Genomic DNA, 55986 nt, shown 5'->3' on the forward strand with positions numbered 1-55986 from the left:
GGCCGCGGGATGGGTAACCGTGACGCTGTAAGTGCCTGGCAGCTGGACCTTGGCGTAGGCACGGGTAATGGCCGGCACTTCACCGTGATACTGGTAGGTCAGGCGCAATTCCGGGTAACGGAACAGTGCGCGTTCTTCGGCATTCGGCTCGGTGCGGTCCTTGAGGTAACGCTTGAGCGCCTGGCTCAGGGCCGCGGTGGATTCTTCATGCAGGGCCGCCAAACGATCGACGGCCTGCTCGGCGGTTGCTACGACAACGAAGGCTTCATCAGTACGGCTCACAATGTACTTCCTGTCTGACATGCATGTAGCCATCTTGCCTACTTATTCAGGCAAAGGCACGCATGTTAGAGGGGCCAGTTTGGCGTCGACCGCGCCACTATTTCGCCAACATCAATGCCCCGTGGCAGCACCCCGTAGACCCGGCCACTGCCGCCCAGGCGGCTGCCGATAAAGGCATCGCTGACCGTGGCATTGCCCGCCTCCAGCAACAGCCTGGCCTGCAGGCCCAGGGCGATGTCTTCGGTGAGCTGGCGGGCGCGGTACTGAATGTCGCCGGTGTCGGCAAAGGCTGCCTTGAGGTTGCCGATATGCGCCGCCAGACGCGGATCGCCGTGACCGTCACCGAGCTCAGCGAACAGCACATCGAGCACGCCCGGCTCCTTGGACAGGGCACGCAGCACATCCAGGCACTGGACATTACCGGAACCTTCCCAGGTCGAGTTGACCGGCGCTTCGCGGTACAGGCGCGGCAGGATGCTGTCTTCGACATAGCCTGCGCCGCCCATGCACTCGGCCGCTTCGTTGATCATGGCCGGGGCACGCTTGCAGATCCAGTACTTGCCGACAGCGGTGATCAGCCGGGCAAAACGCGCCTGTTGCGGGTCATCCGGCTGGTCGAGAGCATGGCCCATGCGCAGGCTCAGGGCCAACGCCGCTTCGCTTTCCAGAGCCAAGTCGGCAAGCACGTTCTGCATCAGCGGTTGCGCGGCCAGCAGGCGTCCGCCGACCTGGCGGTGGGCGCAGTGGTGGGCAGCCTGGGTCAGGGCCTGGCGCATCAGGGCGCTGGAACCGACCATGCAATCGAAACGGGTCATGGCGACCATTTCGATGATGGTCGGCACACCGCGGCCTTCCTCGCCGATCATCCACGCCAGGGCGCCGCGGAACTCCACTTCACTGGAGGCATTGGAGCAGTTGCCGAGCTTGTTCTTCAGGCGCTGGATATAGAACTGGTTGCGGCTGTCATCCGGGCGATGGCGCGGCAGCAGGAAACAGCTCAAGCCCTTGTCTGTCTGGGCCAGGGTCAGGAAGGCGTCGCACATCGGCGCCGAACAGAACCATTTGTGCCCGACCAGTTCGTAAGCCTGCCCCGGCCCCGGCGCGCCCACGGGGTAGGCACGGGTGGTGTTGGCGCGGACATCGGTGCCGCCCTGCTTCTCGGTCATGGCCATGCCGAGGGTGACCCCGACCTTGTGCCGGTCACCGACGTTACGCGGGTCGTACTCGGTGGCGAGGACCTTGGGCAACCAGTACTCCGCCAGTTCCGGCTGCAACTTGAGCGCCGGCACTGCGGCAAAGGTCATGGTCAGCGGGCATCCGCTGCCGGCTTCCGCTTGAGTATGCAGATAGGTCATCGAGGCCCGGGCGACGTGGGCGCCCTGGCGCGGGTCGGTCCACGGCAGCGACGGCAAGCCGTGCTCGATGGCCGTGCGCATCAGCTCGTGGTAGGCCGGATGAAACTCCACCAGATCGATGCGATGACCATAGCGGTCATGGCTGCTAAATTGCGGCTTGTTCTGGTTGGCCAGGAACCCGGCGGCCATCAGCGGCCCGCCTGCCAGAGCCCCGTACGCGTCGATCCGGGCCTCAGCCCAGCCTGCCCCATAGTGTCGCGACCACTGCTGCAGAGGCAGGTCGATGCGATACAGATTGGCCCCGTCCAGCGCTGGCGGCTGGTTGGTGACTTCATGGGTTTCAGCGTACTGGTGCAGGTTCATCAGGGGGCCTCCTGGATCCGGGCGTGACTGAAATTTCAGTGAATCACGCCCCGCCCCCCGCTCAAAGTGACAAATACGCCTAACTAGCCGCGATTTAGCCCGGTCCTGGCCAGCGCCTGCGGCTGGCTCAAGGCGAGGCTCAGCACCAGCTCGAAACGGCTGCCCAAGCCCGGGCTGGACTCATGCTGCAAGCGTGCCCCGATCAACCCGGCCAGCTGCCGGCAGATCGCCAGACCAATGCCCAGGCCTCCGTACTGGCGACTCATCGAGCCATCGACCTGGAAGAAGCGCTGATACAGACCGGGCTCGGCGAGGCGATCAAAGCCGATGCCGCTGTCGCTGACACTGATGGTCAGGCCAAGCAGACCCGGCCCTTGCAAGCGCCCGCGCACCTGCAGCACGACCCCGCCCTCATGGGTGAACTTGATCCCGTTGTCGAGCAGGTAGCTGATGCACAGCGCCAGTTTATGCCGGTCGCCGACCAGCAGCTCAGGCAAATCGGCCGGCGTATCCAGATTCAGGTACAGCCCTTTGCCCAGCGCCGCCGCGGCGTACTTGCTGCGCAGTTCCTGCAACAGGTGGCGCAAGCCGAAGGGTGCGTTTTGCGCACTGAGGCGACCGGCCTGCAGCTCGGTGAGAATCAGGATATCGTCGACCATGCCCATCATGTCCTGGGCTGCGTAACTGGCCGTGCGCTGGTACTGCGCCAACTCATGCGCCATGGGCACTGTCTGCATCAACTCCAGCGAACCGATCACGCCGTTCATCGGCGTGCGCAGTTCATGGGTCACCGTGGCCAGGAACTCATCCTTCAAGCGGTTGCTGTTGGACAGTTGCTGGTTGAGCACTTCCAGGGCCCGGCCGGTGTCGCGCAGGGCCTGGGCCTGCTGGTCACGCATGCTGTTGATGCGGTCGGCCAGGGCCAGCGACAGCAGGCACACCTCCAGCGCCGAACCGATCTGGCTGGCGTACATAGTCAGGAACACATTGGGCAGATAGCCCAGCACCATCAGTGTATTGACCAGGCCGCCGAGCAGGAACGCCGTCCAGGCGATGATGAAATAACGCGCCACCCGCATTCCGCGTCGCCAGGCAAACACCCCGGCGGCGAAGATCGTCACGGTGAACAGCAACGCCAGGGCCGTGGCCAGGCGCAGGGCGATGCCATAGCTGCTGATCAGCGACAGCAGCATGACCACCCCGCCACCGGCCATCAGCACCTTGAGCAGGCCATCGAAAGCGCGGCTGTGCCGGGCCATCTGCAGGAAGCTGCGGGCGAACTGGCAACCGAATAGTCCCGAGGCGCCAATGAACAGTGGCGTGGCGGCGTTCGCCCACCAGGGGCTGTCAGGCCAGAAATAAGCCACCGCCGCGCCGTTGACCGATACCTGATAGAGACCGAACGAGGCGATATAGAGGATGTAGTAGAGGTAACTGGTGTCGCGCACGCTGAGGTAGATGAACAGGTTGTAAACCAGCATCCCCAGCAGCACGCCATAGATCAGGCCAAGCACATAAAGGCGAGTCGGCTGCGCCTCCAGATAGGCCTCGGTGGACCATAACGTCAGCGGCGCCTGGACCGAACCCTGGCTGTGCAGGCGCAAGTAGGCGGTGGTGGTCTGACCGGGGCTGAAGGGTAATTCGAACAGGTAGTTGTTCTGCTCGATCTGGCGACTGGCATACGGCAGGGCATCGCCGGTGCGTTGCGCCAGGCGGAAAGTACCGCCGCTGTCGGGCAGGTAAAGTTCCAGATGGTCCAGTGGCGGGTAGGCCAGCTCCAGCAGCCAGCTGCGCGGCGCGGCTGAAGGCAAGGCGGTGTAGCGCAGATCGAGGCGAATCCAGAACACCGAGGTCGAATAACCGGCATTCAACACATCGGTTTGATGGCTGCGGAAATGCTCACTGAACGAAGGGGCACTGACCTGCGCAATGCTGGCATTGCCACCGCGGTCTTCGAATACCTGCATCACCCGCCCCAAGGGCAAGCTGCGCGTCGAGTCGTCGAAATCGACCGCCGTGGCCAGCAGTGGCAACCAGCCCAGCACAACAATCAGCAAATAGCGCATACAGCCCCAGCATGGTCTGTCCCGGTCGTGTCGCGGTAGCCTCCTGTCCGTTTGAGGCGACGCGATCCGGCAGTAACCGTTATCGGTTGTTTGAGCACTCTAGCATAGCTTTTCAGCACTATCAGGTGCCACATAAAAATACGAACAAAAGGCTCTATCTCGGCACTTTCAGCGATATGCGAATTCATTTCCTGACCACTTGATCAAAAAAGCCTGGCCTGGGGGCAGACCTGACAAAAGCGTTTGGTGGTAAGCTCGCGCACCATGAATACCTACAGCTCCCGCCCCGTTGTCCTCTGTCTCTCCGGCCACGACCCCAGTGGCGGCGCCGGCTTGCAGGCAGATATCGAAGCCCTGATCGCTCAAGGTTGCCACGCCGCTCCCGCCGTGACTGCCCTGACCGTGCAGGATACCGTCAATGTCACTGACTTCCGTGTGCTCGACCGCGAGTGGGTACTGGCCCAGGCCAACGCCGTTCTCGCCGACTCCACGGTCGCAGCCGTCAAGCTGGGCATGCTCGGCTCGCTGGACATGGTCGACACCGTCGTCGAACTGCTCAGCGCCCACCCGCATCTGCCGTTGGTCTGCGACCCGGTGCTGCGTGCTGGCGGCGGTGGCCGTCTGGGCAAGGACGAGGTCGGCTACGCCATGCGCGAACGCCTGCTGCCACTGGCGACCATCGCCACCCCGAACCTCCCCGAAGCCCGCATCCTCGCCGAACTGCCTGAAGGCAGCGCAGATGAATGCGCAGAAAAACTGTTGCCCTTCGTCAGACACCTGCTGATCACCGGCGGTCACGGCGACGAACACGAAATCCACAACCGCCTGTACAGCCGCGATGGCCAGCGTCACACCTGGACCTGCCAACGCCTGCCTGGCAGCTACCACGGCTCGGGTTGCACCCTGGCCAGCGCCCTGGCCGGCCGCCTGGCCCTCGGCGAGCAATTGCAAAGCGCCGTACGTTCGGCCCTGGACTACACCTGGCGAACCCTGCGCGATGCCGAACAACTGGGCAAAGGCCAATATGTGCCGCGTCGCCTTCCCCTGGATTTCTGTTCCTGAACCGAGGCCCCGAGATGAAGCTACGCGGTCTGTATGCCATTACCGACAGCCAGTTATTGGCCGGCAAGTTTCTGCCCTACGTTGAGGCAGCCCTTGAAGGCGGCGTGACCTTGTTGCAGTACCGCGACAAAAGCGCTGACCAGGCACGTCGCCTGCGTGAGGCCGAAGCCCTGGCCGAGCTTTGTGCGCGCTACAAGACCCGCCTGATCATCAACGACGATGCCGAACTGGCCGCGCGCCTGGGTGTCGGTGTGCACCTGGGCCAGACCGATGGCCCGCTGACCCCGGCGCGTACCCTGCTCGGCCGCGAGGCCATCATCGGCTCGACCTGCCACGCCCAGTTGGAGCTGGCCGAGCAAGCCGCGCGCGAAGGCGCCAGCTATGTAGCCTTTGGCCGCTTCTTCAATTCCGTGACCAAACCGGGCGCGCCCGCCGCCGATACCGCCTTGCTGGACCAGGCCCGGGCCCGGCTCAAATTGCCGATCTGCGTGATCGGCGGCATCACCCTCGACAACGCCGCCCCGCTGGTCGCCCATGGCGCCGACCTGCTGGCGGTGATTCATGGCCTGTTCGGCGCCGACAGCACGCAGGAAGTCACCCGCCGTGCCCGCGCCTTCAACGCCCTGTTCGCATCTGCTGATTGAGAGAGCCCATCATGTCTCGTTCCGAAACCCTGTTCGCCAACGCCCAGAAACACATTCCCGGAGGCGTCAACTCGCCAGTGCGGGCGTTCAAGAGCGTTGGCGGTACGCCGCTGTTCTTCAAGCATGCCGAAGGCGCCTACGTCACCGACGAAGATGACAAGCGCTACGTCGACTACGTCGGTTCCTGGGGCCCGATGATCCTCGGCCACAGCCACCCGGACGTGCTCGACTCGGTGCGCAAGCAACTGGAACACGGCTTGTCTTACGGCGCGCCGACCGCCATGGAAACCGAGATGGCCGACCTGGTCTGCTCGATCGTGCCGTCGATGGAAATGGTGCGCATGGTCAGTTCCGGCACCGAAGCGACCATGAGCGCCATTCGTCTGGCCCGCGGCTACACCGGCCGTGACAGCATCATCAAGTTCGAGGGCTGCTACCACGGTCACTCCGACAGCCTGCTGGTAAAAGCCGGCTCCGGCCTGCTGACCCAGGGCGTGCCAAGCTCCGCTGGCGTGCCGGCGGCCTTTGCCAAACACACCCTGACCCTGCCGTTCAACGACATCGACGCGGTCGAGAAGATGCTCGCTGAAGTCGGCCAGGAAGTGGCGTGCATCATCGTCGAGCCGGTGGCCGGCAATATGAACTGCGTGCCGCCGGCGCCAGGTTTCCTCGAAGGCCTGCGCACGCTGTGCGACAAGCACGGTGTGGTGCTGATTTTCGACGAAGTGATGACCGGTTTCCGCGTTGCCCTGGGTGGCGCACAGGCGCATTACGGCGTGACCCCGGACCTGTCGACCTTCGGCAAGATCGTCGGCGGCGGCATGCCGGTCGGCTGCTTCGGCGGCAAGCGCACGATCATGGAACAGATTGCACCGCTGGGCCCGGTCTACCAGGCCGGCACCCTGTCGGGCAACCCGCTGGCCATGGCTGCGGGCCTGACCACCCTGAAACTGATCAGCCGCCCGGGCTTCCACGCCGAGCTCAGCGACTACACCAGCCGCCTGCTCGACGGTCTGCAGCAGCGTGCCGATGCCGCGGGCATTCCGTTCGTCACCACGCAGGCCGGGGGCATGTTCGGCCTGTACTTCAGCGGCGCTGACGACATCGTCACCTTCGATGACGTGATGGCCAGCGATGCCGAACGCTTCAAGCGTTTCTTCCACCTGATGCTGGAAGGTGGCGTGTACCTGGCGCCTAGCGCCTTCGAGGCCGGTTTCACCTCGATCGCCCACGGCGAAACCGAGCTGAAAATCACCCTGGATGCCGCCGAGCGGGCGTTCGCCAAGCTCAAGGACTGATCCTGACTGGCTGTTTTGGCAGCCATCGCTGGCAAGGCCGGCTCCCACATGTGGGAGCTGGCCTTGCCAGCGATAGGGCACTGTTGTGGCCTGTAAGCAGAAAATCGAGTAAAGACTTTGTAAGGTAGGCGTTGCTTATCCCATAATGTGCCACCAGACACTTTGGCCGCAGCTTTGCAGAGGTAAGTCGATCCCCATGAACCGCACCGGCCGCGCCCTCGCCCTGGGCTGCCTGTTGCTTCTTCAGCCCCTGCTGGCCTCAGCAGGCGGTAACTCGTTGCTGATTCCGGCAACGGGCCGCTGCACCCTCAATTCCCAACCCGAAGACCTGCCCCAAGCCTTGGCCACATGCCAGCAGGCGGCGCAGCAAGGCGATGCCCAGGCCCAATACGAGCTCGGCGAGTTCTATTACGAGGGCACCAATACACCACGCGACCTCAAGCAAGCCCTGAGCTACTTCGAGCAAGCCTCGCTGCAAGGCCACGCCCAAGCTCAGTACCGTCTTGGTACCATGTTTTTCAAAGGTGAAGGTGTCGCAGCCAACAATGTACAGGCGTACATAGTGCTGAAAATGGCGGCGGTCAATGGCGCCGAAGACGCTCTGGACCTGGCCGATGAGGTCTCCGAGCAAATGCCCCGTGAAGATCTTGAAGTGGCGACCCAGGTATTGGGACAGATCTTCCGCAAATACCTGCTGGAGCTGCAGACTGCCGAAGGGCGTACCCCCTTCTCGCCACTGCCCTGAAGCCCGGGCTTATTTTTCCGGCATCGGCATCGGAAACGGCATCACGTTGCTGACGCCACGCGCCTCACTGATTTTTGGCGTTCCCAGGCGCTCGACCTCATCGATACGCACGATCGAGTGCATCGGCACAAAGCTGCGCACCACGCCCTCGAATTGCGCCTTGAGCTTTTCTTCGCTCGGATCGACCACCACCTGGGTGCGTTCGCCGAAGACAAATTCCTCTATTTCAAGAAAGCCCCACAGATCGCTCTGGTAGATCTGCTTGGCATACATCTCGAATACCTGGCCCTGGTTGAGAAAGATCACTTTGTAGATAGGTGCTTCGCGTTTGGTCATTTCGGCGGGGACAGCCACAGGTTGTAAAGAAAGGCCAAACTATAACATAGCCCCCAGACCGACAACGCTAGGATCCACCGCCGTAGCCCCTTATAATGCGCGGTTCTTCGAATTACCTGATGATCTCCCATGGCCAAGAAGCTTTATATCGAAACCCACGGTTGCCAGATGAACGAGTACGACAGCTCGCGCATGGTCGACTTGCTGGGTGAACATCAAGCCCTGGAGGTCACGGCACGGGCCGAAGACGCCGACGTGATCCTGCTCAATACCTGCTCGATCCGCGAGCGCGCCCAGGACCGGGTCTACTCCCAGCTGGGCCGCTGGCGCGAATTGAAGGACCTGAAGCCGGACATGGTCATCGCTGTCGGCGGTTGCGTGGCCAGCCAGGAAGGCGAATCGATCCGCAAGCGCGCGCCGTATGTCGACGTGGTATTCGGCCCGCAGACTCTGCACCGCCTGCCGGAAATGATCGATGCCGCGCGCACCACACGCCTGCCCCAGGTCGATGTGTCGTTCCCGGAAATCGAAAAATTCGATCACCTGCCCGAGCCGCGCATCGACGGGCCGACCGCCTATGTCTCGGTCATGGAAGGCTGCAGCAAGTACTGCACCTTCTGCGTGGTGCCCTACACCCGCGGCGAAGAAGTCAGCCGGCCGTTCGATGATGTCTTGTCCGAAGTCATTCACCTGGCCGAGAACGGCGTGCGCGAAATCACCCTTCTGGGGCAGAACGTCAACGGCTACCGCGGCCAGACCCACGATGGCCGCCTGGCCGACCTGGCCGAGCTGATCAGGGTCGTGGCGGCGGTGGATGGCATCGACCGCATCCGCTACACCACTTCGCATCCGCTGGAATTCTCCGACAGCCTGATCCAGGCCCACGCCGAGGTGCCGGAACTGGTCAAGCACCTGCACCTGCCGGTGCAATCGGGCTCGGACCGGGTGCTGGCGGCCATGAAGCGCAACCACACCATCCTCGAATACAAGTCCAAGCTGCGCAAACTCAAGGCCGCCGTGCCGGGGATCTGCATCAGCTCGGACTTCATCGTCGGCTTCCCGGGGGAAACCGAGAAAGACTTCGAGCAGACCATGAAGCTGGTCGCCGAGGTCGGTTTCGACTTTTCCTACTCCTTCGTCTACAGCCAGCGTCCGGGCACTCCGGCCTCCGACCTGCCCGACGACACCCCGGAAGAGCTGAAAAAGGAGCGCCTCAAAGCCCTGCAGCATCGCCTCGACACCCAGGGCTTCGAGATCAGCCGACAGATGGTCGGCACGGTGCAGCGCATCCTGGTCACCGACTACTCGCGCCGCGACCCCGGCCAGTTGCAGGGGCGCACCGAGAATAACCGTATCGTCAACTTCCGCTGCGACAATCCGAAGCTGATCGGCCAGTTCGTCGACATCCATATCGACGACGCCCGTCCGCATTCGCTGTTCGGCTCGCTAGCACACTAACCTGTCCAGCCGGGCCGCAATACTGGCCCGGCGACCCTTGATCGTTTCAGCGCTTTCGCCCTGCAGCGGCTAGGGTTATCCTTGAGTCCATCTCCATTGCCGTTGGGCGGCTAAAAAACAACCTTGAACGCACCCATAGAACCTCATCGTTTCATCCTCGAACCCTTCGAGGCCCATCGCTTCGCCAATCTGTGCGGGCAATTCGACGAGCATTTGCGCTTGATCGAACAGCGCCTGGCTATCGAAATCCGCAACCGCGGCAATCAGTTCGAATTGATCGGCGAACCCAAACACACCTCCTCTGCCGAGCAACTGCTGCGCCGTCTCTATCGCGAGACCAAGGCCACCGAGCTGTCGCCGGAAATGGTTCACCTGTTCCTGCAGGAATCTGCGGTGCAGGAGCTGGAAAACCCGGCCGTCAACGAAGTCAGTGTTTCCCTGCGCACGCGCAAGGGCATGATTCGTCCACGCGGGCTGAACCAGCAGCGCTATGTGAAAGAGATCCTCGGCAACGACATCAACTTCGGCATCGGCCCGGCCGGTACCGGCAAGACCTATCTGGCCGTGGCCTGCGCCGTCGATGCACTGGAACGTGAACAGGTGCGTCGCATCCTGCTGGTACGCCCGGCGGTCGAAGCGGGCGAGAAGCTCGGGTTCCTGCCCGGCGACCTGGCGCAGAAGATCGACCCGTACCTGCGCCCGCTGTACGACGCCCTGTATGAAATGCTCGGCTTCGAACACGTCGCCAAGCTGATCGAGCGCCAGGTGATCGAGATCGCCCCGCTGGCCTACATGCGTGGCCGCACCCTGAACAACAGCTTCATCATCCTCGATGAGAGCCAGAACACCACGGTCGAGCAGATGAAGATGTTCCTCACCCGGATCGGTTTCGGCTCCACCGCAGTGATCACCGGTGACATTACCCAGGTCGACCTGCCACGCGGCACCAAGTCGGGCCTGGCGCATGTCATCGAAGTGCTCAGGGGCGTGCCGGGCATCAGTTTCACGCACTTCCAGCCCAAGGACGTGGTCCGCCACCCGTTGGTGCAACGTATTGTCGAGGCCTACGAGCGCTTCGACAGCCAGCAGCAGAACCCGACCGAAGGCAAACAACGCGATGCTTGAGCTCGATCTGCAACTGGCAAGTGATGCACCGCACCCGACTGAAGCGCAGTTCCGCCAATGGTGTGAGCTGGCCCTGCGCCAGCGCACGGCCGACTCGGAAATGACCATCCGTCTGGTGGACGAAGTCGAAGGCCGTGAGCTCAATCACACCTGGCGGCACAAAGACTACGCCACCAATGTGCTGTCCTTTCCCGCCGACGTACCCGACGAGCTGCTCGATATTCCGCTGCTCGGCGACCTGGTGATCTGCATCGCCGTGGTCGAGCGCGAAGCCGCCGAACAAGGCAAGGCGCTGGAGGCCCACTGGGCGCACCTGGTGATCCACGGCTGCCTGCACCTGCTGGGCTACGACCACATCGACGACGATGAGGCCGAAGAAATGGAAGCCCTGGAACGGGAATTGCTGGCTGAACTGGGTCATCCGGACCCTTACGCCGACGACGAACACGACGCACCCCACACTGATATCTGCAAGGAACACGAGTAACCGCCATGAGCGAAGATCGATCGAGCAACGGGCAAAAGTCCTGGCTGGGCAAACTGACCCAGGCTTTTGCCCATGAGCCGAAAAACCGCCAGGAGCTGCTTGAGCTGCTGCGCGAAGCCCATCAGAACAAGCTGCTCGACAGCGAAGCGCTAACCATCGTCGAAGGCGCCATCCAGGTCGCCGACCTGCAAGTACGCGACATCATGGTGCCGCGCTCGCAGATGATCAGCATCAAGGCCACGCAGTCGCCACGCGAGTTCCTGCCAGCGGTGATCGACGCTGCGCACTCGCGCTACCCGGTGGTCGGCGAAAGCCATGACGATGTGCTCGGTGTGCTGCTGGCCAAGGACCTGCTGCCGCTGATCCTCAAGGAGAACGGCGACAGCTTCAACATCAAGGACCTGCTGCGCCCGGCCACTTTCGTGCCCGAGTCCAAGCGCCTGAACGTGCTGCTGCGCGAGTTCCGCGCCAACCATAACCACATGGCCATCGTCATCGACGAATACGGCGGCGTGGCGGGCCTGGTGACCATCGAAGACGTGCTCGAGCAGATCGTCGGCGACATCGAAGACGAGCATGACGTCGAGGAAGACAGCTACATCAAGCCGTTGCCCAGCGGCGACTTCCTGATCAAGGCCCTGACCCCGATCGAGAACTTCAACGCGTTCTTCGACAGTCAGTTCTCCGATGACGAGTTCGACACGGTTGGCGGTCTGGTCATGAGCGCCTTCGGCCACCTGCCCAAGCGTAACGAGACCACCGAAATCGGCCCGTACCGCTTCCGCATCCTCAATGCCGATAGCCGCCGGATTCACTTGCTGCGACTGACCCCTATCACCCGTTAAGGACAACCATGCGCTGGATCACCCGCCCCGGCTGGCCCGGTAACCTGCTGGCCGTGGCGGCCGGTGCAATCACCACCCTGGCCCTGGCGCCGTTCGACATCTGGCCGCTGGCACTGCTGGCGGCCGGCCTGTTCTACCTCGGCCTGCGTGAGCTGAGCCCGCGCCAGGCCCTGGGCCGCGGCTGGTGTTTCGGCTTCGGCCTGTATGCTGCCGGCACCAGCTGGATCTACGTCAGCATCAACACCTACGGTGGCGCCACGCCACTGCTGGCCACCGGTCTGCTGATAGCATTCTTTGCGGCTATAGCCTGGTTCTTTGCCCTGCCCGCCTGGATCTGGGCACGCTGGCTGCGCCGCAACGAAGCGCCCCTGGCCGACGCCCTGTGCTTCGCCGCCTTGTGGGTCGGCCAGGAAGCCTTTCGCGGCTGGTTCCTCACCGGTTTCCCCTGGCTCTATTCCGGCTACAGCCAGCTCGACGGCCCGCTGTCCGGCCTGGCGCCGGTCGGTGGCATGTGGCTGATTTCCTTCTGCTTGGCCTTGTCTGCCGCGCTGCTGTGCAACCTGCCACGCCTGCGGGCGCGCAAATCGTTCCTGGCCGTGGCAATCGTGCTACTGCTAGCGCCCTGGGCCGCCGGCCTGGCCCTGAAAAACCACGCCTGGACCGAGCCTGCCGGCAAGCCGCTGACGGTGGCTGCCTTGCAAGGTAATGTCGAGCAGGAACTGAAGTGGAACCCCGAACACATCAACGCCCAGCTGGCCCTCTACCGCGACATGAGTTTCAGCTCCAAACCGGTTGACCTGCTGGTCTGGCCGGAGACCGCGGTACCGATCCTCAAAGAACAGGCCCAGGGCTACCTGGACATGATGGGCAGCTTCGCCGCCGACCGTCACTCGGCGCTGATCACCGGCGTGCCGGTACGTGAAGTGGTGCACCAGCAACGCCGCTACTACAACGGCATTACCGTGACCGGTGAAGGCGACGGCACCTACCTCAAGCAGAAGCTGGTGCCGTTCGGTGAATACGTACCGCTGCAGGATATGCTTCGTGGCCTGATTGCCTTCTTCGACCTGCCGATGTCGGACTTTGCCCGCGGGCCGGCTGACCAGCCGCTACTGCAGGCCAAGGGCTATCAGATCGCCCCGTACATCTGCTACGAAGTGGTCTACCCGGAGTTCGCCGCAAGCCTGGCCGCGCGCAGCGACATCCTCCTGACCATCAGCAACGACACCTGGTTCGGCACCTCGATCGGCCCCCTGCAGCATTTACAGATGGCCCAGATGCGTGCGCTGGAGGCCGGTCGCTGGATGATTCGCGCCACCAACAATGGTGTCACCGGGCTGATCGATCCCTTCGGACGCATCACCGCGCAGATTCCGCAGTTCGAACGCGGCATCCTCTACGGTGAAGTGGTACCGATGCAGCAGCTGACACCGTACCTGCAGTGGCGCTCCTGGCCACTGGTGATTGTCTGTGCATTGTTGTTTGGCTGGGCCCTGCTGGCCAGCCGGATTGCCAAGACCGTCTAGTAGAACAGGCGGTAACCGAGCAGGCCGACTGCCTCATTGAGCAGTTGGCCGCTCTGCCACATCGCCTTGCTTTCCGGCAGCCAGCCACCGAACGGCCGGGCATGATCACGACCGAGAAAACCGACTGGCGCCGGCACCACGGTAAAACCCGCCTGCTCGAAGCTCCAGCGCGAACGCTGCATATGCCAGGCCTGGGTCACCACGACCACACGCTTGATGCCCTCAGGCAAGAGGATCCGGGCGCTCATCTGGGCATTCTCCCAGGTCGTGCGGCTGCGCTCTTCCTTCCAGCGCACACTCACCCCAAGATCATGCTGCAGCGCATCAGCCATCAGCTGTGCCTCGCTGGGAGGGGTGCCATAGTGCAAGCCGCCCGAGATCAACAACGGCAAGCCCGACACCTTGGCCAACCGGGCGGCGTAACGCATGCGCTCCATGGCCGTACCTGCCGGCTGATCAACAAAGTCCCAGGCCGGATCGCCGCGTTCGCGCCCGGCGCCCAGCACCACAATGGCATCCGCCTGCTCAGCCAGGTGTGCCCATTGCTCATGGCTCAAGGCCGGTTCGGTCTCCAGCAAACGCGCCGAATGCTCGACGACAATCGGCAGACTCATCGTCCACAAGCCCCCCAAGCCCAGGACAAAACACAAGGCAGACAGGCGCGGCCAGGAACGACGCAGCCACCAGGCCGCGAGCAACAGCAGGAACAATACGCCGGGCGGCAGGATTATCTGTTTGATCAAATAGCGAATAGGCACAGGTCACCTCCATGGAGGTGCGCAGCCTAAGAGGATCGGCACCTGGCAACAATAGTCAGGAGTCAGATGCCGATCATCTTGTCTTTGCAAAGGGGGGCGCACTCCGCATTGCGCCTGGGAATCCGCCCGGCTACTTGAATTGCAGCTTTCTGGATTTTGCCGTGGTGGTGGAGCGTGTCTTGTCCTTGAGCCAGACGACTCTGGCCGCAGGTGGCGGCTCCGCTGATAGCTGTGCGCCAGCGCATCCATGCCTGCCCTCTGGAAGAGCGTCCAGATAGGCTTTGATCACATCGAATTCGGCGCGGCTCAGGCCACGCAACTCCAATTCAGCAGGCATTTCATCGCGTAACCGAACGGACGTTCTGGCGACCTCCAGAGCAAGCCCCAGACGATCGATCAGCCGTTCGTAAAGCTCCGGTTTTGTTGCTTGTTGCTGCGACTCTCCCATCCGTTCACCTCATTGAAGATAAAATATCTCCCCCCAACAGTGAGCTTAGCGTTACTCGAAAAAGCAGCCGGACACTGCGACCAACGGCCCGCAACGCCTCTGGCGGTGCAATCAGGGTTTCCCTCGGTGGACAGGGGTCATGTATGCTAGGCCGTTCACCCTTTTGACACCGGATTGCCGATGTAGCGGTTTTCCCGCTGCCTGGATAAGGTCTCCCATCTCTAAGCGCAAAGTAGCCATGCACGAACTCTATCAGCCCCGCGAAATCGAAGCCGCCGCCCAGTCCTACTGGGACGAGCAAAAGTCTTTTGAAGTCAGTGAACAGCCAGGCAAGGAGTCGTACTACTGCCTATCGATGTTCCCGTACCCGAGCGGCAAGCTACATATGGGCCACGTGCGCAACTACACCATCGGTGACGTGATCGCCCGTTACCAGCGCATGCAGGGCAAGAACGTCCTGCAACCGATGGGTTGGGATGCCTTCGGCATGCCGGCGGAAAACGCGGCGATGAAGAACAACGTCGCACCGGCCAAGTGGACCTACGAAAACATCGAATACATGAAGACCCAGCTCAAGAGCCTGGGCCTGGCCTTCGACTGGTCGCGTGAAGTCACCACCTGCAAACCGGATTACTACCGCTGGGAACAGTGGCTGTTCACCCGCCTGTTCGAAAAAGGCGTGATCTACCGCAAAAACGGGACCGTGAACTGGGACCCGGCCGACCAGACCGTACTGGCCAACGAGCAGGTCATCGACGGCCGTGGCTGGCGTTCGGGCGCGCTGATCGAGAAGCGCGAAATCCCGATGTACTACTTCAAGATCACCGACTATGCCGACGAGCTGCTGGAAAGCCTCGACGAGCTGCCGGGCTGGCCAGAACAGGTCAAGACCATGCAGCGCAACTGGATCGGCAAGTCCCGTGGCATGGAAGTGCAGTTCCCCTTCGATCAGGCCAGCATCGGCCACGCCGGGGCCCTGAAAGTCTTCACCACCCGTCCGGACACCCTGATGGGCGCCACCTACGTTGCCGTTGCCGCCGAGCACCCGCTGGCCACCCAGGCCGCCCAGGGCAACCCGGAACTGCAAGCGTTCATCGATGAATGCAAGAGCGGCAGCGTCGCCGAAGCCGACGTCGCCACCCAGGAGAAAAAAGGCCTGGCCACCTCGCTGTTCGTCGAACACCCGCTGACCGGTGAAAAACTGCCGGTATGGGTCGCCAACTATGTGCTGATGCACTACGGCGATGGCGCGGTGATGGCCGTGCCGGCCCACGACGAACGCGATTTCGAGTTCGCCAAAAAGTACAACCTGCCGTTCAAGGCCGTGGTGCGCACCAGCCTGGGCGACGAAGTCGCTGCCGAGTGGGATGCTGCCTGCGGTGAGTACGGCCAGCTGATCAACTCCGGCGAATTCGACGGCCTGGACTTCCAGGGCGCATTCGATGCCATCGAAGTGGCGTTGATCAAGAAAGAGCTGGGCAAATCGCGTACCCAGTTCCGTCTGCGTGACTGGGGCATCAGCCGCCAGCGCTACTGGGGCTGCCCGATCCCGATCATCCATTGCCCATCCTGTGGCGATGTGCCGGTACCGGAAGACCAGTTGCCGGTCAAACTGCCTGAGGACGTGGTACCGGATGGTGCCGGTTCGCCTCTGGCTCGCATGCCTGAATTCTACGAGTGCAGCTGCCCGAAATGCGGTACCGCGGCCAAGCGCGAAACCGACACCATGGACACCTTCGTCGAGTCGTCCTGGTATTTCGCCCGCTACGCCTCGCCGAACTACGAGGGTGGCCTGGTCGACCCGAAAGCGGCCAACCACTGGCTGCCGGTAGACCAATACATCGGTGGCATCGAGCACGCCATCCTGCACCTGCTCTATGCACGCTTCTTCCACAAGCTGATGCGTGACGAAGGCCTGGTCAGCTCCAACGAGCCGTTCAAGAACCTGCTGACCCAGGGCATGGTCGTTGCCGAAACCTACTACCGCGTTGCCAGCAACGGCGGCAAGGACTGGTTCAACCCGGCTGACGTCGAAGTCGAACGTGACGCCAAGGCCAAGATCATCGGCGCGCGCCTGAAAACCGACGGCTTGCCGGTCGAAATCGGCGGCACCGAGAAGATGTCCAAGTCCAAGAACAACGGCGTTGACCCGCAGGCAATGATCGAAGCCTACGGTGCCGACACCTGCCGTCTGTTCATGATGTTCGCCTCGCCGCCGGACATGAGCCTGGAGTGGTCCGACTCCGGCGTCGAAGGTGCCAACCGCTTCCTGCGTCGTGTCTGGCGTCTGGCCCAGGCCCACGTCGCCCTCGGCTTGCCGGGCAAGCTGGACGTTGCCGCCCTGGACGATGGCCAGAAAGTGGTCCGCCGTGCCATTCACGCCGCAATCAAACAGGCCAGCACCGACGTCGGCCAGTTCCACAAGTTCAACACCGCCATCGCCCAGGTGATGACCCTGATGAACGTGCTGGAAAAAGCTCCGCAAGCCAGCGAACAGGACCGCGCCCTGCTGCATGAAGGCCTGGAAACCGTCGCCTTGCTGCTAGCCCCGATCACCCCGCACATCAGCCATGAGCTGTGGCACCGCCTGGGTCACCAGGGTGCGGTGATCGATGCCGGCTGGCCGGCACTGGACGAAAGCGCCCTGGTGCAGGACAGCATCGTTCTGGTCATCCAGGTCAACGGCAAGCTGCGCGGCCAGATCGAAATGCCGGCCGGCGCCAGCCGCGAAGATGTCGAAGCGGCTGCCCGCAGCAACGAAAACGTCCTGCGCTTCACCGAAGGCCTGAGCATCCGCAAGGTCATCGTGGTACCGGGCAAACTGGTCAATATCGTCGCCAACTGACAGGACTACCGGCCCGCAAGCATGGCGGGCCGGTACACAGAATCGGCCCACAAGGGAGCAACAAGATGATCAAACGCAATCTGCTGGTAATGGGCCTGGCCGTACTGCTCAGTGCCTGCGGTTTCCAGCTGCGGGGTACCGGCACCAGTGAGCTGAGCATCACGGAACTGGACCTGAGTGCACGCAATGCCTATGGCGACACCGTGACCCAACTGCGTCAGGCCCTGAAAAGCAGCGGCGTCAACGTTCACGCTGGCGCGCCATACAAGCTGGTTCTGACCAACGAAGCGGAAACCCAGCGCGCCGCCACCTATGCCGGTGGCTCGGGTCGTTCGGCCGAGTATGAGTTGAGCACGGTGCTGAGCTACAGCATCGAAGGCCACAACAATACCAATCTGCTCAACGACAAGCTGGAAGTGCGCAAGATCTACCTGCACGACGGCAACAACATCACCGGTTCCCAGCAAGAAGCGACCCAGACCCGCCAGGAAATGCGCCGCGAGCTGGTGCAGAACATGCTGGTACGCCTGCAACTGCTGACGCCGAGCCAGCTCGACCAGCTGCAGCAGGACGCCGATGTACGCGCCAAGGCCCAGGCCGACGCCATCGAAGCGGCCCGTCGTGCCCAGGACGAGACGCCTCAGCAGTCGCCCCTGCAACTGCCGATCAACTGAGCCTGAACGGGGCACTTCGGTGCCCCGCCTGCGACCATGAAACTCGCCCCCGCCCAGCTCAACAAACACCTGCAAGGCAGCCTCGCGCCGGTCTACGTGATCAGTGGCGATGACCCGCTGCTGTGCCAGGAAGCCGCCGATGCGGTGCGTGCTGCCGCGCGCCAGCAAGGGTTCGATGAACGCCAGGTATTCAGCGCTGACGCCAACTTCGACTGGGGCACCCTGCTCCAGGCTGGTGCCAGCCTGTCACTGTTCGCCCAGCGGCGCCTTTTGGAACTGCGCCTGCCTTCCGGCAAGCCTGGTGACAAGGGCGCTGCAGCACTGATCGAATACTGCTCACGGCCTGCCGAAGACACCCTGCTGCTGATCAGCCTGCCCAAGCTTGACGGCAGTGCGCAGAAGACCAAATGGGGCAAGGCGCTGATCGAAGGCCAGCAGGTCCAGTTCATCCAGATCTGGCCGGTCGACACCCAGCAACTGCCACAATGGATCAACCAGCGTCTGTCCCAGGCCGGGCTATCGGCCCAGCGCGATGCGGTGGACCTGATTGCCGCCCGGGTCGAAGGCAACCTGCTGGCCGCTGCCCAGGAAATCGAAAAGCTCAAGCTGCTGGCTGAAGGCAATCAGATTACCGTCGAGACGGTGCAAGCGGCGGTGGCTGACAGTGCCCGTTTTGACGTCTTCGGTCTGGTCGATGCGATTCTCAACGGCGAGGCTGCTCATGCCCTGCGCATGCTCGAAGGCTTGCGCGGTGAAGGGGTCGAGCCACCGGTGATTCTCTGGGCCCTGGCCCGGGAATTACGGGTGCTGGCCGGGCTTGCGCAGCAGTACAGCCAAGGCGTGCCGCTGGACAAGGCCTTCAGCCAGGCGCGGCCACCGGTCTGGGACAAGCGCAAGCCACTGATGAGCAAAGCCCTGCAACGCCACTCGGCGCAGCGCTGGAGCCAGCTGTTGCAGGATGCCCAGCGCATTGATGCGCAGATCAAGGGGCAGGCCCAGGGTTCGCCCTGGACGAGTCTGGCGCGCTTGTCGTTGTTGATGGCCGGACAACGTTTGGCATTGCCGGCAGAGTGACATCAATCGCGGGGCAAGCCCGCTCCCACAGAGGGTATTTGATCCCTGTGGGAGCGGGCTTGCCCCGCGACGCTTTCCCCCCTATATTGCGCCCAACCTCCAAAGGACCCCTGCCATGAGCAAAAAAACCAGGCCCAACAAGGCCAAATCGATCATCGCCCAACCCCTGTTCCGCAGCCGCCAGGAACGTGCAGGCAAAGGCAAAGGCAGCTACCGCCGCGAAGCCTTCCAATCGAGAGATTGGGAGGCTTCTTACTTTTTGGCTGCATAAAAGCAAGATTCCCGCAGGCATGGTATGGTCATCACCTGACCTGAAATACCTGGACCTGTGCATGCCCTTTTGTCTTTCCCATCGCTGGCAACCTCGCCAGCTGATTGCTGCCTCCAGCCTCATCCTGCTCGTCGCCTGCGCGGAAAAACCCACCGCCGCCGATGCCCTGCCGCTGGCCCCTGCCCAGCCCGCGCCGGTCGTGACCGTGCCGAGCCCGGCAGTCGACACCAGCACCGAAATCCAGCCGCTGCAAAGCTTTGCCCAGTGGCAAGCGGGCTTCCGTCAACAAGCCTTGCAAGCGGGTATCAACCCCGGCACCTTCGACCGCGCCTTCCTCGGCGTCACGCCAGACATGGACGTGATCAAGGCCGACCGCAGCCAGCCAGAGTTCGCCCGTCCCGTCTGGGAGTACCTCGACGGCGCCCTGTCGCCCCTGCGCGTACGCAATGGCAAAGGCCTGCTGAAAAAACACGCAGAGCTCTTGAGCCAGATCGAACAGCGCTACGGCGTCGACCGCAATGTGCTGGTCTCGGTATGGGGCATGGAAAGCAACTTCGGCCAGTTCCAGGGCAGCAAATCCGTCATCCGCTCCCTGGCAACCCTGGCCTATGAAGGCCGTCGCCCGGCCTTTGCCCAGGCACAACTGATCGCCGCCCTGCAGATCCTGCAGAACGGCGATATCCAGCCCGACGCCATGAAAGGCTCGTGGGCCGGCGCCATGGGCCAGACCCAGTTCATTCCTACGACCTACAACACCCATGCGGTGGACTTCGACGGCGACGGCCGCCGGGATATCTGGAACAGCTCCGCCGATGCCCTGGCCTCCACGGCCCATTACCTGCAAAGCTCCGGCTGGAAGCGCGGCGAGCCTTGGGGTTTCGAAGTGCAGCTGGCACCCGGCTTTGATTACTGGCTGGCCGACGGCAGCCAGCGCAAGAGCGTGGCCGAATGGATGCAGCTGGGCCTGAAACTGCCAGCCGGTGTACGCCTGCCAGCTGGTAGCGAGCAACTCTCCGCCGCGCTGTTGCTGCCTGCGGGATACCGCGGCCCGGCGTTCCTGGTGCTGGATAACTTCCGCGCAATCCTCAAGTACAACAACTCGTCTTCTTATGCCCTGGCGGTCAGCCTGCTCGGTCAGCGTTTCGATGGCTCAGGCTACATCGCCGGCCCTTGGCCAAAAGACGATCTGCCGTTGAGCCGTAGCGAACGGGTCGAACTGCAAACCCTGCTCAGCGCCAGGAACTACGATGCCGGTGCCGCCGACGGGATTATCGGCGCCAATACTCGCAAAGCCATCCGCAACGCCCAGCAAGCGCTGGGCTGGCCGGCTGATGGCTATCCGACGCATAAACTGCTGGAAAGCCTGCGTCAGCGCTAAATAAAAAACGCCCCGGTTCCGGGGCGTTTTTTATGCTGCGAACAAATCTTGCTGTAATTGCAGGGAATGTCGATCAGCATCCAGATGCACCAGCGCCCCTAACGGCAAGGTGATATTGGGATCGCAGTGACCACTGCGCCAGCCGGCCAGCACCGGTATCTGCAACGGTTCGAACATTTCCCGCAACAACGGCGTCAGCGCCTGCAACGTCAGTCCGGCAAAGTCCCCGACCAATACACCACGCAGCCCTTCGAACTTGCCGGCCAGGCGCAGCTGGGTCAACAGGCGGTCGATGCGATACAGCGGCTCGTTGACATCCTCGATAAACAGAATGCCATCCCGGCTGTGCAATTCTGCGGGCGTATTCAGAGTGGCACAGAGCATTGCCAGATTACCGCCCACCAGCCGCCCGGACGCCGCTCCAGGGGCGATTGTGCTCAACGGATGGCTAGCTGGGTGCTCCAGGGTGTCACCGCACTTCAAGCGCCCACTGAGCAGCTCGAACAAGGATGAGACCGTCGGTGCCTGCTTGTTTGCCAGCAATTCGGACTTGAGCATTGCTCCATGAAAAGTAACAAAACCGACATGCCGGGCAATCGCGCTGTGCAACGCCGTGATATCGCTGTAGCCCACCAACGGTTTCGGATGCTTGCGCAACAGCGCATAGTCGAGCCCTTCAAGCAGGCGCATGCTGCCGTAGCCACCGCGCAGGCAGATGATTGCATCGACATCGGGTGCGGCGAACGCCGCATGCAGGTCGGCCAACCGGCAAGCATCATCGCCAGCCAGATAGCCCTTGGCTTCGGTAACCCCGGGATAGATCCGGCATTGATAACCGCGCGCCTCGAACCACTGAAGTGCCGCGAGCGTATCGAGCGGGGCCGGGCCGGCTGGCGCGATGATGGCTATTCGGCCGTTGCCCGGCTGCGCCTTGGGCAGCATAGCGTTGCCTGCGTGCACCGCCGGCTGATGATCGATCGGAAGGTTCATCCAGACGACTCCTTGCTTGGACTTGAGCATCAACCCTAGTGCGGTTGACGGTCAAACGGCGGGTGGAAAAAATCCCGCAAACAAAAATGCCGATGCCGCTGGCAAGCGGGCATCGGCATTCAGCACAGCCGGGATCAGAGCTTGATCTTGGCCTCATGTGCCTGCTGGTCGGCATGGTACGAAGAACGCACCAACGGACCGGAAGCGACGTTCTTGAAGCCCATCTTGTAACCTTCTTCGGCGAACCAGGCGAAGGTGTCCGGGTGCACGAAACGCTGCACCGGCAAGTGGCTGCGCGATGGCTGCAGGTACTGGCCGAGGGTCAGCATGTCGATGTTGTGCTCGCGCATGCGCTGCATCACTTCGATCACTTCTTCGTCAGTCTCGCCCAGCCCGAGCATCAAGCCGGATTTGGTCGGTACGTGCGGCACCAGCTCCTTGAACTTCTGCAGCAGGGTCAGCGACCACTGGTAGTCGGAGCCCGGACGCGCAGCCTTGTACAGGCGTGGCACGGTTTCCAGGTTGTGGTTGAACACGTCCGGCGGGGTCTCGGCGGTGATCGCCAGGGCCACGTCCATCCGTCCACGGTAGTCCGGCACCAGAGTTTCCAGCTGGACACCCGGCGACAGCGCGCGAATTTCGCGGATGCAGTCGGCAAAGTGCTGGGCACCGCCGTCACGCAGGTCGTCACGGTCCACCGAGGTGATCACCACGTACTTCAGGCGCAGGTCGGCAATGGCAACGGCGAGGTTCTTCGGCTCGTCGACGTCCAGAGGCTTCGGACGCCCGTGACCCACGTCGCAGAACGGGCAGCGACGGGTGCAGATGTCACCCATGATCATGAAGGTCGCAGTACCACCGGAGAAGCACTCACCCAGGTTCGGGCAGGACGCCTCTTCGCAGACGCTGTGCAGCTTGTGTTTGCGCAGCAATTGCTTGATGCGGTCGACTTCCGGCGAAACCGGGATACGCACGCGGATCCAGTCAGGCTTCTTCGGCAACTCGTCGGTGGGGATGATCTTCACCGGGATACGCGCGACTTTTTCCGCGCCACGCAGTTTGACACCCGCCTCGACCTTGGGCCGTGGCGCGGGTGTCACGCTTTGCACTGGTTCTTGCACAACAGTAGTCATATTCAGAAGATTCCGCCCGTAAGGGTCGTCTGCTCAGCATAGTCGAGGTGCTTGACCAGCTGCCCGCGCAGCCTTGCCCTTACCTCAGAGAGTTCGATCGAGCCTGCCTGGTCGCGCAGCTGGGTCATGGCCAGCCCCGCATACCCGCAGGGGTTAATCCGGCGGAATGGCGCAAGGTCCATGTCCACGTTCAAGGCAAGGCCATGGAAAGAACAGCCATTGCGGATCCGCAGGCCGAGGGAGGCGATTTTCGCTCCATCGACATAAACGCCCGGGGCATCGGCCTTGGCCGCCGCCTCGACGCCATAACTGGCCAGCAACTCGATCAGGCAGCGTTCGATCCGGGAGACCAGATCACGCACGCCAAACCCGAGCCGGCGCACATCAAGCAACAGGTAAGCCACCAGCTGGCCAGGACCGTGATAGGTCACCTGGCCGCCCCGGTCGGTCTGCACCACTGGAATATCGCCGGGCACCAGCAGGTGCTCGGCCTTGCCCGCCTGGCCCTGGGTGAACACCGCAGGGTGTTCCACCAGCCAGACTTCGTCGCAGGTTTGCGGACCACGCTGGTCAGTAAACCGGCGCATGGCCTCGAGCACCGGCTCGTAAGGCAATAGTCCCAGGTCGCGAAAGCCGAGGCTGGCCGGCATCAGAGCACCATTTTCACGATACCGGTAGCGCGCAGAGCGCTGTTGATATTGTGCAGTTGGTCTTCACCGGTCGCGACGATGTGCAATTGCACGGTGGTGTACTTGCCTTCTTTACTCTGGCGTTCGGCCAGGGTCTTGAGATCGACCTCAGCGTACTTCTTGAGGATCTCGATCACCGTATCTTTGAAATTGACCACGGTGTCACCGATTACCTTGATCGGGTAATCCGCGCAGGGGAATTCGATTTTGTGCGATTTGTCAGCTTCGGTCATGGCAGTAACGGCCTCGTAAGCCGTGGCAACAACAACGCCCCCGCGTGAGTGGGCGGGGGCGTGGCTGGTCACGATATCAGTTGAACAGCCCGTAGAAGAATAGACGAATGCTATCCCACACCCGGCCGAAGAAACCAGCTTCCTCAACAGCGTCCAGCGCGATCAGATCGGCGCTGTGTACAACGTTGTCATCCAGTTTGACTTCCACTTTACCGATCACGTCACCTTTGGCGATTGGCGCGGTCAGTTGCGGGTTCATGGTCATGCTTGCAGCCAGTTTCTTCAATTGGCCTTTAGGCAAAGTCATGCTCAGGTCTTGGGCCAGGCCGGCTTTGACCTTGTTGGCGGCACCCTTCCAGACTTGCGCCTCGGCGAGTTCGGTACCCTTCTGGTAGAAGGTCTGGGTTTCGAAGAAGCGGAAACCGTAGGTCAGCAGCTTCTGGGTTTCGGCAGCACGGGCTTGCTCGCTGTTGGTACCGAAAACCACGGCGATCAGGCGCATGCCATCACGCACGGCCGACGACACCATGCAGTAGCCCGCTTCGTCGGTGTGGCCGGTTTTCAGGCCATCGACGGTCTTGTCGCGCCACAGCAGCAGGTTGCGGTTAGGCTGCTTGATGTTGTTCCAGAAGAACTCTTTCTGCGAGTAGATCGCGTAGTGAGCAGGGTCTTCGTGGATGATTGCACGCGCCAGCACGGCCATGTCGTGAGCCGACGAGTAGTGCTCGGGGTTCGGCAGGCCGGTCGGGTTCATGAAGTGGCTGTTGCTCATGCCCAGATCGGCGGCCGTCTTGTTCATCATGTCGGCGAACGCGTCTTCGCTGCCGGCGATGTGCTCGGCCAGGGCGACACTGGCGTCGTTACCCGACTGGATGATGATGCCGTGCAGCAGGTCGCTGACGCTGACCTGGGTGCCGACCTTGATGAACATCCGCGAACCACCGGTGCGCCAGGCGTTTTCGCTGACGGTTACCGGGTCGTTCTCGCCGATTTGCCCGCGACGGATATCCAGGGTCGCGATGTAGGCGGTCATCAGCTTGGTCAGGCTGGCCGGCGGCAAACGCTCGTCACCATTGTTCTCGACCAGGATATTACCGCTGGAGGCTTCCATGAGCACGTAGGACTTGGCTGCCAGTTGCGGCGGCGACGGCATCATCTGCTCTGCCGCGAAGGCGGCAGGGGTGATCATCAGCGGTACAAGCAGGCAAAGGCGTTTGGCAAAGCTGGTTATGTTCATCCGTCTCTCGAAATGGCTATTGGGCTCATGCCCTACATGGGCAAAACGTCTTCAGGCGCTGGGCCTTGCGAGCAAAACGGCCATTGTACATGGCTGTTCCGCCCGCTTGCATGACAAACCGACCAGTCCCCCCGATCAGTCCGCCGTCACAACTTTTGGCTGGCCAAGGTTGGCCAGACGTACACTGTCCTGCATCTGCTGGGCTTCGCCCTGGCTGTTGATCGGCCCCATGCGTACGCGGTGCAGGGTCTGCTGGTTGCGCACGATCGAACTGATGAACACCGGCGCGCTGACCATGCCGCTCAGCTTGGAGCGCAGCAGTTCGGCGGCATCCGGGTTGGCGAAGGCGCCGACCTGCAAGTAAAGACCATTAGCGGCCTGGCTAGTGTTGCTGGCGATCTGCACCGGCACTACCGCGGCGGCATGCTGTTGCGGCGGCGGTGTCCATTGCTCGACGGTGCCGGTGCTGGCAGTCAGCACCTGCGGCTGGGAGATCTGCGGCTGATCCAGCACCATCGGTGCCGGCTGGCCACGCTGGGCCCACCACTGTTTCGGGTCGATGCCCTCGACGCGCACGCGCGCAGTACCGGTTTCGGCGTAACCGAGTTTTTTCGCCGCCGCATAGGACAGGTCGATGATGCGGTCCGAATAGAACGGGCCGCGATCGTTGACGCGCAGGATCACGCTGCGATGGTTGTCCAGGTTGGTGACCTTGACGTAGGCCGGCAGCGGCAGGGTCTTGTGCGCCGCGCTCATGCCGTAGAGGTCATAGACCTCGCCGTTGGCGGTGTTCTGACCGTGGAACTTGGTGCCGTACCACGACGCCGTACCCTCGGCGCGGTAGTTGCGCGAGTCCTGGATCGGGAAGTAGGTCTTGCCCAATACGGTGTAGGGGTTGGCCTTGTAGTTGCCGGTATGCACGGTTGGCGTGGCATCAGGGATCTTCGACACATCGACGTCCCACCACGGCGCGCCATCTTTGTGCGCACGGTTGATGTCCAGACCGGGCTTGGCCCGTACCACGTTGGTGCTTTGCTGCGTCGACGGCTTGCTTGAAGAGCAACTGGCCAGCATCAGGCCCAGGGCCGCGCAGCCGATCAGTTTCAGGGATGTATCAGAAAACATTACTTGGCGCCCCGTGCTTGAACCAGCAGGTCCGATAGCTGATGTACCGCCATCGCGTACATCACGCTGCGGTTGTAGCGAGTGATCGCGTAGAAGTTCTGCAGGCCCAGCCAGTATTCGGGGCCGTTGTCGCCTTCAAGCCGGAAAGCGGTGACCGGCAGATCATCGCGCAGCGCATCATGACTTGACCAGCCCAGTGCCCGCAACTCCCCGACCGTCTTGACCGCGTCAATACCGGGGGTCAGGCCCTCATCGATGCGATTACCGGTGGCCGTGGCACGACTGACCACCGGCTCGCCGGCGACCCAGCCATGGCGTTTGAAGTAGCTGGCAACACTGCCAATGGCGTCGTCCGGGTTGTTCCAGATATTGATGTGACCGTCACCGTCGAAGTCCACCGCGTAGGCGCGAAAGCTGCTGGGCATGAACTGCGGCAGGCCCATGGCGCCGGCGTAGGAGCCTTTGAGGGTCAGCGGATCGACCTGCTCATCACGCGCCAGCAAGAGGTACTCGCGCAGCTCTTTGCGGAAGAACTCGGCCCGTGGCGGGTAATCGAAGCCCAGGGTCGACAGCGCATCGATCACCCGGTAGTTGCCGGTGTTGCGGCCAAAAAAGGTTTCAACGCCGATGATCGACACGATCACCTGGGCCGGGACGCCATACTCCTGCTCGGCACGGGCCAGGGTCGCTTCGTGCTGACGCCAGAAATCCACGCCACGGGCGACCCGCGCGTCAGTGAGAAACATCGGCCGGTAATCCTTCCAGGGCTTTACCCGTTCGGCCGGCCGGGAAATCGCATCGAGGATCGACTGCTTGCGCTTGACGTCGGCAAACACATCCATCAATTGCTCGTTGGCAAAGCCATAATCGCGGGTCATCTCAGCGACAAACTCGGCTACCTGAGGTGAGCCGTCATAGTCGCCTGCGACCGCTTGCTGACCACCACCGAGCAAGCCGAGCAGGCCCACCAAGGGCGCACAACGAGCTGCCCAGCCACGCATTACTTGCATGTAATTCTTCACCTTATTCAAACCTGCGCAATCCATTTGCGATGCGTATGGATCGACATTAATACGCCAAACGCTGACAGCAGCGTCACCAACGAAGTTCCGCCGTAACTAATGAAGGGCAGCGGAACCCCCACGACAGGCAACAAGCCGCTGACCATACCGATATTGACGAACACATAAACAAAAAAGGTCATGGTCAAGCTGCCGGCCAGCAACTTGCCGTAGAGCGTCTGCGCCTGGGCGGTAATCACCAGGCCGCGGCCGATCAGCAACAAGTAGATCAGCAGCAGCGCACAGATGCCGACCAGGCCGAACTCCTCACCCATCACGGCGATGATGAAGTCGGTGTGGCTTTCCGGCAGGAAGTCCAGGTGCGACTGGGTGCCGAGCAGCCAGCCCTTGCCAAACACACCGCCGGAACCGATGGCCGCCTTGGACTGGATGATGTTCCAGCCGGTACCCAGCGGATCGCTTTCCGGATCGAGGAAGGTCAGTACCCGTTGCTTCTGGTAGTCGTGCATGACGAAGAACCACATGGCCACGGCCACCGGCACCGCAGCGGCGAGCACACTGAGGATCCAGCGCCAGCGCAGACCGCCCATGAACAGCACGAACGCGCCCGACGCGAGAATCAGCAACGCCGTCCCCAGGTCCGGCTGACGCACGATGAGGATGAACGGCACACCGATCATGACCAGGCTGATCATCACGTGCTTGAGGTGCGGCGGCAGGGAGCGCTTGGCCAGATACCAGGCAATGGTGGCCGGCATGATGATCTTCATGAATTCCGAGGGCTGGAAGCGGATCACCCCGGGAATGTTGATCCAGCGTGTGGCGCCCATGGCGTTGTGGCCCATGACGTCCACCACCACCAGCAGGATCACCCCGCAGACGTAGGCCAGCGGCACCCAGCGCGCCATGAAGCGCGGTTCCAGCTGGGCGATGACGAACATCGACACCAGACCGATGCCGAAAGAGCTGGCCTGCTTGAGCAGCAGATCCCAGTTCTTGCCGCTGGCCGAATAGAGGACGAACAGGCTGCCGGCAGCCAGGGTCAGCAGCAGGATCAGCAACGGGCCGTCGACATGGATGCGCTGCAGGAAGCTGGCGCGACGACGCATTACGTCTTCGCTGGAAAGCATGCGATCGAAATTGTTCTTCACTGAGCCGATTCCTGAGCGACGGTGGCGGGAGCGAACTCGGATTTGAGCCGGCCATTCTCGTCGAGCAACCAGGCGTCCATCACCTGACGCATTACCGGCGCTGCGACACGGCCACCCGCCTCGCCGTTCTCGATCATGACCGAGACCACGATCCTGGGGTTCTCTGCCGGCGCGAAGCCGACGAACAGGGCGTGGTCACGGTGGCGCTCCTGCACCTTGTTGCGGTCGTACTTCTCGCCCTGCTTGATTGCCACCACCTGGGCGGTACCACTCTTGCCGGCAATGCGGTACTGGGCACCGGCGGCGGCAGCACGGGCGGTACCACGGGCGTTGTGCATCACCTGCTCCATGCCATGGGTAACCTTGGCCCAGTCGGACTTGTCGCGCAGGACGATGTCGTCCATCGGATGCTCGTCCACCGGCGGCTGGCCTTCGATGGTCTTGGCCAGGTGCGGACGGTTCCACTTGCCCTTGCTGGCGATCAGCGCGATGGCCTGGGCCATCTGCAGCGGCGTGGTCTGCATGTAGCCCTGGCCGATACCGAGAATCAGCGTTTCACCCGGGAACCAGGCCTGGCGGCGGGTTGTGCGCTTCCATTCGCGGGTCGGCATCAGGCCGGCGGACTCCTCGAACATGTCGAGGGCGACTTTCTGCCCGAGGCCGAACTTGTTCATGTAGCTGGACAGGCGGTCGATGCCCATCTTGTGCGCCAGATCGTAGAAGTAGGTGTCGTTGGAACGCATGATCGCCAGGTCCAGGTCGACCCAGCCGTCACCGCTGCGGTTCCAGTTGCGGTACTTGTGGTCATAGTTGGGCAACTGGTAGTAGCCCGGGTCGAACACCCGGCTACTGGCCGTGACCACACCACTGTCGAGGCCGGCGATGGCCACAGCCGGCTTGATGGTCGAACCCGGTGGGTACAAGCCCCGCAGCACACGGTTGAACAGCGGTCGGTCGATCGAGTCGCGCAGCTCGGCATAGGCCTTGAAGCTGATGCCGGTGACGAACGGGTTGGGGTCGAAGCTTGGCTGGCTGACCATCGCCAGCACTTCACCGGTGTTCGGGTCGAGCGCGACGACGGCCCCACGACGCCCGCCCAACGCAGCCTCGGCGGCTTCCTGCAATTTGATGTCGAGGCTCAGGACAATGTCCTTGCCGGGGATCGGGTCGGTGCGCTTGAGCACCCGCAATACCCGGCCGCGGGCGTTGGTCTCGACCTCTTCGTAGCCAACCTGCCCATGCAGCTCGGGCTCGTAGAAGCGCTCGATACCGGTCTTGCCGATATGGTGGGTACCGCTGTAGTTGACCGGATCGAGGGTCTTGAGCTCTTTCTCGTTGATCCGTCCGACGTAGCCGACCGAGTGAGCGAAATGCGCTCCCTGCGGGTAATGCCGGACCAGCTGGGCAACCACCTCGACACCCGGCAGGCGGAACTGATTCACCGCAATACGGGCAATCTGCTCCTCGGTCAGCTCGAACAGGATCGGCACCGGCTCGAACGGCCGACGCCCCTGGCGCATGCGCTTTTCAAACAGCGTACGGTCGTCCGGGGTCAGCTCCAGCACCTCGACGATCACATCGAGCACCTGCTGCCAGTCGCCGGAGCGCTCGCGGGTCATGCTCAGGCTGAAGCTTGGCCGGTTATCGGCGATGATCACGCCGTTCCGGTCAAAAATCAGCCCGCGAGTCGGCGGAATCGGCTGCACGTGCACCCGGTTGTTTTCCGACAGGGTCGAGTGATAGTCGTACTGGATCACCTGCAGGTAATACAGGCGCGCGATCAGCACGCAGATCAGCAGAACGACCGCCACGGCACCGACCACGACGCGACTGCGCACCATACGGGCGTCTTTCTCGTGATCCTTGAGGCGAATCGGCTGCGTCATTGAAAGGCTTACAGGTTCATTTATGGTAAGGATGCCCGGACAGCACGGTCCAGGCGCGGTACAGCTGCTCGCCGATCAGTATCCTTACCAATGGGTGCGGCAGGGTCAGCGGCGACAGCGACCAGCGCTGCTCCGCCCGCGCACAGACTTCCGGCGCCAGCCCTTCCGGGCCGCCGACCATGAAGTTCACGGTACGCGAGTCCAGGCGCCAGCGGTCCAGCTCGACCGCCAGTTGCTCGGTACTCCAGGGCTTGCCATGGACCTCCAGGGTGACAATCCGTTCCCCTGGCTGGACCTTGGATAGCATGGCCTCGCCCTCCTGACGAATCAGGCGGGCGACATCGGCATTCTTGCCCCGGGTGTTGAGCGGTATTTCCACCAGCTCCAGCGACAGCTCCGAGGGCAGGCGCTTGGCATATTCATGCCAGCCGTCCTCGACCCACTTGGGCATGCGCGAGCCGACCGCGATCAGACGCAGACGCACGAGCCTTCCTTATTCCCGGTCTTTGAGATTGTCGGAATAGGCGTGAGTGTTTTCCGGGCTGTGGTGCTTGCCATCGGCGGCACGGCTCTGCTCGGCACCCATCCACAGACGCTCGAGGTCGTAGAACTGACGGGCAGCGGCGGTCATCATGTGGACGATGACGTCGTTGAGGTCGAGCAGCACCCAGTCGCTGTCGCCCTTGCCTTCTTCGCCCAGCGGCTGCACGCCCTTGGCCTTGACCTGCTCACGGACCTTTTCCAGCATCGCGCTGATCTGGCGGTTGGAGGTACCGGTGGCGATGATCATGTAGTCGGTCAGGCTGTGCTTTTCTTTTACGTCGATGACCTGGATGTCCTGGGCCTTGACTTCTTCCAGGGCGGACTTGGTCAGTTCGACCAGTTCTTCGGCACTGATGGCACTGATTTTTTGCTTGGTCATATAAAACTCATTCAACTCAATAGTGTGAGGCGCTTCACAGCACCTTCAGTTCGGCGCACGGTACAGGTTGTGCGCATCGATGTAGGCCAGTACTGCGTCCGGCACCAGAAACCGCACCGACTTGCCGCTGGCCAGCAGCTGTCGGATCTGCGTGGCTGACACCGCAAGCGGTGTCTGCCAGACGAATGCAATTTGTCCCGCCGGCCCAACCAGAGCCTGCGGGTCACTGACTGAGCGTGCGGCCAGCAGGTTGCGCAGGGCATCCGGTGGCTCGACGTCGGCATCCGGGCGTTGCAGCACCAGGATGTGACAGTGTTGCAGCAATTCTTCCCAACGGTGCCAACTGGGCAGGCCGCAGAACGCGTCCCAGCCCAGCAGCAGAAACAGCTGGTCCGAAGCGGCCAGTTCGGCGCGCATCAGTTCAAGTGTTTCGATGGTATACGACGGCGTGTCGCGCGCCAGTTCCCGCGCATCCACCGACAAGGTCGGCACGCCTTCAACCGCACAACGGACCATTTCCAGACGGTCCTGGGCCGATACTTGCGGCGTGTCCCGGTGCGGCGGGCGGGCATTGGGCATCAGCCGCAGCTCGTCCAGCGCCAGTACCTCGGCGACCTCAAGCGCGCTGCGCAAGTGGCCGATGTGGACCGGGTCGAAGGTCCCGCCGAGCACACCAATGCGCCGGGCGGGCGGCATCGTCATGACGGCGGCGAGCGGTTTGCGCTCGGCCAAGTCAGAGCGACTCCTGTCCACGCAGTTGACCGTCGCCGATCACCACGTATTTCTCGCAGGTCAGGCCTTCCAGCCCGACCGGACCGCGGGCGTGCAGCTTGTCGGTGGAAATACCGATTTCTGCGCCCAGGCCATATTCGAAACCGTCGGCAAAGCAGGTCGGGGTGTTGATCATCACCGAGGACGAATCGACCTCGGCGGTGAACTGCCGGGCCTGACCCTGGTGCTCGGTGACGATGGAATCGGTGTGATGCGAGCCGTAATGATTGATGTGCTCGATCGCCTGGTCCAGACCGTCGACCACGCGGATCGACAGAATCGCCGCCAGGTACTCGGTGTTCCAGTCCGCTTCAGTGGCCGGTACGGCATCGATAATCTGCCGGGTCCGCTCACAACCGCGCAGTTCGACGCCTTTTTCCCGAAATTGACGGGCCATTTCTGGCAGAAACTCTGCTGCAACCGACTGATCGACCAGCAGCGTTTCCATCGCCCCGCAAATGCCATACCGGTAGGTTTTGGCGTTGAAGGCAATGCGCCGGGCCTTGTCCAGCTCGGCGTGCTCGGCCACATAAACGTGACAGATGCCGTCCAGATGCTTGATCACCGGTACCCGCGCATCACGGCTGATCCGCTCGATCAGGCCCTTGCCGCCACGCGGCACGATCACATCGACATACTCGGGCATGCTGATCAGCGCGCCGACCGCTTCACGGTCGGTGGTTTCCACCACCTGCACCACCGCAGCCGGCAGGCCGGCTTCGGCCAGGCCGCGCTGGATACAGGCGGCGATGGCGCGGTTGGAGTGAATGGCCTCGGAACCGCCGCGCAGGATGGTGGCGTTGCCCGACTTCAGGCAAAGGCTGGCCGCATCGATGGTCACGTTCGGGCGCGACTCGTAGATGATCCCGATCACCCCCAGCGGTACGCGCATCTTGCCGACCTGAATACCCGATGGCCGGTAGCTCATGTCACGAATCGCCCCGACCGGATCCGGTAGGCTGGCGACCTGGCGCAGGCCGACGATCATGCCGTCGATCCGCGCCGGGGTCAGCGCCAGGCGCTCAAGCATGGCCGGTTCCAGGCCATTGGCGCGACCAGCGGCCAGGTCCAGCTCGTTGGCAGCCGACAGCTCGACGCGGGCAGCGTCCAGGGCATTGGCGGCAGCTTGCAAGGCGCGGTTCTTCTGCGCGGTGCTGGCACGGCCAATCACGCGGGAAGCCTCGCGGGCAGCGCGACCCAGGCGGGTCATGTAGTCAAGAACGGACTCAGTCATGGGCTCAGTAGTCTTGGCGAAGGGGAAAATCGGCTGATTATAACTGGCACGCCGCCCCGCGCCCAGCGGTGACAGGCGGATGGTCAAAAACAGTGTTCATATCAATGGCCAATCCACCCTTTGATCGCGGGGCAAGCCCGCTCCCACAGTGGGGATAAGGTCCCTGGCCGCTGTTCAGTCTCGATTAAGACAGAAATTGCTATCATCGCCGACCTGACCACCGCGAATCCGCCAGCATGCCCGACTCAGCCCCCTGCCCGTCCCGAGCCCTGCCCGACAGCTTCTTCGACCGTGACGCAGAGGAACTGGCCAAAGCCCTGCTGGGCAAGGTCATCCGCCACCGTCACGGTCCGTACTGGCTGGCAGCGCGGATCATCGAGACCGAGGCCTACTACCTGAGCGACAAAGGCAGCCACGCGTCGCTCGGCTACACCGAAAAGCGCAAAGCACTGTTTCTCGATGGCGGACACATCTACATGTACTACGCGCGCGGCGGCGACTCGCTGAACTTCAGCGCCCATGGTCCGGGCAATGCCGTGCTGATCAAATCGGCCTATCCGTTCGTCGACGCCATCAGCGACGACAACAGCCTGGCACAGATGCAACTGAACAACCCCGATGCCAGCGGCCAGGCCCGTCCGGCCGAACGCCTGTGCGCCGGGCAGACCCTGCTGTGCAAGGCCCTGGGCTTGAAGGTGCCGCAGTGGGACGGCAAACGCTTCGACCCCGAGCAACTGTTCGTTGAAGACTGCGGTATCAATGTGAAACACATTATTCAATCCGCCCGCCTGGGCATTCCCCATGGCCGCGACGAACATCTGCCCTACCGTTTCGTCGACGCCGACTTTGCCCGCCATTGCACACGGAACCCGCTGCGCCGGGGCCAAGTCGAAGGCCGGGACTACTTTCTACTGACACAAGGAAACTGACACGATGGGCCAATGGCTCGACAGCCTGACCGGTTGGCTTGGCGCCAACCCGCAATGGCTTGGCTTGGCGATTTTTCTGGTGGCCTGCGTGGAGTGCCTGGCCATCGCCGGAATCATCGTGCCTGGCACCGTACTGCTGTTCGCCGTGGCCGTACTGGCTGGCAGCGGCGCCCTGTCGCTGGGGGAAACCCTGCTGCTGGGATTCCTGGGCGGCCTGCTGGGCGACGCCATCTCCTACACCCTGGGGCGCAAGTTTCATCAGAACATCCGGCGCCTGCCGTTGCTGCGCCACCATCCGGAATGGATCGGCGGCGCCGAAAGCTATTTCCAGCGCTACGGTATTGCCAGCCTGCTGGTCGGTCGCTTCATCGGCCCGCTGCGGCCGATGCTGCCGATGGTCGCCGGCATGTTCGACATGCCCCTGCCTCGCTTTATCGCGGTCAGCCTGCTGGCCGGTGCCGGTTGGTCGGTCGCCTACCTGCTGCCCGGCTGGGCCACCGGCGCGGCCATGCGCTTGCCGCTGCCTGAAGGGTTCTGGCTGGATGCGGGCCTGATCGCCGCTGGCCTGGCCATACTAGTCGGCGTCAGTATCAACTGCAGCCTGCGCAGCATGCGTCGCGGCACCCGGGTGATTGCCGGTCTCAGTCTGCTGGCCCTGGCCGCGCTGTTTATCGGCTGGCCGTATCTGCATGAGTTCGACCAGGGTTTGATGACCCTGATCCAGGAGCACCGCAGCAATGTCATCGATGGCAGCGTGGTGCTGATCACGCGCATGGGCGATTTTCGCACCCAGCTGTTCCTTGGCGGCTTGTTGACGGGCCTGTTGTTGCTAGCCCGGCAATGGCGTCCGGCACTCTTCGCCGGTACCACCCTGATCGGTACGGCCCTGGCCAATGGCAGCCTGAAATGGCTGTTCGCCCGCGCCCGCCCGGAAGTGCTGACCGATCCGCTGACCACCTACAGCATGCCCAGCGGCCACAGCTCGGCAGCCTTCGCCTTTTTTCTGGTGCTGGCGGTGCTGGCCGGGCGCGGCCAGCCGGCGCGCATGCGCCTGACCTGGATCCTGCTGGGGTGTTTGCCGGCGCTGGCCATTGCGCTGTCGAGGGTTTACCTGGGCGCGCACTGGCCAACCGATATCCTCGCCGGGGCCATGCTCGCCTGCTGTATCTGCGCCACCAGCCTGACGCTTATCCAGCATCGCGAGCCGATCATCGCCCTGCCGTTGAAAGTCTGGTGGTTGATTCTGCCGGCCTGTGTAGCGCTTCTGGCGTTCTTCAGCCTGCATTCGCTGCCACACGCCCTGGTGCGCTACCAGTATTGAGGGCTCAGGCGAACAGCTCGCCCTGCAGTCGGTCAAGCAATGCCTGGATAGCGTCCAGGCGTTGCCGAGGTGAGTCGATGGCCAGCAGGTCGAGCTTGTCTTCTTCGACAAAGGGCAGCAGGTAAGCCAGCTGGTTGGCCAGTGCCTGTTGACCGGTGACCGTCACCGGCATGCCCAGTGCCTCGACCATCGGATGCTCGCCCAGCGCTTGCAGCAGCGCCAGCAAGTCATGATGGTCATCCGCCAGCGGCATATCTTCCCCCTCTGGCAGCCAGGACACATCAGCGACCAGCAACTGGTCTTTCTGCACCTCGAAAGGCCCGACACGAAAACGCCGGGTGCCCTCGACACGGATGCCGAGCAGGCCGTTGTCCTGCTGCTGAAAGTCGCGAATCAGCGCCTCGCAACCTATCTGCGAAAAGCCCGTCGGCGCTTTGCCGACCTGCTCGCCTTCAAGAATGCAGACCACACCAAAACCGCCGCCCCGCTTCATGCAGCGGCCGATCATGTCCAGGTAGCGCGCCTCGAAAATCTGCAGGTCGAGAAAGCAGCCTGGAAACAACACGGTATTGAGCGGAAACAGCGGTAACGTCATTGCAACTCCTCAAGCAACCAGGCTGACCGCCAGCGGCAGGAACACCGCCGTGGCAACGCCCATCAGGCTCATCGCCAGGGCCGCGAAGGCCCCGCATTCATCACTTTCCTGCAGGGCCACCGAAGTGCCCACTGCGTGAGCGGTCACGCCCAGCGCCATGCCTCGCGCCTCCGGGCTGTGCACACCACAGCGCGACAGCAATCCGGGGCCGAAGATCGCGCCAATCACCCCGGTGATCAACACGAACACCGCCGCCAGCGCGGCCACACCGCCGATCTGCTCCGCCACCAGCATGGCGATCGGCGACGTCACCGACTTCGGCGCCATGGTCATCAGGATCATGTGCTCGGCGCCAAACCACCAGCCCAGCAGCAGGCAGGCGCCCGTCGCGACGATCCCTCCGATTACCAGCGTAGTAAAGGTCGGCCAGAACAGCTGGCGAATCCGCCGCAGATTGAGATAAAGCGGCACCGCCAGCGCCACCGTCGCCGGCCCCAACAGGATACTCATGATCTCGGTACTTTTGCGGTACTCGCTGTAAGTCAAGCCACAGGCGAGCAGTACGCCAATGACCACCAGCATCGACACCAGCACCGGCTGAAGGAAAATCCAGCGGGTCTTTTCGTAGGCCGCCAGCACCAGTTGGTACGCCCCCAGGGTGATGCCGATGCCGAACAATGGATGGTGAATGACCGCGTCCAGTGCGCCGTTCCAGTCCAGGCTCATGGCCGCTCCTCACGCTTGATCTGACGGGCGATGAGCTTTTGCATCAGCACCCCGACGAAGGCCAGGGTCACCAGCGCCGAAATCACCAGGGCACCGACGATGGCCCAGAAGTCCGCGGCGATATCCGCGGCGTAGACCATCACGCCCACCGCGGGCGGCACCAGCAGCAAGGGCAGGTAGCGCAACAGGCTATTGGCCGCCTCGCTCAGCGGCGCGCCGACTTCACCGCGCACCATGAGGAACACCAGCAGCAGTAACAGGCCAATGATCGGCCCGGGCAAGATGGGCACAAACAAATGATTGATTGCCGTCCCAAGCAATTGAAACAACACCAGCCAGGTCAAACCACGCAACAGCATAACTTTCTCCTTCGGGCCTGGCGGCCATTATAAGCACGCTAACGACTTGCCTATAACTTGATATTCGCCGAAAACATGGCGACTTGACCGCTTTGAGCAGGCGTGCTGATCTTAGGCGTTCGAATCTGCCTAAGTCATAAGAAAACCAAAAATCGTCAGGAGAGTCACAATGCCCTTTGTACCTGTTGCAGAGCTGTCGCAGTACGTTGGAAAGGAACTGGGATGTTCCGAATGGCTGACCATCGATCAAGCGCGCATCAACCTGTTTGCCGAAGCCACGGGTGACTTTCAGTTCATTCATGTGGACGCGGAGAAGGCGGCAAAAACGCCGTTTGGCAGCACAATCGCTCACGGTTTTCTCACCCTGTCGCTGATCCCCAAGCTGATGGAGAACATCCTGGTCTTGCCTGAAGGCCTGAAGATGGTCGTCAACTACGGCCTGGATAGCGTGCGCTTCATTCAGCCAGTAAAAGTCGACAGCAACGTGCGCCTCAAGGTCGCCCTGAGCGAAGCCTTCGAGAAAAAGCCCGGCCAATGGCTGCTCAAGTTCACCGCCACCCTGGAAATCGAAGGCCAGGAAAAGCCCGCCTACATTGCCGAGCCGCTGACACTCTGCTTCGTCTGAGGCAACCCGATACTGAAACAGCCTCTGCGGCTGTTTCAGTCTGTACATTGTGCGGCATACTCGGGGCCTTACCCGTCCGGACCCCGTCATGCGCCCACTTGTTCCGCTTGCCCTGACCTTGCTGCTCGCCGCCTGTGGCGATGGCGAACCGCTGTCTCCGCCCGATGCCCGCCTGCCCGATGGCGGCCGCTTCCGGGGCCAGGTCGTCGATGGCCTGCTGCAAGGCGAAGGGCGCATCGATTACCCCAATGGCAGCTGGTATGCCGGCAACTTCCTGAACGGTCAGTGGCACGGCCAGGGCGAGTGGCATGGCAGCAATGGCGAGGTCTACCGTGGCCAGTTCCAGCAGGGTCTGTTCCATGGCCAGGGCACTCTGAAGACACCCGGCAGCAGCTACATCGGTGGTTTCAAACTGGGCCGTCGCGATGGCGAAGGCACCCTGAAAGAAACCGGCCTGTTGTATCGCGGCCAGTTCAAAGACGACCAGTACAGTGGCGCCGGGCATCTGGAGCTGGCCGACGGCAGCCAGTACCAGGGCCTGTTTGCTCGCGGTAAACCCAATGGCGAAGGCATCCGCAGCGACGCCACGGGCAACCAGTTCAGCGGTCGCTTCGTCAACGGTCAGCTCGAAGGCAGCGGCACCTTCAATAGCGCCGAAGGCGACCAGTACATCGGTGCCTTTCGTGACAACCACCTGGAAGGCCGCGGCCGCTACGAAAGCACCGACGGTGATGTCTGGATCGGCCAGTTCAAGGACGGCACGCTCAACGGCAAGGGCGAGTTGATCGGCGCTGACGGCAGCCATTACCAGGGCAACTTTGTCGATTGGCGCTTCTCTGGCAAGGGCCGCCTGCAACTGGCTGACGGCAGCCTCTACGTCGGCGGTTTCGATAACGACACCTACCAGGGCCATGGCCGCCTGACCTTGAGCGATGGCAGCAGCCAGAGTGGCTACTGGGTCAATGGCCAACGTGTGCGCGACGACCAGGGCCGCCTGTTACCCGACCCGCTGGAGCTGGCCTTGCTCAACCAGGGGCGCCTGCTGGAACAGGCCCAGGCCAAGGTGCCGGCATCGACGCCGGAAATCGAACTGTACAGCCTGGCCCTGGCGGGTGACGGCAAGCAAAGCGTGTTCCTGCGTGAAGCCGACTATGTCAGCAACCTGCTCAAGAGCCGTTTTGGCGCGGTGGGCCAGATCAACCTGGTCAATCACCGCGACCACCTCGATGACCGGCCGCTGGCAACCCGCGAGAACCTTACCCGGGCCGCACGCACCCTGGCCGAACGTAGCGGCCCGGAAGACCTGGTGTTCATCTACCTGACCAGTCATGGCAGCCACGAGCACGAATTGGTCCTCGACCTGCCGCGCATGCAACTGGCCGACCTGCCTGCCGACGCCCTGGCCAGCGCCTTGGCGCCATTAAAAGATCGCCACAAAGTGATCGTCATCTCGGCGTGCTATTCGGGGGGGTATATCGACGCACTCAAGGACAACATGACCCTGATCATGACCGCCTCGCGCGCCGACCGCGTATCATTTGGCTGCTCCGAGGAAGCCGACTTCACCTATTTCGGTGATGCGTTGTTCGCCCAGGCCCTGAACCAGACCGACGACCTGCGCCAGGCCTTCGACCTGGCCAGTGCCAGCGTTGCCGAGCGAGAGACGGCGCAAGGATTCGAAGCCTCCGAGCCGCAGATCTGGGCGCCCAGCGAGGTACTCGCGCACTGGCAACGGCTGCGCCAACAACAGGCACGTAAAGCCTTGCAGAGCAAAGCGGACAAGCAAGCTGGACATGCAAAAAATGCCAGTACCCACTAAGCTGACTGTATCAAGGGAGAGACATCATGTACTTGACGCCTCAGCATATCCTGCTTGCCGGAGCCACCGGTCTCACTGGTGAACATCTACTCGATCGACTGCTCAACGAGCCTACGGTCAGTCGAGTACTGGCCCCTACCCGTCGGCCATTGGCCGAACACCCGCACCTGGAAAATCCGGTCGGTGATCCCGCGCTGTTCCCGCCACAGCTGGCCGGTCGCGTCGATATCGCCTTCTGCTGCCTGGGCACCACGATCAAACAGGCCGGCTCCGAGCCCGCCTTCCGCGCCGTCGACCTGGACATGGTCGTGGCCTTCGGCAAACGTGCCCGGGAGATGGGCGCACGCCACCTGCTGGTGGTCAGTGCCATGGGCGCCGACCGCAGATCGCCGATTTTCTACAACCGGGTCAAGGGTGAGATGGAATATGCGCTGAGGGCTCAGGATTGGCCGCAGCTGACCATTGCCCGACCTTCGCTGCTGCTCGGAGACCGAGAGGAGCCACGCCTGGTCGAACAGATTGCTGGCCCGCTGTCGAAGCTGATTCCCGGCAAGTACCGCGGCATCGAAGCCTGCCAGCTGGCGCGGGCGCTGTGGCGTCTGGCGCTGGAAGAACAGGATGGCATTCGCATTGTCGAGTCTGATGAATTGCGCAAGCTCGGGAAATAATCGCGGGGCAAGCCCGCTCCCACTGGTTTGCACAACCGTTGTGGGAGCTGGCGTTGCCAGCGATGAGGCCCGCCGCTACAACCCGCCAGTCGCCTGAAACCCTATCCCCAGTGCGGTCAACACCGACAAAGGCAGCAACACGGTATCGAGCAAAGCACTCCCCGGCAGGTCCAGCCCCGGATACTGTGGCGCCTCGGCGCCAAAACGATCCATCGCACAGCAACCACCCTGCAATGCATACCAATCCAGCCGCGTGCCGCTATACACCAACGGCGCCCCCGGCTTGGCCGCATCCAGCGTGCGCACCGTCGCGCAACCGCTAACCAGCAAAACCAGCAGGCCTACGCCAAGCAGTCGCTTCATTCATCGGCGCCGAAGTGATGCTCGCCCCAACGTGGCAGCATGTCCTGGGGAATATTCAGCACATTGAGAATCCGCGCCACGACAAAGTCGATCAGGTCATCGATGGTCTGCGGCTGATGATAGAACCCCGGTGCCGCCGGCAGGATCACCGCGCCCATGTTCGACAACTTGAGCATGTTCTCCAGATGAATACTGGAAAACGGTGCCTCGCGCGGCACCAGGATCAGCTGGCGACGCTCCTTCAAAGTAACGTCCGCCGCACGCTCGATCAGGTTGTTACAAGCCCCGGTGGCAATCGCCGACAGGGTGCCGGTGGAGCACGGTACCACCACCATCGCCGCAGGCGCGCCCGAGCCGGACGCTACTGGCGACATCCAGTCTTCCTTGCCATACACACGAATCTGTCCGGCGGCGGCACCGGTGTACTCGGTCAAAAAGGCCTGCATCGCTTGAGGTTTGGCCGGAAGCAGCACATCGGTCTCGGTCGACATCACCAGTTGCGCCGCCTTGGAGATCAGAAAATGCACCTCGCGGTCCTCGCGCACCAGGCAATCGAGCAGGCGCAGACCATACTGCGCCCCCGAAGCCCCGGTCATCGCCAGGGTGATGCGTTCCGGCCCGCTCATTTCAGCGCCTCAGCCAGCTTGCCATGCAGCCCGCCAAAGCCGCCGTTGCTCATGATCACCACCTGGGTGCCCGGCTTGGCCTGGCTCTTGACCCGCTCGATGATGGCTTCAAGGCTGTCAGCGACCACCGAAGGCACCTTGCACTCGGCGGCAGTGGCAGCCAGGTCCCAACCGAGGTTCGGTGGCGCGTACCAGATCACCTGATCGGCATCGTTGACGCTTTCTGGCAAGCCATCACGGTGGGCGCCCAGCTTCATCGAGTTGGAGCGTGGCTCGATCACTGCGATCAACGGTGCATCGCCAATGCGCTTGCGCAGGCCGTCGAGGGTAGTGGCAATCGCAGTCGGGTGATGAGCGAAGTCGTCATAGATCGTCACACCCTGCACTTCAGCGACTTTTTCCATGCGTCGTTTGACGCTTTTGAACGCGCTCAGCGCAGCGATACCCATGGCCGGTACTACGCCAACATGGCGAGCTGCGGCCAGGGTCGCCAAAGCGTTGGCGACGTTGTGCTGACCGGTCAGCTCCCACTCGACCACACCCTGGGTTTCACCTTCGAAGCTGACTTCAAAGCGCGAGCCGTCGGCGCTGAGCAGTTTGACCTGCCACTGCCCGCCTTCACCCGTAGTCTGCACCGGGGTCCAGCAACCCATCTTGATCACCCGCTCCAGCGCTGGCTCGGTAGTCGGATGAATCACCAGGCCTTCGCTCGGAATGGTCCGCACCAGGTGGTGGAACTGCCGCTCGATGGCGGCCAGGTCCGGGAAGATATCGGCGTGGTCGAACTCAAGGTTGTTGAGGATCGCGGTACGCGGACGGTAGTGCACGAACTTCGAGCGCTTGTCGAAGAAGGCGCTGTCATATTCATCGGCCTCGACCACGAAGAACGGCGTGCCGCCCAGACGTGCCGACACCGAGAAGTTCTGCGGTACGCCACCGATCAGGAAGCCCGGACTCATGCCGGCATGCTCCAGCACCCAGGCCAGCATGCTGCTGGTGGTGGTTTTGCCGTGGGTACCGGCCACTGCCATCACCCAGCGGCCTTGCAGGACGTGATCAGCCAGCCATTGCGGGCCCGATACATAAGGCAGGCCCTTGTTGAGCACGTACTCGACGGCCGGATTGCCCCGCGACAGGGCGTTGCCGATCACCACCAGGTCGGGCGCCGGGTCCAGCTGGGCGGCGTCGTAACCCTGGGTCAGCTCGATGCCCTGGGCCTCGAGCTGAGTGCTCATGGGCGGATAGACATTGGCGTCGGAGCCCGTAACCCGGTGCCCGAGTTCTTTGGCCAGCACTGCCAGAGAACCCATGAAAGTGCCGCAGATACCAAGAATGTGAATGTGCATTATCGACCTCGCAAAACGTCGAGGCAGGGTAGCCCAGGGCGCAGGAATTCGCATCCTGTGTTTCGCTCAAAGGCTGCGGGCGATACCGTGTTTGCGAAGTTTTCGATACAAGGTATTGCGACTGACGCCCAACTGGGCTGCTACATGGGTCATGTGCCAGCGTTGTTGTTCCAAGGCCGCAAGCAAGGCACCACGCTCAGCGTCCTCCAAGGGGGCCACCTGTGGGAGCGGCGGTGCGACGACTCGACTTGCCCCGCGATTGCGGTCTGTCTGAACTACCGCATCGCGGGGCAAGCCCGCTCCTACCGTGATTGGTGGCAGATCGCAAAGGCGGATACAGCCGTCATCACACAGCGCCACCAACGTGCGCAACACATTCCGCAACTGCCGCACGTTCCCTGGCCAGGCGAAATCGAGCAAGGCCTGGCGTGCCGAGGGCTCCAACGTCACCGACTGCTCACCCGCCTCTTCAGCCAGAATGAAATCCAGCAGCTGCGCCTTGTCACTGCGCTCGCGCAAGGCCGGCAACTCGACTTCCAGACCATTGAGCCGGTAATAAAGGTCCTCTCGGAAACTGCCATCCTCCACCCGCTCCAGCAGGTTGCGGTGGGTGGCACTGATGATGCGCACGTTGACCGCCTGCGGCTCACCGCCAATCGGCACCACCATGCGATCTTCCAGCACCCGCAGCAGACGGGTCTGCAGGGCCAGGGGCATGTCGCCGATTTCGTCCAGCAACAACGTGCCGCCATCGGCCTGCTGCAACTTGCCGCGCATGCCTTCCTTGCGCGCACCGGTAAAACTGCCACCGCGATAACCGAACAGCTCGCTCTCGATCAGGCTTTCCGGAATCGAGGCGCAGTTCAAGGCGACAAACGCCCGGTCACGACGCTGGCTGGCCTGGTGCACGGCCTTGGCAAAGGCCTCCTTGCCGCTACCGGTTTCACCATTGATCAACAGCGGCACATCACGCTCGAACACGCGCACGGCACGACGAAAATCATGCTGCAGCGCCGGATCAAGCAGGCAGATTGACCCTGCTTTTTCCACCTTGGCGGCGGGTACCGGGGTCGGCAATACAGGTTGCGCTGGCTGGCGCACCTGTCCGCGCAGACTGGCGAACAGCAAACGCCCATCGCGGGTACGCAGCGGCCAGCTGGCACTGGCGTGGGTGGTGGTGCGGCTGAACAGCTCATCCAGGGCACAGTCGAAAAACATCTCCACCGGCTTGCCCAAGGCACCGCCACGAATGGTGCCGAGCAGGTTCAAGGCGCTCTGATTGACCGCACAGATCCGCCCGTCGCCATCGAAGGCCAGCAAGCCTTCACTGAACAGGCCGACCGATTCGGCTTGCAGGTGAAAGCGCAGCAGCCACTGGTTCTCGAAATAACGCAGGAAATAACAGCTCTCGATCATCTTCGCCGAAAGATTGACCAGCGCCATGGTGTGGAACTGGCTCTGACGCGACACGTCCGGGCGCGCCGAAGAGACATCGAGCACCGCCAGCAACTCGCCGTGCGGATCGAACACCGGACTGGCCGAACAGGTCAGGCCGGTGTGCCTGCCCCGAAAATGTTCGTCTTGATGGATGGTCAACGCCTGGCGCTCGACCAGGCATGTGCCGATACCGTTGGTGCCCTCGCGGGCCTCGCTCCAGTCGGCGCCCAGCCACAGCCCGGCACGCTCGAACCCCCGCCGTTCGGTTGGCGCGGTGACGCAATTGAGGATCACCCCGCGGGCATCGGTCAGCAACACCGCGTGCCCCGCTCCGGATAACTGCTGGTGCAGGCTGTTCATCTCATTGCCAGCAATCTGCAGCACCTGCTGCAGGCGCTCGCGGCTCTCCAGCACGCGGCCATGTTCGAGCACGGTCGGTGCCATGCTCTGCGCCGGGTCCAGGTGATAATCCTCAAGGCAACGCAGCCATGAGCGGGCAATCGAAGGATCGCTGCCCGGCCCGTGCATCTGGGCCTTGCCCTGGGTCACCGTGAGCACTTGCCGGGCGTGCCGGCTGAGGTGATTGTTCTGCACTTTTTATTGTTCTCCGCAGACGAGATCGGCCCAGCATCCTCTACCCGCATGCGCAATGCAATGCTGGCTGACCCGTGGGTCACTGTCTGTGCCATTAACGGTACAAAGTGTCACCCACGCTGTACCGACGCTGCCACACCGCCACCTTCACTCGCCCCGCAAAACCCCGCAAACCCTTGATTTCACTAGGCCTGAAAACACTGGCCCGCGCCTTGCTCTATGCTTTAGATATCCTCCCCAACAAACACAATAGCCAGGAGACACACCATGCGTTACGCACATCCCGGTACCGAAGGCGCCAAGGTTTCCTTCAAGAGCCGTTATGGCAACTACATCGGTGGCGAGTTCGTAGCTCCAGTCAAAGGGCAGTACTTCGAAAACACCTCACCGGTGAATGGCCAACTGATTGCCGAATTCCCGCGTTCCAGCGCCGAAGACATTGAAAAGGCCCTGGACGCCGCCCATGCCGCCGCTGACGCCTGGGGCTCGACCTCGGCGCAGGCGCGCTCGCTGGTCCTGCTGAAAATCGCCGACCGTATCGAACAGAACCTCGAACTGCTGGCCATTTCCGAGACCTGGGACAACGGCAAGGCCATCCGCGAAACCCTCAACGCCGACATCCCACTGGCTGCCGATCACTTCCGCTACTTCGCTGGCTGTATACGCGCCCAGGAAGGCGGCGCTGCAGAAATCGACGGCAACACGGTGGCCTACCACATTCATGAACCACTGGGCGTGGTCGGGCAGATCATCCCGTGGAACTTCCCGATCCTGATGGCCGCCTGGAAACTCGCGCCAGCCCTGGCTGCCGGTAACTGCGTGGTACTCAAGCCGGCCGAACAGACCCCGCTGGGCATCACCGTGCTGCTGGAACTCATCGGCGACCTGCTGCCGCCTGGCGTCCTCAACGTGGTGCAAGGCTACGGCCGCGAAGCCGGTGAAGCCCTGGCCACCAGCAAGCGCATCGCCAAGATCGCCTTCACCGGCTCCACCCCGGTGGGCTCGCACATCATGAAATGTGCCGCCGAGAACATCATCCCGTCGACCGTGGAACTGGGCGGCAAATCGCCGAACATCTTCTTCGAAGACATCATGCAGGCCGAGCCTTCGTTCATCGAGAAAGCCGCCGAAGGCCTGGTGCTGGCCTTCTTCAACCAGGGCGAAGTGTGCACCTGCCCGTCGCGGGCGCTGGTGCAGGAGTCGATCTACCCGGCGTTCATGCAGGAGGTGATGAAGAAGATCAAACAGATCAAACGCGGCGACCCGCTGGACACTGACACCATGGTCGGCGCCCAGGCCTCCGAGCAACAGTTCGACAAGATCCTCTCGTACCTGGAGATCGCCGAGAAGGAAGGCGCCGAGCTGCTCACCGGCGGCAAGGTGGAAAAACTCGAAGGCAGCCTGTCGACCGGTTATTACATCCAGCCGACCCTGCTCAAGGGCACCAACCAGATGCGCGTGTTCCAGGAAGAGATCTTCGGCCCGGTGGTGAGCATCACCACCTTCAAGGACGAAGCAGAAGCACTGGCCATCGCCAACGACACCGAGTTCGGTCTCGGTGCCGGCGTCTGGACCCGCGACATCAACCGCGCCTACCGCATGGGCCGCGGCATCAAGGCAGGCCGTGTGTGGACCAACTGCTACCACCTGTACCCGGCCCACGCCGCGTTCGGTGGCTACAAAAAGTCCGGCGTCGGCCGTGAAACCCACAAAATGATGCTCGACCACTACCAGCAGACCAAAAACCTGCTGGTCAGCTACGACATCAATCCGCTGGGCTTCTTCTAACCCACAAACAGCGCGGCCCCACCCTGGGGCCGCTCTGGCTCGCTTTCTGCAAGACCATCACCAGAGACACCGGCAACTGCCGGTCACGATAAAAAAAACAGGTGAACCCTATGCCAAGCGATCACTCCGGCAGTGTGCCGGCAGGCTCTTCTGTCGACTTTGAAAAAGTCGGCACCGACTATTTCCAACAACGTGAACTGAAAAAGGGCGCAGCCGGCTGGGTACTGCTGGTTGGCCTTGGCGTGGCCTATGTGATTTCCGGCGACTACGCCGGCTGGAACTTCGGCTTGGCCCAAGGCGGCTGGGGCGGCATGTTCCTCGCCACCTTGCTGATGGCCACCATGTACCTGTGCATGTGTTTTTCCCTGGCCGAATTGTCCTCGATGATCCCCACCGCCGGTGGCGGCTACGGCTTTGCCCGCAGCGCCTTCGGCCCCTGGGGCGGGTTCCTCACCGGCACGGCGATCCTGATCGAATACGCCATCGCCCCGGCAGCGATTGCCGTGTTCATCGGCGCTTATTGCCAGTCGCTGTTCGGTATTGGCGGCTGGATGATCTACCTGGCCTTCTACATCATCTTTATCGGCATCCACATCTTTGGCGTCGGTGAAGCGCTGAAGCTGATGTTCATCATCACCGCCGTGGCGGCGATTGCGTTGGGCGTGTTCCTGGTGGCCATGGTGCCGCATTTCAATGTGAACAACCTGTTCGACATCGCCCAGACCGATGCCGTGGGCGCCAGCAGTTTCCTGCCGTTCGGCTATGTCGGCGTGTGGGCGGCGATCCCTTACGCAATCTGGTTTTTCCTCGCGGTCGAAGGCGTACCGCTGGCCGCTGAAGAAACCAAGAACCCCAAACGCGACCTGCCGCGCGGCCTGATCGGCGCCATGTTGGTGCTGCTGGCCTTCGCCCTGCTGATCCTCGTGGTCGGCCCTGGCGGCGCCGGTGCCGAAGCGTTGAAAAGCTCAGGCAACCCGCTGGTCGAAGCATTGGCCAAAGCCTACGGCGGCTCGACCTGGATGGGCAGCTTCGTCAACCTGGTGGGCCTGGCCGGCCTGATCGCCAGCTTCTTCTCGATCATCTACGCCTACTCGCGGCAGATCTTCGCCTTGTCCCGCGCTGGCTACTTGCCGCGCAAACTCTCGCAAACCAACAAGAGCAAGGCCCCGGTCCTGGCGCTGGTAATCCCCGGGATCATCGGTTTCGGCCTGTCGCTGACCGGCCAGGGCGACCTGCTGATCCTGGTTGCGGTGTTCGGCGCTACGCTGTCTTATGTACTGATGATGGCCGCGCACATCACCCTGCGCATCAAACGCCCGAAAATGGAGCGCCCCTACCGTACCCCGGGCGGCATCTTCACTTCAGGTGTAGCGCTGGTGCTGGCCTGCATCGCCGTGGTCGCCGGCTTCCTGGTTGATCCGCGGGTGGTGATTGGTGCGGCGATCATTTATGGCGTCCTGATTGCCTACTTTGCGTTCTACAGCCGGCACCACCTGGTCGCCGGGACACCGGAAGAGGAATTCGCCGCGATCCAGAAGGCCGAACAGGCCCTGCACTGATCAACGCTATCTGCGCCGCAGGCCCTGCCTGCGGCGTTCTGGAGATTCTGTATGGCAAGTTTTGTACACACGGCAGGTCAGCAGACCTACCGCTTTGAAAGCCTCAAGGAAGTGATGGCCAAGGCCAGCCCGGCGCGCTCGGGGGACTTTCTTGCAGGCGTTGCGGCCAGCAACGATGGCGAACGGGTTGCGGCCCAAATGGCCCTCGCTGACATCCCGCTCAAACACTTTCTCAGCGAAGCACTCATTCCTTACGAAGAAGACGAAGTCACCCGCCTGATCATCGACACCCACGATGCCGGTGCCTTTGCCGCAGTCAGTCACCTGACCGTCGGCGGCCTGCGTGACTGGCTGCTCAGCGACCAGGCCGATGAAGCCAGCCTGCGCGCCCTGGCCCCCGGATTGACCCCGGAGATGGCCGCTGCCGTCTCCAAAATCATGCGCGTGCAGGACCTAGTGCTGGTGGCACAAAAAATCCGCGTGGTCACCCGCTTTCGCGGCACCATGGGCCTGCGTGGACGCCTGTCGACCCGCCTGCAGCCCAACCACCCGACCGACGAACCGGCCGGGATTGCCGCGAGCATCCTCGACGGCCTGCTCTACGGTAACGGCGACGCCATGATCGGCATCAACCCGGCCACCGACAGCATCGCCTCGATCTGCGCCCTGCTGGAAATGCTCGACGCCATCATCCAGCGCTACGACATCCCCACCCAGGCCTGCGTGCTGACCCACGTGACCACCTCGATCGAAGCGGTCAACCGCGGCGTACCGCTGGACCTGGTGTTCCAGTCGATCGCCGGCACCGAGGCGGCCAACGCCAGTTTCGGCATCAACCTCAATGTCCTCAAGGAAGGCTACGACGCCGGCCTGAGCCTCAACCGCGGCACCCTCGGGCAGAACCTGATGTACTTCGAATCCGGTCAGGGCAGTGCGCTGTCGGCCAACGCCCACCATGGCGTCGACCAGCAGACCTGCGAAACCCGCGCCTACGCCGTGGCCCGCCACTTCAAGCCGTTTCTGGTCAACACCGTGGTCGGCTTCATCGGCCCGGAGTACCTGTACAACGGCAAGCAGATCATCCGCGCCGGGCTGGAAGACCACTTCTGCGGCAAGCTGCTCGGCGTACCGATGGGCTGTGACATCTGCTACACCAACCACGCCGAAGCCGACCAGGACGACATGGACACGTTACTGACCCTGCTCGGCGTTGCCGGGATCAACTTCATCATGGGCATCCCCGGCTCCGACGACATCATGCTCAACTACCAGACCACTTCGTTCCACGATGCGCTGTATGCCCGCCAGACCCTCGGCCTGAAACCGGCGCCGGAGTTCGAAGCCTGGCTGGCGCGCATGGGCATCTTCACCCAGGCTGATGGCCGGGTGCGTTTCGGCGACAACTTGCCCCCGGCTTTCCGCCAGGCCCTGGCCCAACTGGGATGAACGAGGTGACCATGGACAACACCCCACAGCACGACAACAGCGCCAATCCCTGGCTGGAGCTGCGCCGCCTGACCCCGGCGCGCATCGCCCTCGGCCGCACCGGCACCAGCCTGCCGACCAGCGCCCAGCTGGACTTCCAGTTCGCCCATGCCCAGGCCCGCGATGCCGTGCACCTGGCCTTTGATCACCAGGGACTGCGCAGCCAGTTGAGCGAGCGCCAGCGCGACAGCCTGCTGCTGCACAGCGCCGCTGCCGACCGCGACAGTTACCTGCAACGCCCGGATCTGGGCCGCCGCCTGCACCCGGATTCAGCACAGTTGCTGCGCGAGCATGCCCTGGCCAACCCTGGTGGTGTGGACCTGGCCATCGTCGTCGCCGATGGCCTCTCGGCCCTGGCGGTGCACCGTCACACCCTGCCGTTTCTGACCCGCTTTGAAGAACAGTCTGCCGCTGAAGGCTGGTCAACCTCGCCGGTGATCCTGGTGGAACAGGGCCGCGTGGCGGTGGCCGACGAAGTGGGCGAGTTGCTCCGGGCGAAAATGACCGTGATCCTGATCGGTGAACGCCCGGGCCTCAGTTCCCCTGACAGCCTCGGCCTGTATTTCACCTACAACCCGAAAGTCGGCCTCACCGATGCGTACCGCAACTGCATCTCCAACGTGCGCCTGGAAGGCCTCAGCTACGGCATGGCCGCCCATCGCCTGCTGTACCTGATGCGCGAGGCGTGCCGGCGGCAGCTGTCCGGGGTCAACCTCAAGGATGAGGCGCAGGTGCATACACTGGAATCAGATGCCAACACCCCGAACAAAGGAAACTTCCTGTTAAGCAAACCCTGAGGTGCAAACGTTTCGTAGATTGCGCTTTCTAATTATCTTCAGGCAGCATCTGCCAAGGCGGCCGGCACTTTGCCGCACATTCCCATGGACCCTGAGGCCTGCTTATGCGGATCATCACAGCCACCCTGGAACACCTGGACCTGCTTGCCCCGCTGTTCATCAAATACCGCGAGTTTTACGGCAAGTTGCCCTACCCAGACTCTTCCCGCTCGTTTCTGGAAAAACGTCTGGAACGCGGTGAATCGATCATTTACCTCGCCCTGGCGGATGATGACGACAACAAGCTGATGGGCTTCTGCCAGCTCTACCCGAGCTTCTCGTCGTTGTCGCTCAAGCGCGTGTGGATTCTCAACGACATCTATGTCGCCGAAGACTCCCGGCGCATGCTGGTCGCCGATCACCTGATGCGCGAGGCCAAGAAAATGGCCAAGGACACCAACGCCGTACGTTTGCGGGTTTCTACCAGCACCGACAATGAGGTGGCGATGAAGACCTACGAATCCATGGGTTTTCATGTAGACACCGAGTTCAAAAGCTACATCCTGCCGATCAACTCGGATTGAATGCCGGCAGGCAACACTGAACCTGTGGGAGCTGGCGGCAGCCTGCGATGGGCTGCGCAGCGGCCCCACTGGCCTGAACTGACCTATCCCCTCCTTCCGACATCCGCCGCTACAAACTGCGCAGGCACAATCTTGTCGCCGCCGTATAATGCGCCGCCTCAAAATGTGTGAAACTTTACCCATCACTCGGGTAGCGGCTGATCGCATTCGCATTGCCAGTCATCACATCCCCGACCGGGTCAAAGAGCACAGGTGCTATACATGGATTTCAACCCGCTGGACCTCATTCTGCATCTCGACGTTTACCTCGATATGCTGGTCAACAACTATGGCCCGTGGATCTACGCGATCCTGTTCCTGGTCATTTTCTGCGAGACCGGACTGGTGGTCATGCCGTTTCTGCCGGGTGATTCCCTGCTGTTCATTGCCGGTGCCGTTGCCGCTGGCGGCGGCATGGACCCGGTACTACTCGGTGGCCTGCTGATGGCGGCAGCGATCCTCGGCGACAGCACCAACTATGTAATTGGCCGAACCGCCGGAGAACGGTTGTTCCGCAATCCCAATTCGAAGATCTTCCGCCGCGACTACCTGCAGCAGACCCACGACTTCTACGAGCGCCATGGCGGCAAAACCGTCACCCTCGCGCGCTTCCTGCCGATCCTGCGTACCTTTGCACCCTTCGTCGCCGGTATCGCGAAAATGCATTACCCACGCTTCCTCGGTTTCAGCGTCGCTGGCACCGTGCTGTGGGTCGGCGGCCTGGTGACCCTCGGCTACTTCTTCGGCAACGTGCCGTTCATCAAACAGAATTTGTCGCTGATGATTGTTGCGATCATCCTGCTGTCACTTGCGCCGATGATCGTTGGCTTTGTGCGCAGCCGCCTAAACCGCACCGCCAAGGTCCAGTAAGCGCTGGCCATGTGGTCACTGAGCGCCTGGCGCCGTCGCCGAACCCTGGCCCGTCACCCTATCGACCCGCAGCGCTGGCAGCGAGTTCGCGAGCGTCTGCCGATGCTCGACGGCCTGAGCGCCGAAGAAGACCACTGGCTGCGCGAAGCCTGCGTATTGTTTCTGCACGACAAGCACCTGAGTGCCCTGCCCGGCGTTGAACTGGACGGCGAGCAACGGCTGTTTCTCGCCGCCCAGGCCCAGCTGCCACTGCTGCACCTGGGCGAGCTGAACTGGTACCAGGGCTTCCACGAAATCGTGCTGTATCCCGACGACTTCCTCAGCCCCCAGCGCCACCGCGACGCCAGCGGCGTGGAACATGAATGGAACGGCGAGCACAGTGGCGAAGCCTGGCAACAGGGCCCGGTGATCCTCGCCTGGCCTGGCGTGCTGGCCAGCGGCGGCTGGGAGGGCTACAACCTGGTGATCCACGAACTGGCACACAAGCTCGACATGCTCAATGGCGACGCCAACGGCCTGCCGCCGCTGCACAACGACATGCGCGTCGGCGACTGGGCCAAGGCCATGCAAGAGGCCTTTGATGACCTCAACCGCCAGCTCGACCGCGACCCCGACGCCGAGACCGCCATCGACCCGTATGCGGCAGAAAACCCGGGAGAATTCTTTGCCGTTACCAGCGAATACTTCTTCAGCGCCCCGGACCTGCTCAACGCCGCTTATCCTGCGGTGTACCAGCAGCTGCGCGGTTTTTACCGCCAGGATCCGCTGGCCCGCCTGCACCATTTGCAGCACAACCACCCGCACTACCGGCAAGCGCAGGACTGACACTGCCGGACATCAGGGCGGACGTGGCAAGCCGTGCGGAATGTGCCTATAATCGCGACCAATTTTTGGCCAAACATGGGGGCACTGCCCAATGAGCTACAGCAAGATTCCGGCTGGCAAAGACCTGCCGAACGACATCTACGTCGCCATCGAGATTCCAGCCAACCACGCCCCGATCAAGTACGAGATCGACAAGGACAGCGACTGCCTGTTCGTTGACCGTTTCATGGCCACCCCGATGTTCTACCCGGCCAACTACGGTTACATCCCTAACACCCTGGCCGACGACGGTGATCCGCTGGACGTGCTGGTTGTTACCCCGTACCCGGTTGCCCCAGGCTCGGTCATCCGTGCCCGTCCGGTCGGCATCCTGAACATGACCGACGACGGCGGCGGCGACGCCAAAGTCATCGCCGTACCGCACGACAAACTGTCGCAGCTGTACGTCGACGTCAAAGAATACACCGACCTGCCAGCGCTGCTGATCCAGCAGATCGAGCACTTCTTCGCCAACTACAAGGATCTGGAGAAGGGCAAGTGGGTCAAGATCGAAGGCTGGGACGGCGCTGACGCCGCTCGTGCTGCGATCACCAAGTCGGTTGCTGCCTACAAAGGCTAAGCAGCGCTTAACAAAGAGCCCCGCTAAATGCGGGGCTTTTTGTTTGTGACAACTCCACAGATCCCTGTGGGAGCTGGCGGCAGCCGGCGATCGACCGCAAAGCGGTCGCAACCCAGACGCCACCGAGCTTGAATCCTAACCAGGCTTAGCTTTAGACATCCCCAAGCCCACATCATCAACGATCGCTTTGGCGAATTCGTTGAGAAAATAAGCGGCCCACAACATCTCGCCGTCTTCATCCAGCAGCCCCGCCTCGATCAGCTTGTGCACACAACCCATCACGGTTGAAGCCTGCTCCAGCGCGTAGTCACACGGCACATCCGGCGCAATGCGAAACAGCCCCATGGGCGCTTGCTCGCTGCGGATGAAATCCACCACACCTACGGTCTTGCCGGCCTCCAGGCTCATGGCTTGACTCCTTGCAGCTTGCTCAGCGCATGCTCGACCAATGCCCTGGCCATCTCGGCCGAATGCAGCACATTCACCAGCATGCCCTGGCCGGGTTCATTGGCGTGGGCGCGGCAGAATTCGTCGGTGGTTTCGTGGATTCCGCGCAGGAGTTCGCTGGCGAAGGCCAGGGAGTCTGGGGGGATGAGATCGCTGTGGATGGAGAAATAGGGGGTGGTAATGAGGGAATCGGGTGGATCAGGGACAATCTTTTTCATGGCTTAACTCCCAGTCGATTCAGGAGCTTCCACCTCAATCCTTCTCACCAGATTAGGGTGGCAGCTGTACGCGGGGTGAGAAACCGAGGACATAGGAAACTCGGCCAGACCGAAGTCTGCCCGCGCACAGCCGCCATAACATGGCTGCTCTAATGTCATCGGGTTTCTCACGCCCGGTCGCCAAAAAAAGACGACCTGAGGAAATTAGCCCTGATGCACTTTCCGAACAACAGCGAAAAGGCGGCAGCGTGCGTAGGATAGTTCCGAACCACATCCGAAGTGAATTTTTTCGGAAAGACACCTCCTACGCCGTCCTAGGCAATGCCTGTAAAACCAGGCTTATTCCGGCCTTAAAAATGAACCTCGCGTTTATAGCCCGGGCGGTGCAAGCCCTCTAGACTCGGGACGCATGAATACCTCCGGTGATCGACTCAAAACCCTGCTGCACGAGTGCAGCCTCTCGCCTTCCGACTTTGCCGCCCAGCGCAAGGTCACGCCGCAGCACGTCAACAACTGGTTCAAACGCGGCGTGCCCCTGGCCCGACTCGACGAAATCGCCGAGTTGCTGTGTGTCCGCAGCAAATGGCTGCGCACGGGCGAAGGCCCCAAACACCCTGCCCCCTTGCCACGCCTCAACGCAGCGCTACGCAAACCCGGTACAGAACCGACGGAACCGAGCCTGCTCGCCGCCAACACCCGTGATGACATCCAGTTGCCGTTCTACAGCATGCAATCCAGGCAATTTCGCCCCATCCCCGACCGTTACCTGCGCCTGCCCGTCCGTGCCCTCGATACCCTTGGTGTCGACCCGGACGTGGCGCTGTGCGTGAGCATGCCGGCGAGCAACATGAGCCCCTTGCTGCCTCGCGGCAGCACCCTGGCCATCGACTGCGGCCAGAAACACATCGTCGAAGGCGAGATCTACGCCTTGCTGCACAACGGCCGCCTGCGCATCCACAGCCTCAGCCAGCGCGCCAACGGCACCTTGCGCCTGCACAGCCACGACAGCGACGAACACCCCACCGAAACCTACAGCCCGGCGCAGCTCAAAAGCCAGAAGCTGAGCGTGCTGGGTTGGGTGTTCTGGTGGGGGCATTTACGCGACAGCCGCCCGAGTTGAGCGGCTGCGGGTGATTTTTTGCTGGGCATCTGGCGCGATAGCCAGTATGCTACGCCGCACATTTCGCCCCGGCTGCTTAGCACGCCTGCGGGCCTGGCGCGGCACACACTGCCTGTCGCCACCTCCCGGCCCCAGCGCCGGAGCAACGATTTTAAGGCGGTTGCGGCTTACCATAAATTAGCCAAGACCGTCCCCTAGAAGCCGGCCACAAGCCGGCTTTTTAATGCCTGAAGCCTTTGCAGGATGGCCTCCAGCGCATCTCAAGCAATGCAAACCAGCTGGATAATGTTGTTCGTCTCTAAGAATTGAGTATCCGTCCATTCCGCAATTTTACTTAGTTGCGCAGGGGACAGGTCATATACATAAATTTCGTCTTCAGGATCGTTCCATCCCATTAGCTCGATGAGTTCGGCTTGCCGGGCAGATGGGATTTCAACTGTCTTTAGCAGTGCATCGGTTTTACTATCGAACACTTCAATTACGTGTTTCATTTTTCTACTTTCCTGGCTGGATTTGCAGGCTTGGTTTGTTCGCCGGTATCGCCTGCCATCCCCCCAAATTTCATAATAGCCACAGTGCGGCAGAAGCTCTGCTGGTCAAGTATGTGCTGCAACGTTATCAGATACAGCCTCTACGCGGTGGGAGCGGGCTTGCCCCGCGATGCGATATAGCTGACAGATCGCAATCGCGGGGCAAGCCCGCTCCTACAGGTGCCGCTCAATCCCCGTCAAACACCACCGGCTTCATCGCCGCCGTATTGACCTTCAGGGTAAACACATCCGGCCGCGCATAGTGCCCGCACACGTCAAAGTCCA

At 62.2% G+C, this 55986-nt stretch carries 58 protein-coding genes (2 of these 58 running past the window's edge); 28 read left to right on the plus strand and 30 right to left on the minus strand.

The features are described from left to right. The 3 genes from amn to NPS47_RS05120 form a co-directional block, all read right to left on the minus strand. A protein-coding gene (gene amn, locus NPS47_RS05110) for an AMP nucleosidase (protein WP_425313477.1) crosses the window boundary here: on the minus strand, positions 1-315 show its beginning. It extends 1191 nt beyond the left edge of the window; only the first 315 of its 1506 coding nucleotides appear in the window; its start codon is at positions 313-315; its stop codon lies off the left edge, out of view. Positions 316-347: 32 nt separating this feature from the next. Then, entirely contained in the window at positions 348-2000 is a 1653-nt protein-coding gene (locus NPS47_RS05115; protein WP_274294002.1) for an acyl-CoA dehydrogenase family protein, read from the minus strand. An 83-nt stretch (positions 2001-2083) separates the two neighbouring features. After that, positions 2084-4066 carry a sensor histidine kinase gene (locus NPS47_RS05120; protein WP_274294003.1) on the minus strand — a complete coding sequence of 661 codons (1983 nt, stop codon included), beginning with the start codon at positions 4064-4066 and terminating at the stop codon, positions 2084-2086. Between the two features lie 264 nt (positions 4067-4330). Here NPS47_RS05120 and NPS47_RS05125 point away from each other — a divergent pair, with 264 nt between their 5' ends. The 4 genes from NPS47_RS05125 to NPS47_RS05140 all read left to right on the plus strand — a co-directional run bounded on the left by NPS47_RS05125 (position 4331) and on the right by NPS47_RS05140 (position 7815). After that, positions 4331-5128, plus strand: coding sequence for a hydroxymethylpyrimidine/phosphomethylpyrimidine kinase (locus NPS47_RS05125; protein WP_274294004.1), 798 nt, complete (start codon positions 4331-4333; stop codon positions 5126-5128). A 14-nt stretch (positions 5129-5142) separates the two neighbouring features. Beyond that, on the plus strand, positions 5143-5772 hold the full coding sequence (thiE, locus tag NPS47_RS05130; protein WP_274294005.1) for a thiamine phosphate synthase: 630 nt from the start codon (positions 5143-5145) through the stop codon (positions 5770-5772). Positions 5773-5783: 11 nt separating this feature from the next. Further along, complete coding sequence (gene hemL, locus NPS47_RS05135) at positions 5784-7070, plus strand: glutamate-1-semialdehyde 2,1-aminomutase (protein ID WP_274294006.1); 1287 nt, start codon at positions 5784-5786, stop codon at positions 7068-7070. A gap of 196 nt (positions 7071-7266) precedes the next feature. After that, positions 7267-7815: a tetratricopeptide repeat protein gene (locus tag NPS47_RS05140; protein WP_274294007.1), complete on the plus strand. Its 549-nt coding sequence runs from the start codon at positions 7267-7269 to the stop codon at positions 7813-7815. A gap of 9 nt (positions 7816-7824) precedes the next feature. On the opposite strand, the gene NPS47_RS05145 is transcribed toward NPS47_RS05140, so the two are convergent. Further along, the gene (locus NPS47_RS05145) at positions 7825-8151 is read right to left on the minus strand and encodes a DUF1820 family protein (RefSeq protein WP_038606593.1); all 327 of its coding nucleotides are present in this window, start codon (positions 8149-8151) and stop codon (positions 7825-7827) included. Positions 8152-8280: 129 nt separating this feature from the next. On the opposite strand from NPS47_RS05145, the gene miaB reads away from it, so the two are divergent. The 5 genes from miaB (at position 8281) to lnt (ending at position 13592) form a co-directional block, all read left to right on the plus strand. Then, positions 8281-9609, plus strand: coding sequence for a tRNA (N6-isopentenyl adenosine(37)-C2)-methylthiotransferase MiaB (gene miaB / locus NPS47_RS05150; protein ID WP_038606590.1), 1329 nt, complete (start codon positions 8281-8283; stop codon positions 9607-9609). 123 nt (positions 9610-9732) lie between these two features. Next, the gene (locus NPS47_RS05155) at positions 9733-10734 is read left to right on the plus strand and encodes a PhoH family protein (protein ID WP_274294008.1); all 1002 of its coding nucleotides are present in this window, start codon (positions 9733-9735) and stop codon (positions 10732-10734) included. Next, complete coding sequence (ybeY, locus tag NPS47_RS05160; RefSeq protein ID WP_274294009.1) at positions 10727-11221, plus strand: rRNA maturation RNase YbeY; 495 nt, start codon at positions 10727-10729, stop codon at positions 11219-11221. The genes NPS47_RS05155 and ybeY overlap by 8 nt, the downstream gene beginning before the upstream one ends. Positions 11222-11226: 5 nt before the next feature. Beyond that, complete coding sequence (locus NPS47_RS05165; protein ID WP_274294010.1) at positions 11227-12066, plus strand: HlyC/CorC family transporter; 840 nt, start codon at positions 11227-11229, stop codon at positions 12064-12066. A gap of 8 nt (positions 12067-12074) precedes the next feature. Beyond that, positions 12075-13592: an apolipoprotein N-acyltransferase gene (gene lnt / locus NPS47_RS05170; protein ID WP_274294011.1), complete on the plus strand. Its 1518-nt coding sequence runs from the start codon at positions 12075-12077 to the stop codon at positions 13590-13592. Here the strand turns inward: lnt and NPS47_RS05175 are convergent. Together NPS47_RS05175 and NPS47_RS05180 are read right to left on the minus strand one after the other, a co-directional pair. Further along, positions 13589-14350 carry a YdcF family protein gene (locus NPS47_RS05175; RefSeq protein WP_274294012.1) on the minus strand — a complete coding sequence of 254 codons (762 nt, stop codon included), beginning with the start codon at positions 14348-14350 and terminating at the stop codon, positions 13589-13591. The two genes, lnt and NPS47_RS05175, sit on opposite strands and share 4 nt — an antisense overlap. Positions 14351-14480: 130 nt before the next feature. Continuing rightward, the gene (locus tag NPS47_RS05180; RefSeq protein ID WP_274294013.1) at positions 14481-14798 is read right to left on the minus strand and encodes a hypothetical protein; all 318 of its coding nucleotides are present in this window, start codon (positions 14796-14798) and stop codon (positions 14481-14483) included. Between the two features lie 238 nt (positions 14799-15036). Here NPS47_RS05180 and leuS point away from each other — a divergent pair, with 238 nt between their 5' ends. The 5 genes from leuS to NPS47_RS05205 all read left to right on the plus strand — a co-directional run bounded on the left by leuS (position 15037) and on the right by NPS47_RS05205 (position 21040). Further along, positions 15037-17643 carry a leucine--tRNA ligase gene (gene leuS, locus NPS47_RS05185; RefSeq protein WP_274294014.1) on the plus strand — a complete coding sequence of 869 codons (2607 nt, stop codon included), beginning with the start codon at positions 15037-15039 and terminating at the stop codon, positions 17641-17643. Positions 17644-17708: 65 nt separating this feature from the next. Continuing rightward, entirely contained in the window at positions 17709-18317 is a 609-nt protein-coding gene (gene lptE, locus NPS47_RS05190) for an LPS assembly lipoprotein LptE (protein ID WP_274294015.1), read from the plus strand. Between the two features lie 36 nt (positions 18318-18353). Continuing rightward, positions 18354-19391, plus strand: a complete 1038-nt coding sequence (gene holA / locus NPS47_RS05195) for a DNA polymerase III subunit delta (protein WP_038606566.1) — start codon at positions 18354-18356, stop codon at positions 19389-19391. Between the two features lie 115 nt (positions 19392-19506). After that, a complete protein-coding gene (arfA, locus tag NPS47_RS05200; RefSeq protein WP_274294016.1) occupies positions 19507-19662 on the plus strand; it encodes an alternative ribosome rescue factor ArfA in 156 nt (51 codons plus the stop codon). Between the two features lie 61 nt (positions 19663-19723). After that, positions 19724-21040, plus strand: a complete 1317-nt coding sequence (locus tag NPS47_RS05205; RefSeq protein WP_274294017.1) for a lytic murein transglycosylase — start codon at positions 19724-19726, stop codon at positions 21038-21040. A gap of 30 nt (positions 21041-21070) precedes the next feature. Here the strand turns inward: NPS47_RS05205 and NPS47_RS05210 are convergent, their stop codons facing one another. From NPS47_RS05210 to NPS47_RS05270, 13 genes are all read right to left on the minus strand, one after another. After that, positions 21071-22030 (minus strand): S66 peptidase family protein, encoded by a 960-nt coding sequence (locus NPS47_RS05210; protein ID WP_425313478.1) that lies wholly within the window; start codon positions 22028-22030, stop codon positions 21071-21073. Between the two features lie 134 nt (positions 22031-22164). Continuing rightward, positions 22165-23163, minus strand: a complete 999-nt coding sequence (lipA, locus tag NPS47_RS05215) for a lipoyl synthase (protein ID WP_274294018.1) — start codon at positions 23161-23163, stop codon at positions 22165-22167. A gap of 2 nt (positions 23164-23165) precedes the next feature. Continuing rightward, complete coding sequence (gene lipB, locus NPS47_RS05220; RefSeq protein WP_274294019.1) at positions 23166-23813, minus strand: lipoyl(octanoyl) transferase LipB; 648 nt, start codon at positions 23811-23813, stop codon at positions 23166-23168. Next, a complete protein-coding gene (locus tag NPS47_RS05225) occupies positions 23813-24085 on the minus strand; it encodes a DUF493 domain-containing protein (RefSeq protein WP_038606559.1) in 273 nt (90 codons plus the stop codon). Before NPS47_RS05225 ends, lipB begins: the two co-directional genes overlap by 1 nt. A gap of 76 nt (positions 24086-24161) precedes the next feature. After that, on the minus strand, positions 24162-25322 hold the full coding sequence (locus tag NPS47_RS05230; protein WP_274294020.1) for a D-alanyl-D-alanine carboxypeptidase family protein: 1161 nt from the start codon (positions 25320-25322) through the stop codon (positions 24162-24164). 135 nt (positions 25323-25457) lie between these two features. After that, positions 25458-26447 (minus strand): septal ring lytic transglycosylase RlpA family protein, encoded by a 990-nt coding sequence (locus NPS47_RS05235; RefSeq protein ID WP_274294021.1) that lies wholly within the window; start codon positions 26445-26447, stop codon positions 25458-25460. Then, complete coding sequence (gene mltB / locus NPS47_RS05240) at positions 26447-27457, minus strand: lytic murein transglycosylase B (protein WP_274294022.1); 1011 nt, start codon at positions 27455-27457, stop codon at positions 26447-26449. Before mltB ends, NPS47_RS05235 begins: the two co-directional genes overlap by 1 nt. Before the next feature lie 17 nt (positions 27458-27474). Then, positions 27475-28578, minus strand: coding sequence for a rod shape-determining protein RodA (rodA, locus tag NPS47_RS05245; protein ID WP_274294094.1), 1104 nt, complete (start codon positions 28576-28578; stop codon positions 27475-27477). Between the two features lie 38 nt (positions 28579-28616). Further along, positions 28617-30506: a penicillin-binding protein 2 gene (gene mrdA, locus NPS47_RS05250; protein ID WP_274294023.1), complete on the minus strand. Its 1890-nt coding sequence runs from the start codon at positions 30504-30506 to the stop codon at positions 28617-28619. Between the two features lie 16 nt (positions 30507-30522). After that, positions 30523-30990 (minus strand): 23S rRNA (pseudouridine(1915)-N(3))-methyltransferase RlmH, encoded by a 468-nt coding sequence (rlmH, locus tag NPS47_RS05255; RefSeq protein ID WP_274294024.1) that lies wholly within the window; start codon positions 30988-30990, stop codon positions 30523-30525. 9 nt (positions 30991-30999) lie between these two features. Further along, on the minus strand, positions 31000-31428 hold the full coding sequence (gene rsfS, locus NPS47_RS05260; protein ID WP_274294025.1) for a ribosome silencing factor: 429 nt from the start codon (positions 31426-31428) through the stop codon (positions 31000-31002). 45 nt (positions 31429-31473) lie between these two features. Next, positions 31474-32130: a nicotinate-nucleotide adenylyltransferase gene (gene nadD / locus NPS47_RS05265; protein WP_274294095.1), complete on the minus strand. Its 657-nt coding sequence runs from the start codon at positions 32128-32130 to the stop codon at positions 31474-31476. A 31-nt stretch (positions 32131-32161) separates the two neighbouring features. Next, complete coding sequence (locus NPS47_RS05270; protein WP_274294026.1) at positions 32162-33433, minus strand: glutamate-5-semialdehyde dehydrogenase; 1272 nt, start codon at positions 33431-33433, stop codon at positions 32162-32164. Positions 33434-33669: 236 nt separating this feature from the next. On the opposite strand from NPS47_RS05270, the gene NPS47_RS05275 reads away from it, so the two are divergent. Continuing rightward, positions 33670-34362, plus strand: a complete 693-nt coding sequence (locus NPS47_RS05275) for a DNA-3-methyladenine glycosylase (RefSeq protein WP_274294027.1) — start codon at positions 33670-33672, stop codon at positions 34360-34362. Between the two features lie 4 nt (positions 34363-34366). Further along, positions 34367-35683: a bifunctional DedA family/phosphatase PAP2 family protein gene (locus NPS47_RS05280; protein WP_274294028.1), complete on the plus strand. Its 1317-nt coding sequence runs from the start codon at positions 34367-34369 to the stop codon at positions 35681-35683. A 4-nt stretch (positions 35684-35687) separates the two neighbouring features. Here the strand turns inward: NPS47_RS05280 and NPS47_RS05285 are convergent, their stop codons facing one another. From NPS47_RS05285 to NPS47_RS05295, 3 genes are read right to left on the minus strand one after another with little or no spacing between them, the layout of a single operon-like run. Continuing rightward, complete coding sequence (locus NPS47_RS05285) at positions 35688-36278, minus strand: LON peptidase substrate-binding domain-containing protein (protein WP_274294029.1); 591 nt, start codon at positions 36276-36278, stop codon at positions 35688-35690. Positions 36279-36287: 9 nt separating this feature from the next. Then, on the minus strand, positions 36288-36998 hold the full coding sequence (locus NPS47_RS05290) for an LrgB family protein (protein WP_274294096.1): 711 nt from the start codon (positions 36996-36998) through the stop codon (positions 36288-36290). Positions 36999-37000: 2 nt separating this feature from the next. Then, positions 37001-37363, minus strand: a complete 363-nt coding sequence (locus NPS47_RS05295; protein ID WP_274294030.1) for a CidA/LrgA family protein — start codon at positions 37361-37363, stop codon at positions 37001-37003. Positions 37364-37532: 169 nt separating this feature from the next. Between NPS47_RS05295 and NPS47_RS05300 the strand changes: the two genes are divergently transcribed. From NPS47_RS05300 to NPS47_RS05310, 3 genes are all read left to right on the plus strand, one after another. Then, positions 37533-37988, plus strand: a complete 456-nt coding sequence (locus NPS47_RS05300) for a MaoC family dehydratase (RefSeq protein WP_274294031.1) — start codon at positions 37533-37535, stop codon at positions 37986-37988. An 88-nt stretch (positions 37989-38076) separates the two neighbouring features. Further along, positions 38077-39807 (plus strand): C13 family peptidase, encoded by a 1731-nt coding sequence (locus NPS47_RS05305; RefSeq protein WP_274294032.1) that lies wholly within the window; start codon positions 38077-38079, stop codon positions 39805-39807. A gap of 26 nt (positions 39808-39833) precedes the next feature. Beyond that, a complete protein-coding gene (locus NPS47_RS05310) occupies positions 39834-40475 on the plus strand; it encodes an oxidoreductase (RefSeq protein ID WP_274294033.1) in 642 nt (213 codons plus the stop codon). A gap of 75 nt (positions 40476-40550) precedes the next feature. On the opposite strand, the gene NPS47_RS05315 is transcribed toward NPS47_RS05310, so the two are convergent. From NPS47_RS05315 to NPS47_RS05330, 4 genes are all read right to left on the minus strand, one after another. Continuing rightward, positions 40551-40838 (minus strand): YceK/YidQ family lipoprotein, encoded by a 288-nt coding sequence (locus NPS47_RS05315; RefSeq protein ID WP_274294034.1) that lies wholly within the window; start codon positions 40836-40838, stop codon positions 40551-40553. Continuing rightward, a complete protein-coding gene (ubiX, locus tag NPS47_RS05320; RefSeq protein ID WP_274294035.1) occupies positions 40835-41464 on the minus strand; it encodes a flavin prenyltransferase UbiX in 630 nt (209 codons plus the stop codon). The genes NPS47_RS05315 and ubiX overlap by 4 nt, the downstream gene beginning before the upstream one ends. Further along, entirely contained in the window at positions 41461-42810 is a 1350-nt protein-coding gene (gene mpl, locus NPS47_RS05325; RefSeq protein ID WP_274294036.1) for a UDP-N-acetylmuramate:L-alanyl-gamma-D-glutamyl-meso-diaminopimelate ligase, read from the minus strand. The genes ubiX and mpl overlap by 4 nt, the downstream gene beginning before the upstream one ends. Before the next feature lie 66 nt (positions 42811-42876). After that, on the minus strand, positions 42877-44841 hold the full coding sequence (locus NPS47_RS05330; RefSeq protein ID WP_274294037.1) for a sigma-54-dependent Fis family transcriptional regulator: 1965 nt from the start codon (positions 44839-44841) through the stop codon (positions 42877-42879). A 267-nt stretch (positions 44842-45108) separates the two neighbouring features. Between NPS47_RS05330 and exaC the strand changes: the two genes are divergently transcribed. From exaC to ppa, 8 genes are all read left to right on the plus strand, one after another. Continuing rightward, positions 45109-46629, plus strand: coding sequence for an acetaldehyde dehydrogenase ExaC (gene exaC / locus NPS47_RS05335; protein WP_274294038.1), 1521 nt, complete (start codon positions 45109-45111; stop codon positions 46627-46629). Positions 46630-46739: 110 nt separating this feature from the next. After that, complete coding sequence (gene eat / locus NPS47_RS05340) at positions 46740-48188, plus strand: ethanolamine permease (RefSeq protein ID WP_274294039.1); 1449 nt, start codon at positions 46740-46742, stop codon at positions 48186-48188. A 51-nt stretch (positions 48189-48239) separates the two neighbouring features. Continuing rightward, a complete protein-coding gene (locus NPS47_RS05345) occupies positions 48240-49634 on the plus strand; it encodes an ethanolamine ammonia-lyase subunit EutB (protein ID WP_274294040.1) in 1395 nt (464 codons plus the stop codon). Between the two features lie 11 nt (positions 49635-49645). Beyond that, a complete protein-coding gene (gene eutC / locus NPS47_RS05350; RefSeq protein ID WP_274294041.1) occupies positions 49646-50470 on the plus strand; it encodes an ethanolamine ammonia-lyase subunit EutC in 825 nt (274 codons plus the stop codon). 104 nt (positions 50471-50574) lie between these two features. Continuing rightward, positions 50575-51033, plus strand: coding sequence for a GNAT family N-acetyltransferase (locus tag NPS47_RS05355; protein ID WP_274294042.1), 459 nt, complete (start codon positions 50575-50577; stop codon positions 51031-51033). A gap of 261 nt (positions 51034-51294) precedes the next feature. After that, complete coding sequence (locus tag NPS47_RS05360) at positions 51295-51942, plus strand: DedA family protein (RefSeq protein ID WP_274294043.1); 648 nt, start codon at positions 51295-51297, stop codon at positions 51940-51942. Positions 51943-51951: 9 nt separating this feature from the next. Next, positions 51952-52767, plus strand: a complete 816-nt coding sequence (locus tag NPS47_RS05365; RefSeq protein WP_274294044.1) for a zinc-dependent peptidase — start codon at positions 51952-51954, stop codon at positions 52765-52767. A gap of 91 nt (positions 52768-52858) precedes the next feature. Continuing rightward, the gene (gene ppa, locus NPS47_RS05370; RefSeq protein WP_007933577.1) at positions 52859-53386 is read left to right on the plus strand and encodes an inorganic diphosphatase; all 528 of its coding nucleotides are present in this window, start codon (positions 52859-52861) and stop codon (positions 53384-53386) included. Positions 53387-53521: 135 nt separating this feature from the next. Here ppa and NPS47_RS05375 read toward each other — a convergent pair whose 3' ends face one another. Both NPS47_RS05375 and NPS47_RS05380 read right to left on the minus strand, forming a co-directional pair. Continuing rightward, on the minus strand, positions 53522-53794 hold the full coding sequence (locus NPS47_RS05375; protein ID WP_274294045.1) for a DUF3077 domain-containing protein: 273 nt from the start codon (positions 53792-53794) through the stop codon (positions 53522-53524). After that, a complete protein-coding gene (locus tag NPS47_RS05380; RefSeq protein ID WP_274294046.1) occupies positions 53791-54051 on the minus strand; it encodes a hypothetical protein in 261 nt (86 codons plus the stop codon). The genes NPS47_RS05375 and NPS47_RS05380 overlap by 4 nt, the downstream gene beginning before the upstream one ends. Positions 54052-54460: 409 nt before the next feature. On the opposite strand from NPS47_RS05380, the gene NPS47_RS05385 reads away from it, so the two are divergent. Continuing rightward, positions 54461-55171, plus strand: a complete 711-nt coding sequence (locus NPS47_RS05385; RefSeq protein WP_274294047.1) for a LexA family transcriptional regulator — start codon at positions 54461-54463, stop codon at positions 55169-55171. A gap of 260 nt (positions 55172-55431) precedes the next feature. Here the strand turns inward: NPS47_RS05385 and NPS47_RS05390 are convergent, their stop codons facing one another. Both NPS47_RS05390 and NPS47_RS05395 read right to left on the minus strand, forming a co-directional pair. After that, positions 55432-55662: a DUF7683 domain-containing protein gene (locus NPS47_RS05390; protein WP_274294048.1), complete on the minus strand. Its 231-nt coding sequence runs from the start codon at positions 55660-55662 to the stop codon at positions 55432-55434. Between the two features lie 226 nt (positions 55663-55888). Then, positions 55889-55986: the final stretch of a carbon-nitrogen hydrolase family protein gene (locus NPS47_RS05395; protein ID WP_274294049.1), read on the minus strand. The gene runs 835 nt beyond the window's last position; only the last 98 of its 933 coding nucleotides appear in the window; the start codon falls outside the window, past its right edge — the gene reads right to left on this strand; its stop codon occupies positions 55889-55891.

Source organism: Pseudomonas putida (assembly GCF_028682475.1).
Taxonomy (GTDB): Bacteria; Pseudomonadota; Gammaproteobacteria; order Pseudomonadales; family Pseudomonadaceae; genus Aquipseudomonas; species Aquipseudomonas putida_AG.

Excerpts from the sequence above, each read along its gene's own strand:
- NPS47_RS05115 (WP_274294002.1), bottom strand. The coding sequence starts at position 2,000 with ATGAACCTGCACCAGTACGCTGAAACCCATGAAGTCACCAACCAGCCG.
- NPS47_RS05120 (WP_274294003.1), bottom strand. The coding sequence starts at position 4,066 with ATGCGCTATTTGCTGATTGTTGTGCTGGGCTGGTTGCCACTGCTGGCC.
- NPS47_RS05125 (WP_274294004.1), top strand. The coding sequence starts at position 4,331 with ATGAATACCTACAGCTCCCGCCCCGTTGTCCTCTGTCTCTCCGGCCAC.
- thiE (WP_274294005.1), top strand. The coding sequence starts at position 5,143 with ATGAAGCTACGCGGTCTGTATGCCATTACCGACAGCCAGTTATTGGCC.
- hemL (WP_274294006.1), top strand. The coding sequence starts at position 5,784 with ATGTCTCGTTCCGAAACCCTGTTCGCCAACGCCCAGAAACACATTCCC.
- NPS47_RS05140 (WP_274294007.1), top strand. The coding sequence starts at position 7,267 with ATGAACCGCACCGGCCGCGCCCTCGCCCTGGGCTGCCTGTTGCTTCTT.
- NPS47_RS05145 (WP_038606593.1), bottom strand. The coding sequence starts at position 8,151 with ATGACCAAACGCGAAGCACCTATCTACAAAGTGATCTTTCTCAACCAG.
- miaB (WP_038606590.1), top strand. The coding sequence starts at position 8,281 with ATGGCCAAGAAGCTTTATATCGAAACCCACGGTTGCCAGATGAACGAG.
- ybeY (WP_274294009.1), top strand. The coding sequence starts at position 10,727 with ATGCTTGAGCTCGATCTGCAACTGGCAAGTGATGCACCGCACCCGACT.
- NPS47_RS05165 (WP_274294010.1), top strand. The coding sequence starts at position 11,227 with ATGAGCGAAGATCGATCGAGCAACGGGCAAAAGTCCTGGCTGGGCAAA.
- lnt (WP_274294011.1), top strand. The coding sequence starts at position 12,075 with ATGCGCTGGATCACCCGCCCCGGCTGGCCCGGTAACCTGCTGGCCGTG.
- NPS47_RS05180 (WP_274294013.1), bottom strand. The coding sequence starts at position 14,798 with ATGGGAGAGTCGCAGCAACAAGCAACAAAACCGGAGCTTTACGAACGG.
- leuS (WP_274294014.1), top strand. The coding sequence starts at position 15,037 with ATGCACGAACTCTATCAGCCCCGCGAAATCGAAGCCGCCGCCCAGTCC.
- lptE (WP_274294015.1), top strand. The coding sequence starts at position 17,709 with ATGATCAAACGCAATCTGCTGGTAATGGGCCTGGCCGTACTGCTCAGT.
- holA (WP_038606566.1), top strand. The coding sequence starts at position 18,354 with ATGAAACTCGCCCCCGCCCAGCTCAACAAACACCTGCAAGGCAGCCTC.
- arfA (WP_274294016.1), top strand. The coding sequence starts at position 19,507 with ATGAGCAAAAAAACCAGGCCCAACAAGGCCAAATCGATCATCGCCCAA.
- NPS47_RS05205 (WP_274294017.1), top strand. The coding sequence starts at position 19,724 with ATGCCCTTTTGTCTTTCCCATCGCTGGCAACCTCGCCAGCTGATTGCT.
- NPS47_RS05210 (WP_425313478.1), bottom strand. The coding sequence starts at position 22,030 with ATGAACCTTCCGATCGATCATCAGCCGGCGGTGCACGCAGGCAACGCT.
- lipA (WP_274294018.1), bottom strand. The coding sequence starts at position 23,163 with ATGACTACTGTTGTGCAAGAACCAGTGCAAAGCGTGACACCCGCGCCA.
- lipB (WP_274294019.1), bottom strand. The coding sequence starts at position 23,813 with ATGCCGGCCAGCCTCGGCTTTCGCGACCTGGGACTATTGCCTTACGAG.
- NPS47_RS05225 (WP_038606559.1), bottom strand. The coding sequence starts at position 24,085 with ATGACCGAAGCTGACAAATCGCACAAAATCGAATTCCCCTGCGCGGAT.
- NPS47_RS05230 (WP_274294020.1), bottom strand. The coding sequence starts at position 25,322 with ATGAACATAACCAGCTTTGCCAAACGCCTTTGCCTGCTTGTACCGCTG.
- NPS47_RS05235 (WP_274294021.1), bottom strand. The coding sequence starts at position 26,447 with ATGTTTTCTGATACATCCCTGAAACTGATCGGCTGCGCGGCCCTGGGC.
- mltB (WP_274294022.1), bottom strand. The coding sequence starts at position 27,457 with ATGCAAGTAATGCGTGGCTGGGCAGCTCGTTGTGCGCCCTTGGTGGGC.
- rodA (WP_274294094.1), bottom strand. The coding sequence starts at position 28,578 with ATGCGTCGTCGCGCCAGCTTCCTGCAGCGCATCCATGTCGACGGCCCG.
- mrdA (WP_274294023.1), bottom strand. The coding sequence starts at position 30,506 with ATGACGCAGCCGATTCGCCTCAAGGATCACGAGAAAGACGCCCGTATG.
- rsfS (WP_274294025.1), bottom strand. The coding sequence starts at position 31,428 with ATGACCAAGCAAAAAATCAGTGCCATCAGTGCCGAAGAACTGGTCGAA.
- nadD (WP_274294095.1), bottom strand. The coding sequence starts at position 32,130 with ATGACGATGCCGCCCGCCCGGCGCATTGGTGTGCTCGGCGGGACCTTC.
- NPS47_RS05270 (WP_274294026.1), bottom strand. The coding sequence starts at position 33,433 with ATGACTGAGTCCGTTCTTGACTACATGACCCGCCTGGGTCGCGCTGCC.
- NPS47_RS05275 (WP_274294027.1), top strand. The coding sequence starts at position 33,670 with ATGCCCGACTCAGCCCCCTGCCCGTCCCGAGCCCTGCCCGACAGCTTC.
- NPS47_RS05280 (WP_274294028.1), top strand. The coding sequence starts at position 34,367 with ATGGGCCAATGGCTCGACAGCCTGACCGGTTGGCTTGGCGCCAACCCG.
- NPS47_RS05285 (WP_274294029.1), bottom strand. The coding sequence starts at position 36,278 with ATGACGTTACCGCTGTTTCCGCTCAATACCGTGTTGTTTCCAGGCTGC.
- NPS47_RS05295 (WP_274294030.1), bottom strand. The coding sequence starts at position 37,363 with ATGCTGTTGCGTGGTTTGACCTGGCTGGTGTTGTTTCAATTGCTTGGG.
- NPS47_RS05300 (WP_274294031.1), top strand. The coding sequence starts at position 37,533 with ATGCCCTTTGTACCTGTTGCAGAGCTGTCGCAGTACGTTGGAAAGGAA.
- NPS47_RS05305 (WP_274294032.1), top strand. The coding sequence starts at position 38,077 with ATGCGCCCACTTGTTCCGCTTGCCCTGACCTTGCTGCTCGCCGCCTGT.
- NPS47_RS05310 (WP_274294033.1), top strand. The coding sequence starts at position 39,834 with ATGTACTTGACGCCTCAGCATATCCTGCTTGCCGGAGCCACCGGTCTC.
- NPS47_RS05315 (WP_274294034.1), bottom strand. The coding sequence starts at position 40,838 with ATGAAGCGACTGCTTGGCGTAGGCCTGCTGGTTTTGCTGGTTAGCGGT.
- ubiX (WP_274294035.1), bottom strand. The coding sequence starts at position 41,464 with ATGAGCGGGCCGGAACGCATCACCCTGGCGATGACCGGGGCTTCGGGG.
- mpl (WP_274294036.1), bottom strand. The coding sequence starts at position 42,810 with ATGCACATTCACATTCTTGGTATCTGCGGCACTTTCATGGGTTCTCTG.
- exaC (WP_274294038.1), top strand. The coding sequence starts at position 45,109 with ATGCGTTACGCACATCCCGGTACCGAAGGCGCCAAGGTTTCCTTCAAG.
- eat (WP_274294039.1), top strand. The coding sequence starts at position 46,740 with ATGCCAAGCGATCACTCCGGCAGTGTGCCGGCAGGCTCTTCTGTCGAC.
- NPS47_RS05345 (WP_274294040.1), top strand. The coding sequence starts at position 48,240 with ATGGCAAGTTTTGTACACACGGCAGGTCAGCAGACCTACCGCTTTGAA.
- eutC (WP_274294041.1), top strand. The coding sequence starts at position 49,646 with ATGGACAACACCCCACAGCACGACAACAGCGCCAATCCCTGGCTGGAG.
- NPS47_RS05355 (WP_274294042.1), top strand. The coding sequence starts at position 50,575 with ATGCGGATCATCACAGCCACCCTGGAACACCTGGACCTGCTTGCCCCG.
- NPS47_RS05360 (WP_274294043.1), top strand. The coding sequence starts at position 51,295 with ATGGATTTCAACCCGCTGGACCTCATTCTGCATCTCGACGTTTACCTC.
- NPS47_RS05365 (WP_274294044.1), top strand. The coding sequence starts at position 51,952 with ATGTGGTCACTGAGCGCCTGGCGCCGTCGCCGAACCCTGGCCCGTCAC.
- ppa (WP_007933577.1), top strand. The coding sequence starts at position 52,859 with ATGAGCTACAGCAAGATTCCGGCTGGCAAAGACCTGCCGAACGACATC.
- NPS47_RS05375 (WP_274294045.1), bottom strand. The coding sequence starts at position 53,794 with ATGAGCCTGGAGGCCGGCAAGACCGTAGGTGTGGTGGATTTCATCCGC.
- NPS47_RS05380 (WP_274294046.1), bottom strand. The coding sequence starts at position 54,051 with ATGAAAAAGATTGTCCCTGATCCACCCGATTCCCTCATTACCACCCCC.
- NPS47_RS05385 (WP_274294047.1), top strand. The coding sequence starts at position 54,461 with ATGAATACCTCCGGTGATCGACTCAAAACCCTGCTGCACGAGTGCAGC.
- NPS47_RS05390 (WP_274294048.1), bottom strand. The coding sequence starts at position 55,662 with ATGAAACACGTAATTGAAGTGTTCGATAGTAAAACCGATGCACTGCTA.